Below are 57,671 nucleotides of genomic sequence, written 5' to 3' on the forward strand. Positions count from 1 at the left end.
GCGTCATCACCCGCACCGCCTACGGCTTCAAAGACCCCCACGCCCTCATCGCCCTGGCCATGCTCGCCCTCGGCGGATACCGCCCCGCCCTCCCCGGCCGCTAACCCACGGATCGGGACGGAGAGCCTCATTTAGGTGAGGCGCTCGATGAGGTGGGCGAGGGCCGCGCCGGCCTGCGGCTGCGCACGGCCGAGTTGCGGCGCGGGGGTGTGGTCGATCTCGTCCAGTACTCGTGCGAAGGTGCCCAGCTGTGCGCGTGCCAGCCGGGCGTCGAACCATCGTCGACCGCCGTCGTGCGCCTCGGCCACCAGGTACGACGGCCCGGACACCAGCGAGATGGTGGGCAACCCGGCCCGATACAACCCGGCGCCCTCGCCGAAGTACACACCGAACGCCGGACGCAATGTGACCGGTCGACGCGGGCGCTGCAGCCGGCAGGCAGCCTGGTAGATCCGCTCCATCTCCGGGTTTCCCGTGTACACCAGTTCGTGCGCGGGCAATCCGGTCGGTGCGTACTGGGTACGGCCGCGCCGATCCTCCCACTCCATGGCCCCCAGGTGTTCTACCGTGACGCCGGCCACCGCACGGTGATGCCGCGCCGCTCCGTCCCACAGATCATGGTGACTTTCCAGCCACGTGCTCGTCGCCTGGCCGTGGTGGTCGACGGCGAGGTCAGGCATGCGGAAATGCCCGGTGACGAAGGTGAAGACATGCCGGCGCCGCCACCGCGGGTTCCCGTTCCCGAGACCGTAGCGAGCAAGCGCCAGCAGGGCGAGGCCACCGTTCTCCTCGATGAGGTTCGGGCCGTCGGTGTGCGTGTTGACCACCACGGTCTCGTCGGTACGGCTGGGATCCGCGCCGGCCACTTCGGTCCAGATGGTGTGCGTGGCCGCATTGTCGGTGACCGCGGCCTCCAGGACGACGGTCGCGTCCTCGCCTCGTCGTGCGGCGTCGATCAGCACGTCGCCGCTGGGGCCGTCCACCCACAGCGCCGGGCAGCCCTGATAGGTCGTGGTGAACGGCAGCACCTGCCCGGCCGCGTTATCCGTGGAGACCGACCGCCATACGCAGACGACGGCGCGGACACCGGCCGCACGCGCGGCGGCGATGTCAGGTGGCCGGACGAACGAACCCAGCATCGGGTTGGTCAGCGTCAGCGGCAGCCGTCCCGATCGACGTCGCAGGAGGGCGGTCGGGACGGGAGGGTTCGGCACGTCGACGATGGCGATTCGGCCGGCAGCACCCGTGAAGGACCCCGGCGCTCTGCCGCAGTGTGCCAACGGCGCCGTGATCCCGTCCGCGGGTGTCTCCCCCGAGTACGGGAACGGCGATGTCACGTGCAGCCTACGGCGTTCTCCGGAGTCCAAGTGCAGCTCGGCGCGACGCGGTTCCCACCGGCGGAACCGCAGCTCGTCGCGATGAACCTTGAGCCCGGCAGCCTCCAGCCGCTCCGCGAGCATGTCCACATAGCGCTGGTGCGCGGCCGTCCCGGTCAGCCGCGAGCCCAGCCCGGCCAGTTCCTCGTTCCAGCGCGTGAATTCGCTCAGATCTGGCAATGTCGCCACGGTGGCACCACCTGTCACCCGTTTGACGATCCTGTCCCCCACCGCGCGTGCGGGAAACGTCCTGCACCGTAAGGCCCGCTACCTTGCACCCTGCACCCTGCACCCTGCACCCTGCAGGACACTATCGCGAGCGAGCCACATTCATGCTGTCTCAGCGAGCGCTCGCTGAGCCACATCCACAAGACGGTCCATGCTGCGTCGCACGCTTCGCAACCGATGATCCGGCAGCGGATCGCCCGAGTAGCGCACCTGATCCTTGATCGCCAGCACCTTGGACAGGTCCTTGGCAAGCTGTTGGCCGTCAGGCCGTACCTCTCCCAACAGTCTCGTAGCAGCCCGATGGTCCTCACCGGCGTGGTAACGGCCTAACCTCAGGCAACGATCGCGTCCGCGGCGGCGATGGCCGCTAGGACGGCATTGCCAGCGGCGGCGCTATGCGCAAACTGGCGATCTTCGGACGCGACCAGTTCGGCAAGCTGCCGGTACTCCCCCGCGACGGCCGCTCGCGCAACCGCCAAGGCACGATGACCAGGACGCTCCCGAGGGGTCACCGGACTCTCCGCAGCAGAGTGGGAAATGACGAGCCAACGAGTGTGATGGCGTCGCGGCGCCACTCCGCAATGAGGGAGTGTTCAGATGACACCATCTGGCCGAGTTCCGCTTCGCTGACTTGGAACCAGCTGGCCCAGTTGCCGGTCCACCTATAGATCATCTGTCCAGAGCGAGCCAGTTGATCATCCCATTCTTCCTGCTCACTCTCTGCTGCGAGTGGTTCGTGCACGACCAGGATGTCGATGTCGGAACTTGTGCTTCCGTCGCCCCGGGCAGCCGATCCATACAAAGAGGCATGGAGCGCAGGCGGATGCCAGCCTGCGAACTCCCCACGGAGCAGGTTCATCACCCTACTCCGCAGCGTTGCAAGAGCAACGGCATGATCCGTAGCCACATGGTCGCGGTTGAGCCGCACGAGGTGAACGCCCGGCTCCGCCTCGACGGTCACCATCCCGTGCTCAGATAGTTGGATAACGACCTGACGCGCACGTGTCTGGGAGATATCTGCCAAACGAGCAAGCTGGCGGACGCTGATCGGCCTATCGGAACCCGCCAGGCTCCTGAGGACCGCGGCAGTGCTGCGCGACATGACCGCAGTGCTGGGATCGCTCCAGTCCATGACTCGCCCCACGTCCACAAGGTGATCTAAAAAAATGAACTCAACCGATTCTGATATAAGTTCATCTGAACACATATTGAGTTCTCGAGCCTGGTGGCCGATGGGATCGGCTCCCTGCACGACACGATCGCTACGGGAGGGAGACGGAGACGTACTTCGTCTCGAGGAACTCCTCGATCCCCTCGAAGCCGCCCTCGCGACCGATGCCGCTGGCCTTCACGCCGCCGAACGGCGCGGCGACGTTGGACACCATGCCGGCGTTCAGCCCGACCATCCCGGTCTCCAGGCCCTCGCAAATCCGCAGCGCGCGCTGGAGATCCCGGGTGTATACGTAGCTGACCAGCCCGTACTCGGTGTTGTTCGCCTGGGTCAGCGCCTCGTCGTCGGTCTTGAAGGTCGTGATCGGGGCAACCGGCCCGAACACTTCCTCGGCGAGGATCCGCGCACCGGCCGGAACGTCGGTAACGACGGTCGGCTGGAAGAAATAGCCGACGTCGCCCACCCTGGAGCCGCCGGTCATCACCCGGCCGCCGCGCTCGACGGCGTCGCCCAGCAGCGTCTCCACGGTGTCCCGCTGCTTGGCATTGATCAGCGGACCGATGTCGACGCCCTCCTCGGTGCCGCGCCCGACCCGCAGCGAAGACAGCCGGTCAGCGAGTCGTGAAGCGAACTCGTCGGCGATCGACTCCTGTACGTGGAACCGATTCGCCGCCGTGCACGCCTCGCCGATGTTGCGTGTCTTGGCCACCACCGCCCCGTCAACCGCGGCGTCCAGGTCCGCGTCATCGAAGATGAGGAACGGCGCGTTACCGCCCAGCTCCATCGAGACCCGCAACACCTGCTGTGCCGACTGCTCGATCAGCATCCGGCCCACCTGCGTGGAGCCGGTGAACGAGAGCTTGCGCAGCCGGGGATCGCGGATGATCGGCTCGGAGACGGCGCCGGACGACGTCGTCGGGATGACGTTCAGCACGCCGTCGGGCAGCCCCGCCTCGGCCAGGATCGATGCCAGCGCCAGCATCGAGAGCGGCGTCTCCGCGGCCGGCTTCATCACCATCGTGCAGCCCGCGGCGACGGCCGGCCCGATCTTGCGCGTGCCCATGGCCATCGGGAAATTCCATGGGGTGATGAAGAACGACGGACCGACGGGCTGCTTCATGGTCAGCACCCGACTGCCGCCGGTGGGCGCGACCGAGTAGCGCCCGGCCACCCGGACAGCCTCCTCGGAGAACCAGCGGAAGAACTCCGCCGCGTAGGTGACCTCGGCGCGCGACTCCGCCAGGGATTTGCCCATCTCCAGCGTCATCAGCAGGGCGAGATCTTCGCTGCGCTCGGTGATCAGCTCGAACGCGGAACGCAAGATCTCCCCGCGGGTGCGCGGCGGCGTCTCCGCCCACGCCTGCTGGGCCGCGACCGCCGCGGTGAGTGCGGCGTCACCGTCCTCGGGCGTCGCATCCGCCACCGTCGTCAGAGCTTCACCCGTCGCCGGGTCCTCGACGTCGAACCTCGCACCCGACGACGCGTCCCGCCAACTTCCGCCGATGAACAGCCCTGTCGGAACGCTCCCCAAGACAGCTTGCTCTCGCTCGGACACCATCTCTATCCTTCCCGGCCGACACGTGCTCTCCCCTCACGCTACCCACGCCGGCGCCGACGGCGATCCCCCGAACGGGGAAACGTGATGCATAAGCCGGCCGTATCGGAGAACCGGTAGCACTATCGGTCTTCCGATACCCAAAGCTCCGGACTCACCTCGGCCCGTATCCAGTCGGTGACCGATGCGTGCGTGGGTGCCCACCCGAGTTCGGCGCGAGCACGACGAGCGCGGACTCGACTGTTGGACCCGAGCGCGTAAACGGCCACCTCATACCCCCACTCGGCAACAGCCTCCTCGACACTCCACGGCTGCGGCTCGCCCAGGCCCAGAGCGTCGGAGATCGCTTCGCACATCGTCCGGTACGACGCCTCGCCGTTCTCCACAAAGTAGAACGACCCGGCCGGGGCGTCGGCCAGAGCGCGGATGTACAGCTCGCACATGTCCTCAATGTGGACGTTCGACCAGACGTTGCGACCAGGGCCGACATGCCGGGTGACGCCACTGGCCCGAGCCTGCCGGATCAGCCGGGGCAGCTGCACGCTGTCGGGCTTGATGCCCTGTCCGGTTCCGTAGATCAGGCTGTTGCACAGCACGACGGAACGCACGTCTCGGTCGGCGCCGGCCAGTACGGCCCGATCGATGCCGACGCGGGCAGCTTTGTCGTCGGTCGGCTCCCATCCGCTGCCCGGCTCCACGGCGTCCTCGCTGTAGACCATGGGGCTGTACTCCCCGTTGGACGCATCGCCGACGATGCTCGAGCCGCTGGTATGAATCAGCGGCTTGCCGCTTCCGGCCAGCGCATCCACCAGCGCTTCCACCGCGCCGGCGTGATCGCTGTCAGCGGCGTTGATCACCGCGTCAGCACGACACGCCTCCCGCGCGAGCGTGTCGCCATCGTCCAGGTCGGCCAGCACCGGCTCGGCACCGAGGCCGGCGACGTCGTCTGCCTGGCTGTTGCCACGGTGCAGAGCGCGGACGCTGTGCCCGTCCGCTACCAACCGCCGGACCAGCGAGCCTCCGATGTATCCGGTGGCTCCAGTGAGAAAGATGTTCATGACACTCCCGAGTGTTGCAGTGTGACGTTACGAGGTGACGAGGCTGGATGGATCTTCGAAGAGGATGCTGCCTGCGGTCACGGCATCGGCGCCGTCGTGCACGATGGCCGACAATGCTCGCAGGATCCGCTCCGGTTCCGGGTGCTGATAGACGTTGCGGCCATACACAATCCCGGATGCTCCTTGCTTCATCAGCTCCGCGGTGCGCTCCAGCATCTCGGTGTCGCCGATGCGGCCGCCGCCCCGGACCAGAACCGGCGTGCCGCCGGCCACGTCGATCACCCGGTGGTATTGCTGCGGGTCGGTACACGGGTCCGCCTTGATGATGTCGGCACCGAGTTCCGCCGCCTGCCGCACGAGCGCAGTGATGCTCGCCAGGTCGCCGTCCACCTGGTATCCACCGGCCGCCTCGTTGGGCGCCATGACCAGCGGCTCTACCATCAGTGGCATGCCGATGCGTTCGCTTTCCCGGCGTAGCGCGGAGATGTTCGCCACGCATTGTTCGTGCAGCTCCGGCTCGTCCGGCAACAACAGGAGGTTCGCGACGACGCACACGGCGTCCTCCCGTACAGCGGTCTGCAGCGCGTGGTCCATGAGACGGGAGAAGGTGTGCCGGGGAACGGACGGTCCGTATACGTTGGACACATCGGTCCGCAAGGCGAGCGCAGGCGGACGTCCTCCGGGAACTCCGCGCAGCAACGGCGCCATCCCCGGCGTCAGTTGAATGGTGTCCGGGCCGGCGGCGACGACGGCACGGACCACCGATCTCATGTCCTCGATACCCGGTAGCAACGAGATCTCGTTGGTCATGCCGTGGTCGATGGCGACGTTGAGACATGTTCCGCTTCTGTGGAACATGCGCATCATCCGTGCTTGTACGCTCATCACACTCCCTATGCATCGGTTGACGACGTGGCAGGATCGCGGCGCCGACCCTGACCGTCGTGGTCTTCGGCCCAGTCGGCCATCGCCTCGAAGACGATCGCCGTCGACAGCGCGCCGGGGTCGACGAACCCGAGCGCACGCTCACCTAGCGTCCGGGCCTTGCCGAACCGGGCGACGTATCCCTTCGTGGCCTCCGCCCCGCTACGCGCGGCACTTGCGGCCGCCCTCAGCGCGCTCGCTAGGCCTACCTCACCGGAGTCGGCACTCTGCCGCAGTGACCGCACTGCCGGCTCCAGGGCGTCCACCAAAGTCTTGTCGCCGGTCTGCGCCCTGCCACGCCGGCACACCTCGGCCAGCGACCGCTCGAAATGCCTCGTCAGCTCGTCCAGAGACAACGTGTGCGATGACTCCGCTTCCACGTCGCCTCTGAACAGCACGCCGAACAGAACTCCGGAGGCGCCACCCATGGTGCTGATCAAGCAGTCACCGACGGAGCGGAACGGTACAAACGCGTCGTCGAAGCCGTCGCCCTCGAGACGTTCGGCGGCTGCAGTGAAGCCTCGCCGCATGCCCAGCCCGTGGTCGCCGTCTCCGATCGCCCGGTCCGCGGCACACAGCAGGTTCTGGCTGGCCACGATCCGCTCCGCCACGGCGAGGAGCATCCGGCGCACGTCCTCGACCGTCATCACCCTCATGCCCGGACCACCTCCGCCGGCGCCGCCTGGCCGCCGATGAAGAACGACGCCCGGGCCGGCATGTCGTAGTAGCGCTGCAACTGGGCGTCGAGGTGCAGCACGCTGATCGAGAAGCCATGCATCTCCTGGCTGGTGGCGTAGTTGCCCAGGTGAAAGTCGTGCACGTGGAGACCGCGCGCGTCGAGGTTGTGCCGGACACGACGAGCGATGATGTACAGCTCCGCCCGCGTCGTCGCGCCAAGCCCGTTGACCAGCACACACACGCGCTCACCGGCGTCCACCGGATGGTCGTCCACCAGGTAGGCCATCATCTGGTCCGCGGCCTCGTCAGCGGTCAGCATGGGCCCACGCCGTACTCCGGGCTCGCCGTGCATGCCGAGCCCGATTTCCATCTGCCCGTCCGGAAGTGTGAACGTCGGCTCGTGGCCACCCGGGATCGTCCCACCGGCGCTGGCCACGCCGATCGAGCGGGTGGCGGCATTCGCCCTGGCAGCAACGGCGTACACCGCCTCCAGATCGAGGCCGGCCTCCGCGGCGGAGCCGGCGATCCTGCTGGTGAAGAACCCTCCGGCTATCCCTCGCCGCTCGTCGGCGCGCTCCGCCGGAGCCGCCGCGAGGTCGTCGGTGATCCGTACGGTGCGCACCGGAATGCCGGCGGCTTGGAGTTCCTCCGCTGCCATGTCGAAGTTGAGGGCGTCTCCGGCGTAGTTGCCGTACACGAAGAGCACACCATGGCCGCGCTCGACCGCACGTGCGGTGGCCACTATGGCATTCGGTGGCGGAGCGGCGAAGACGTCACCCTGGCAAACGGCGTCCGCGAACCCGGTGCCGATGTACTCCAGCCACACGGGTTCGTGTCCGCTGCCGCCGCCGGACACCACCGCGACCTTGTCGCCGGGGACGCGCTTGGCCACCCCATACGTACCCGGAACAGCGACGAACTCCGCGCCGTGTACCGCCAGGAAACCTTCGACCGTCTCGGCGGCCACCCGATCGGCATCGTTGATGAACTTGGTCACGCTCGTCCTTCCGTCGTGCGATGCGGGACGTGTCCCGGCGGAGCGGTGATCAGTCGCGCACATCGAGGTACTCCCGGATCGGCTCCGGATCGGCGCGATCGAAACTCGGGCCGGGTGTGAGGTGGTAGTACTCGCCTGGGTCTTCGCCGTCGCGGATGGCTCTGGCTATCTCGATCGACTCCAACGCCCACGTCCGCGCGTCCTGGCCGGTCACCTGCTGAACGACGCCGTCCGGCTCGAGCAGCAGGTCAGCCACGGTGGGGTTGATGCCAATACCGAACACCACGGTCTTCCCGGCGTTGCCACGGGCACGGATGGCGTTGGCCGCGGCGATGACACCGTCCTCGTTCTCGGCGATGAACACGTCCAGGTCGGGGTTCGCGGCGAGGATCGACGTGGCAACCGGGGTGGCCTTGTCGACCACGAAGCCCTCCTGAGCGGCGACCACGTCGGCGTCCACCGCCGACAGCGCCTCGTCCAGACCTTCCCGCCGTTGCTGACAGACCTCGTAGGTCTCGCAGGTCAGGTAGGCGACCGTAGCGGAGCCGCCCAGGTTTTCCTCGATGTAGCGGGCTGCCGCCTCGCCCGTCGTGGTGCCGAGCTCCTTCTGGTCGTTCGTGACGAACGCCTCGGTCAGCTCCTGGTCGTCCGGCGCGTTGACACACGTGTTGTAGCAGATGACGGGGACGCCAGCGGTTTTCAGCCGGTTGAGCGCCGCGACTGACCCGGTCGGCGAGACGACACTGGCCATCACCAGGTCGACCTTCTTGGTAGCGAACGCCGACATGAAGCGGTCTTCCTTGGCGGCGTCGTTGCTGACGTCTTGGATGTCGAAGACCATGTTGTGCTTCGGCCCTTCCGCTTCGAGCGTCGCCGCGAACTCGGCAAGCGTCCCGGTCGGGAACAGTGTGGTCACACCGACGACCATCGGCTCAGTGTCTGACGTGCCCTCCTGGGCGCTCGCCGACGCGGAGTCGTCCGATGCGGAGCAGCCCGCGACGGCGAGCACGGCGAACATGACGGCGGATGTGGCGGCCGCACGGGGCCGCGTTCTGGTTCGGCGCATCGTTGTGCCTTTCTCTCGACTGAGGACAGCTCTTACCGGCCGGCGGCCAGCAGAGTGGGACGCGGTCTGCGGAAGACGCGGAACTTGGAGGAGGGCCGCGCCGCTCCGATCAGGACCGCGAGCAGGACCAGCACGCCGTTGGCGACGTACTGCGCATAGCTGTTGACGCCGAGGAGCACCATCCCGTTGTTCAGCGCCCCGATGAACAACACGCCGAGCAGCGTGCCGACCAGTGAGCCCCGGCCTCCGTACAGGTTCGCCCCGCCCACGATGACGGCGGTGATGACGGCGAACTCCACGCCGCCACCTATCGTGGGGTTGCCGGCGCCGAGCTGAGACGTCTGTAACAGCCCGGATAGCGCCGCCAGCACGCCGGTGGTGGCGAACAGGATGATCCGCACGCGTCGCACCGGAATCCCGGACAACCTGGCAGCCTCGGCGTTGCCACCGATCGCGTAGACGCTGCGACCGAACGCGGTGCGGTTGGCGACCACCCAGAACACCGCGAACAGCACGGCCATGATCAGGGCCGGAACCGGTATTCCGGCGACGTCACCGCTGCCTAGCCACGCGAAGCCGGGATCGCTGATCGGGATCGGTGTGGAGTCGGTCAGCAGCAGCGCCATCCCGCTCAGCGCGGAGAACAGCGCCAGAGTGACGATGAACGACGGTACGTTCAGGGCGGCGCGCACGAGTCCGGCACCCGCCCCGACCAACGCGCCGAGCAAGAGCACGCCGACCGCCGCCACCCATAGCGGCCACGCCAGGTTCACCGCCAGAACGCCGAATACCGCTGAGCTGAAGGCGATCGCCGATCCCACGCTGATGTCGATCTCCGCCGCAACGATCACGAGTGTCATGCCCAGGGCGATGATGCCGGTGTAGGAAGCCTGGCGGGCGATGTCCAGGAGGTTGCCGGTGGTCAGGAAGTTGGGTGCGGTCAGCGCGAGGACGACACAGGTGAGGATCAGCACGGCTCCGAGACCCACGTGTGCGGCGCCGGCCGCGGGACGGAGCCTGCTCAGCATGCCGCGTGCACCGGTCGCGCGCAGCGGGGCATGATCCAGGACGCGCTCTCGAACATTGGTCATGAGTTCGCTCCTCCCATGGCTAAGGCCATGACCTCGGATACGGACAGCTCGCTCATCGGGCGGTCCGCGGCGACCGTGCCGTTCCGTAGGATCAGGACCCGGTCACAGACCAAACCCAGCTCCTCGAACTCCGAGGACGCGACGATCACACTCGCGCCGGCGGCCGCGGTGTCCCTGATGAGCTGGTAGATCTGGTCTTTGGCCTCGACGTCTACGCCTCGGGTGGGCTCATCGAGCAGCAGGATCCGGGCGCGGGCGTTCAGACACTTGCCGAGGACCACCTTCTGCTGGTTGCCGCCGGACAGAATTCCCACCGCCGTGGACAACTCCGGTGTCTTGATCGCCAGACGGTCACGGGTCGCCTCCGCCACGGCACGCTCGCGTCGGCGGGAGAGCATCCCTGCACGACGCACCCTGTTCATGCACGCCAGCACGAGATTCGACGAGACGCTCATGCCGAGCGCAAGTCCCGCGTGCTTGCGTTCTTCCGGGGCGAACCCGATGCCTGCACGGATGGCGGCTCGCGGACTCCGTGGCGCATACGAACGCCCGTCGAGCTCCACCGTTCCGCGCTCGGGGCGGTCCAGCCCGTACAAGCACCGCAGCAGCTCAGTCCGACCGGCACCGAGCAGGCCGGCCAGGCCGAGCACCTCGCCGGCGCGCAGCTCGAACGAGATATCCTGCAGCCGCGTTCCGTGGGCGAGACCCCGGACGGACAAGACAACGGGGTCCCGCGCAGATGAGCTCTCCGGCCGGTGGTTGTGAATTGCCCCGCCCGTCATCTTGACGACGATGTCCTGCGTGCTGACGTGTTCGATGGGCTGCGAGTCGACGTGCTCACCATCGCGGAGGACGGTCACGGAGTCGGCGACCTTGTGGATCTCATCCATCCGGTGCGACACGTAGATGACCGCGACGCCGGAAGCGGCCAACCGGCGCACCAGCGCGAGCAGTAGCTCAACGTCGTCGGCCGGCAACGAACTTGTCGGCTCGTCGAGGATGAGCACGTCCGGGCGGTAGGAGAGAGCCCGTGCGACCTCGACCGTCTGTTGTGCGGCGATGCTCAGGTGTGCCACCGGCACGTGCGGATCGATCTCCAGCTCGAGTTCGTCCAGATATGCCCGCGCATAGGCGGCGACCCCCGCCGGGCTGATCAGGCCGGCCCGCCGGGGAGCATCTCTCCAGCGGCCCAGCATGATGTTCTCAGCCACCGTCAGACCTGGGACCAGGCTCAGCTCTTGATGCACGGTGGCGATGCCGTGGCGACGAGCGTCCGCGGGTGTGGCCATGCGCACCGCCTCGCCACCGACGAGCACCTGGCCCGAGTCCGGTTGTACTGAGCCGGACAGGATCTCGACGAGGGTGGACTTGCCCGCGCCGTTCTTGCCCATGAGCGCGCGAACCTCGCCATGCGCCAGCGACAACGACACCGCATGCAACGCACGCACGCCGGGGTAGGACTTGCTCAGCTGCCTGACTTCGATGGCCGGGGCGCCGCCGTTCATGGCGGCGAGACCCCGGCGCGGTGCAACGGTTCTGACTCCACGGTTCATCTCCGACACCATCGCGATCCAATCAGACGAAGGGTGTTCGATATTTCGTATTCCATGTCGAGATATCGACCAGACCCTAGAGTCGCCGTGGCGTGGTGTCAAGATGCCTGAAACGCGGTCGTCACGCACAAGCAACGGCTACGTCGGCCCAATCTGCCTGCAAGAGCGCAGATACTCAGGGCATTCACCATGCACGGGCGAGAGAGCCGATGCTCGGATACCTTGACGGCCGAGACCCTCCGATCTAGGCTCTGTTCACCTGATCGACTTACATGTCGATATATGGAACGTTATAGTTTCACCTACCACTCGAAGGAGACCCCCATGGTCACGACAACCCCGCAGATCGCCACCGAGGCCACACGCACCGGATCGGGACACGTTCCGCTCCCAGATACCGCCATGAGCAACGACGAGCTCCGGGAGTTCAACCAGAACCGAAAGATCCAACAGATCGCCGTAGTCACACGTGACCTGTATCGAACGATGAAGGCGTGGGTGGAGACGCTCGGGATCGGACCATGGATCGTGTTCACCTTCACCGAGGAGACGGTCAAGGGTTTCGAAGTGAACGAGGAGCCGGTGACCGAGCCGTTCGAGTTCGTGATCGGCATTGCGCACGTGGGCGAGATCGACTTCGAGATCATCCAGCCCGTGCACGGCAAGAACAGCTACGAACGATTCCTCCGCGAACGGGGCGAAGGCGTACACCACATCAAGGAGCAGATCCACCCGGACAACGTCGAGGAGATCCTGGACACGTACCGGAGCAAGGGCATCGGCGTGCTGCAACACGGCAACTTCGATATCGACTTCCACTACAACATGGACACCGAACAGTCGGTCCGGTTCATCCTCGAGCTCGGCAACTGCCCACGGCTCGACATCTCGAAGATCGAACACAGCATCTATCCGCCCGAATGAGCGCCGCGCACACCGCTGGATTGCGCGCAGAACAGATCCGGAGGAACACGATGTCCGCGTCCGCCAACAAGACGACAGTCCGCAGCTTCATCACGGCCATCAGCGACGGCGACATAGCGGCCGTCCGTGAATTGCTCACCGACGACGCAGTGTGGTGGCTGCCCGGCACGCTCCCGGTTTCTGGCCGATACGAGGGCCCCGAAGCCGTGGTCAACGACTTTCTCAGCCAGGGTTTGAACCTCTATCGACCCGGGTCTCTTACGTTCGAGATCACCAGCATGATCGAAGAGGCCGGCTCGGTGAGCGTCGAGTGGACCGCCCGCGGACTCAGCGCGGCCGGTCGTGAGTACCAGAACTACTACAACGTGAACTTCACCGTTCGTGGTGGTCGAATCAGCGAGATCCGGGAGTACACAGATACCTTGTATGTCAGTGACGTCCTGTACGCATGACCGTTCGGGCGTCGGCCGTTCGCGATAGGCTGTCCGCCCTTCGGCGAGGTCACCACCGCTGCCAATAGAATTTCGGCCAGGCACTCGACAATTCGAACGCAACGCGTGCTACGTCGCTCGTTCACACCACGGAAGGGTATAGGCAACGAACGTGTCCGAGTCCGACGAAGCTACCTCTGGCGGCGCGCCGCGAGGCTCGCGCGTGCCCGCGGTGACCCGCGCAGTCGAGGTGCTCGGGCACATCTCTCATCATGGCCCGCGATCCTTGGCCGAACTGGCCCGGCGGCTCGGTATCCCCAAGAGCAGTCTGTTGGGCATCTGTCAGACTCTGGTCGACGACGGCTTCCTGTCTTACACCACGGATGGCCGGTATCGATTGGGGCTCGGGCTTGCTGAACTCGCCGACGCGCAGCGATCCCAGCCCACCAGGCCGGCTCGGATCGGGCTGACCGTACAGAACCTCACCAACCCGTTCTTCACGGTCGAGGTAGACGCCATCACGGCCGCCGCAGCAGAGCTGGGCGCAGAGGTGATCCTGCGAGACGCCGGTCAGGATGTCGCCACCCAGTGCGAGCATCTGAGCGCGTTCGTGGCGACTCCCGTCGACGCGATCATCCTCGACGCCGTGCACTCCGCCGACGTGGCCGGCGCCATCACCAGTGCTCAGGACGCGGGAATACCCGTGGTGGCCGTGAACGTCGGCGCCGCCCGTGCCGATGCCACGATCACCACGGACAACGTTCAGGCCGGGCAGGTACTCGCTCGGTATGTCGGGAGGCTGCTCAACGGCACGGGAGCGGTGGCCATCGTCGATGGTCTACCGGTGACGGCCGTCCGCGACCGGGTCGTCGGCTTCATTTCGACGCTGCGCGAGTTCCCCGGAATCACCGTGGCGAGGCGGGTTGGTGGTGACCACTCGGTGGAAGGGGGCGAGCACGCCGCGAAAGAGATGCTTGACCACACTGTTCCTGATGCGATCTTCACCATCAACGACCCCACAGCGCTCGGCGTCCTCAACGAACTGCACGCGCGAAACCTCACTGTTCCGGTGGTCAGCGTCGACGGGGCGGCGGCCGCGGTGCAATCGATCATCCGTGGTGAGCCGCTCGTCGCCACGGCCGCGCAGGACCCCCGTGAGTTGGGCCGGCTCGCCGTCATCGCGGCCACCGACCTGCACGCTGGACGGCCGTTCCGGCCGCGGACCAGACTTCTGCCGACGAATCTGATCACTGCGGAGACCGTCCCGACCTATGAGCCTTGGGGATGACCATGCCTGCCAGTACCGGACGCTCACCCGCCGTGCGCCGTGCGACTCGAATCCTCACCGAACTCGCATCCCGCACCGACGCGTGCAGCGTCGCTGACCTGGCCCGGTTGACGGGTACACCGAAGAGCTCGGTCGCAGACATCTGCGGCGTCCTGATCGAGACGGGCATGGTCGGTCGTGAACTCGACGGCCGGCTCCGGCTGGGCGGTCGTATCGGTGATCTGGCCCGCGGGTTCGTCGGCGGGACCGACATCCTCGAGCGCTTCGAAGCGGAATGCGACAGGATACACGGCCTGGGCGACATGACCGTCGTGCTGGCGGTGCTCATCGACACCGACGTTGCCTATGTGGCGGTTCGCCGCAGCGGAGAACCGTTGCCGCTCACCTTGAAGCCGGGAATGCGACTTCCGGCCTGGTCCACCGGTACCGGATTGGCCCTGCTCAGCGACCTTCCCGACGACACAGTGCGAGACCTGCACCAGCACGGACCGCCGCTGTCGCCCAGCGAGCGATCCTTCGACATGGACGAGCTTCTCACTGCCCTGTCCGTCGCGCGAGATCGCGGATACGCGTCGAACGCGGACACCGGGGAGATGGCGTTGGCCGGCACGGCAGTGCTGGTCCACGGTTCGCAGGGCGCGATCGCAGCCGTCGGCTCGGTTTCGGCACTCGATCGCGGCCGAGACAGTGACCGGGATGCTGTGCTGGTCAAACAACTCGCACGGCGGCTCTCCGCCCTTGCCGGCATCAGGCGGCGCACACCAGGGACACTACCGTCCGGGGCCTGACTACAGTGAGGATGGAACGCTCGGTGGCGCGTACGCGTTCACCAGAGCGGCTCAGACCGTAGACCGTGATCTGCCTGCCACACCTCGCCAAAGGAGAAGCCAACGACCGATCCCACCACGCCACTGACCTTGACCGATAGCTCGATCACGATCGATGTGGTCGCCGCAGCGGTGCTCAGCTACCCGATGGCGCATAACCGGGTCCCGGTGATCAGCCGCATCGCCGTCGATGCGCCGGAGACCACCGCCCTCGCCGCGACGCTCTCCCTCGAGATCCGCGACGCGCACGGCACCCTCGGCAAGCCGCAAGAGCACCTGGTCGACCTGGACGGCGACGACACCCTCGTGTTGACCGACGTCGGTCTCGTCGCCGATCCCGCGGCGATGCTGCAGGTCGAAGAGAACCGGCCGGCGAGCATCCACGTCGCGCTGATCGACGACGGCCGCACCCTCGCCACCCATGAGACGCCCATCGAACTTCTCGCCGCTCAGCACTGGCAGGCCGCCCCGCCGCTGCTGGCGCTGGAGATGCTGGCCGCGTTCGTTATGCCGAACCACCCGTCCGTCACGCAGCTGATCTCCGAAGCGTCCGACATTCTCCACCGGAACACCGGCAGCCCTTCCATCCAGGGCTACCAGGCCGATTCCGAACGTGTGGACGCCATCGTCCAGGCCGTCTACGAGGCAATGCAGGCCCGGCAGATCCGCTACGCCGAGCCCCCGGCCAGCTGGTCGGCGACCGGACAGAAGATCCGCACGCCCGGCGACGTCCTGGACGGACGCGTCGGCACCTGCCTGGACACGGTCGTCGTCATGGCGGCCGCGCTGGAGCAGGCCGGGATCCGTCCGCTGCTGTGGGTGGTCGACGGGCACGCCTTCCTCGGGTACTGGCGCGACGAGATGGCCCTGGACGGCGCGGCGCAGACCGATGTCGCCGACGTCGCCAACCTCGTCGACCTCGGAGTGATCCGGCTGGTGGAGACGACGATGCTCACCGTCGGCGAGCAACCGACGCCGTTCGACCACACGCACCGCCCGCCGGCCGCCGCCTACCTCACGGGCGATCTGCACAGCGTCATCGGCGTCACCGACATCCGGCAGGCCCGACTCGCCGGAATTCTGCCGCTGCCGGCGCGCACCCGCGACGACGACGGCGCGGTCACGGTGGTCGAGTACCACCCGGCCGCGCACAGCGCCCTCGTCCAAGCCGCCGAACCCACCATGCTCACCGGCGACGACGCGCCCGCGGGGCCCACCGCGCCGCTGCGTGTTCAGGGGTGGAAGAACGCACTACTCGACCTGAGCTTGCGCAATCGCCTGATCCATTTCACCGAACGCTCCGGCATCGAGCTCACCGTGCCCGACGGATACCTCTCCAGCACCAGAGACCTGCTCCACGCCGGCAAGGCGATCCAGCTCTTGCCTAGCGATCAGTTCGACCAGATCCACCGGGAACGCGGCGTGGTATCCGGCGGCGGGCTCCCGCCCGAGCTGCTGGGCGATCTGCTCACCCGCAAGCGGTCGGTGTACACCGACGTCGGCGCGGACGGTTACGTCACTCGCATGCGCAACCTCGCGTACCGGGCGCGCACCATCGTCGAGGAGACCGGCGCGAACAACCTGTTCCTGGCGCTGGGATCACTGGTGTGGTCCCACGAGGGGCGCGATCTGCGCTCCCCGCTGGTGCTGCTGCCGGTGCGGTTGGTCGGCCGGTCGCGACGCACGGCGTACCGCATCGAGCTGGACGAAGCCGGTGGCAGCACACCGAATTACTGCCTGCTGGAGAAGCTGCGCCAGCTGCACGGCTTGGAGGTCCCGGCCCTGGCCGGCCCGGCACGCCTGCAGCCTGGCTCGGATCTGGGTAGGGTCTTCGACGAACTGCGCACCGCGCTGGCCGAGACACGGCTACCGTTCCGGGTCGAGCCGACGGCCCACCTGGCGATCCTGCAGTTCTCCAAGTTCCGGCTGTGGAAGGATCTGGACGAGCATTGGCACGAGCTGTGCCGCAATCCGCTCGTCGAGCATCTGGTGCACACCCCGAACGAGCCGTTCGCCGACCCGGTGGACGTGGACCTGACCGACGTCGACCTGGACGAGCTGGCCGCCCGCTGCCCCGTTCCGGCCGACGCCTCGCAGCTGGAGGCGGTCGCCGCGGCCGTGGCCGGGCGCACCTTCATCCTCGAGGGGCCACCGGGCACCGGCAAGTCACAGACCATCACCAACCTGCTCGCCCGCGCCGTCGCCCAGGGAAAGCGGGTGCTGTTCATGGCGGAGAAGCGGGCCGCACTCGACGTCGTGCGCGACCGGCTGGAGAAGGTCGGCATGGCGCCCCTCTCCCTCGACCTGCACGACAAGAACAGCACCCCGGGTACCGTGCGCGCACAGATCCGGCGTGCGCTGGACCACGCCGTCCAGGTCGACCGAGAGGGGTTGGAAGCTCGCGAGTCCGAACTCCGCTCCGCCCGCGGCCGACTTTCCCGATACGCCCAACAGCTGCACGAGGCGAATGGCGCCGGGCTCTCGCTGTACTCGGCACGGGCGCGACTGCTGGCGATCGGCGACGACGTCCCGACACTCGACGTCCCACCGGAGCTGCTCGGTGCGTCGTCGGCGGAGACGGTGGCGGAGCTGCGCACCCTCCTGGCCGACCTGCCCGACGTCGCCGATCCCGCTCGGCCGGGGCCGCAGCACCCTTGGGCCTTCATCGACACACCGGCCGCCGGCGACGATCACGTCGACCGCATCCGACAGGCTGTGCTCGAGTTCGACGACGCCCTCGATGACGTTCCGCGGACGGGTCCGCTCAGCGATGTGCTCGGGGCGGCGCGGTCAGTCGACGATCTCGTTGTTCTCGACGAACTCGGCTCCGACGACGACGCGCCGCTGACGGTGCTGGACCAGGTGGGGACGCCGTCCTGGGAGGCGGCCGTCGCGGAGGCCGGCCAGCGGCTTGCCTCCTTCGTCGCCACGGCACACCCCGGGATGGAGACCACCACTCCGGACGTGCTCGACCTTCCGCTCGCCGAGATCCAAGCGCGTGCTGAGGCGGCGGCGTCGGCGGGGCTCTTCAGCCGCCGCAAGCGGCTCGCCGCCGTCGGGAACGAGCTCATCCCGACGCTGCGAGCCGGCGCCGAGGTCAAACCGAAGAGCGTCCGGCAACTGACCCGCGACCTGGTCCAGCTGCGGCACGGGGTGGACGGCCTCGCCGCCCAGGTGCGCGCCGTCCCGGGGATGACCCTGCCGGCCTCGTGGAACCCGCTCACCGAGGCAGGCCGTGCGGCGGTCGACGCGCGGGTGCGCCGGCTGCGCTGGGCGGCCAGCCAGATCGCGCCTGCCGGCGCGCACCCCACGCACCCCGCGGCGGACGGAGAGACCGAGGAATTCAGCCACGCGCTGCGACGATTCCTGAGCGCGACTCCGCCCGCCGCGTCCGACCTGTCGGTCATCTCCCGCCTGCGCGCGGCGGCCGAGCGGCTGGCGCAGGCATGCGCCATCGACCGCGAACACCTGGAGCGATGGGCAGGTGCCGACGGGTTCGTGTCGCGCTGGCGGCAGACCCGCGACGGCCGCGGCGTGTCACCGTCGTCGGACATGCGAGAGCTGCGTCGATGGCTGGCGCTGCTGGACCACGTGGAGCCGTTGCGCACGGCGGGCCTGTCCGAGGCTCGGCGCGACCTGCTGACCGGCGCCGTCGACGTGGACGACGCCGCTCGTGCGCTGGAGCGCGGCATCGCCGAGGCGTCGGTGCACGAACGACGCGCCGCCACCGGCCTGGCGGATTTCGCGCCCCAGGTGCACGAGCGCAGCATCAGCAGGTTCACCACCGCATCCGCGGCCGTGCGGAACGAACTCAGCACCGCGATCCCGGCGCAGGTCATCGACGAGAGACCGTTCGATGTTGCCACCGGAGCGGAGCGGGTCGGCGCACTGCAGCGGGAGCTGGCCCGGCAACGCGGCGGGTTGCGGGTCCGCGAACTGATCGAGGAGTTCGGAGACCTGATCACCCAGGCCATGCCGTGCGTGCTGGTCAGCCCGGACTCGCTGGCGCGGTTCTTCCCGCCGGAGTCCGCCCTGTTCGATCTGGTGGTGTTCGACGAAGCGTCGCAGATCCGGGTGGCGGACGCCGTCGGCGCGATGGGCCGGGCCGGCTCCGTCGTCGTCGTGGGAGACAGCAAGCAGATGCCGCCGACGTCGTTCGGCGAGCCGGTCACGGCTGACGACTGGGCCGGCGCACCCAGCGCACCAAGCGCATACGACGGCGCCGACGACCTGGAGGCGGGCGTCGAAGACGAGGAGAGCATCCTCTCCGAGTGCGTCCAGGCACGCGTGCCACGGCAGTGGTTGTCCTGGCATTACCGCAGCCAGGACGAGTCCCTGATCGCGTTCAGCAACCGGCAGTACTACGAGGGCCGGCTCTCCACCTTCCCCGCCCCGACGGCTATGGGCGACGACGACCGGGGCGTCAGCCTGGTCCGGGTCGACGGGCATTTCCAGCGCTCGTCGCGACGCGGAGCCGGGAATGGCCCGCTGCGGACGAACCCCATCGAGGCCGAGGCTGTGGTCGCCGAGATCGCGCGCCGGTTCGGCGAGTCGCCGGACGCGGTGCCGTCGATCGGCGTCGTGACCTTCAACCACCAGCAGCGCGGCTACATCGAGTCGCTGCTCCGTGATCATGAGGACGAGCGGCTGGCGGACGCGCTGGACGGGGCCGACCACGAGGAAGGCCTATTCGTGAAGAACCTGGAGAACGTCCAGGGCGACGAGCGCGACGTGGTCCTGTTCTCGACCGCCTTCAGTCCGGACGCACGTGGCGTGTTGCCGCTGAACTTCGGACCACTCAACCGGGTCGGAGGTGAGCGCCGGCTGAACGTGGCGATCACCCGGGCCCGGCGGCGAGTGATCGTCTTCAGCTCGTTCGATCCGGCGCAGTTGCGGGCGGAGGAGACGTCGTCGGTGGGGATCAGACACCTGCGTTCGTATCTGGAGCTTGCGGCGCGCGGCACCGGGATGTTGCCGGCGGACGGACGGCGGGTGTCCGCCCGTGATCGGCACGCCGAAGAGATCGCCGCCCGGGTGCGCGAGCACGGCTTCACCGTCGCGACGGACGTCGGGTTGTCCGACTTCAAGGTCGACCTGACCATCTCTTCCGGCGACGACGGCTCCCACCGGTCGTTGCTCGCCGTACTGCTGGACGGCCCGGCGTGGGCGGCGCGGCGCACCGTCGGCGATCGGGATGGGCTTCCCACCGAGGTGCTCACGCGATTGCTGCGCTGGCCGGCCGTCGAACGGGTGTGGCTTCCGGAATGGCTTGACCGGCCCGACGACGTCGTCGATCGCCTCGTGCGAACTGCCACCGCCGCAGAGGCGAGCGAACACTACGCATAACCGGGTGATGTAGCCCGATCATGCGTAGTATCCACCGGGGAGGCAGCGAAGTGGGCCGCAACGACTGCCCGTCCAAAGGTTCGTTGTCAGCGGAAGAAGCTCACCGATGCAGGCCGCTGCCGTGTTCGGCGTGGCCCCGGCGAAGCGCGGCAACGCTGTCGACCTGTGCGGCTTCGCCGACGGCGTACCGCCCGATGGATGGTGCGGCTCCACGATGGATCCCGCACCATCCATCGGCACGTCGGATGCCCTACCCAACTGCCACGGGATGACGGTCACGAGTCCACCGTCGATGACGGGATCCTGTTCATTGATGAGGCGAGAACTCGTCGGAGGCCAAGGCGGCGTCGGCGACATTCTCGGCTGCAGAGGCGACCTGCCGTAGCCAGGCCGACAGATGCGGCTGGACAGAGCCTATTTGTGCGTAACATTTATGGTACGCTTCTTGGCCGAAGGGAGGGAGCACATGGCCGAGCACAGTGCCTTCTGGGACGATCTGGAACGCGATCTCGAAGACCCCGAGTTCCTTCGGGAGTACGTGACGAGTTCTGTACGCATCGCAACCATTGACACCATCGTCAACGCACTCGACGCCGCCCGGCACGACGCAGGTCTATCCAAGGCAGCACTCGCGCGTGCCGTCGGAATCGAGCCCGCCGCAGTCCGCCGCCTATTCTCCAGCAGCAGCCGCAATCCCACACTCGGCACCCTCGCAGAAGTCGCGGCGGCTCTGGGACTGCGCGTCACCCTGGAACCACTGTCCGATGGAGAGCGTGAAACGATCACCAAACCCTTGCGCACGGGCCACAAAGGGCAGCCGCGCCAGGTGGTGTCTGCCTCTCAATCTCGCCGACAGATTGCTGCAACCGCGTGAACCCGGCTCATGCCAGGGTACGAGGATTCCTCGCCAAGTATTCGGCTCCCCAATGCTCGGACCGAAGTGTAGCGTTCTGGTGAGATTTCGCTCCGGAATGGCTTGTCCTGCCCGGTCACGACAACGAGCAACGGCTTGTCCTTCCCGATGGCCTCATGGGTCGATCAGGCAGTACAGCCGATAGTGATGCCTACGTGGGCCATCGACGCGGATCTTATGCCAACCGGTCATGTCACCTTTCATCGCTTCCCCATAGCCGCCTCCGGCAAATTTGTGAGGCGGCGCTGCGGCGACGGCTACGAGAACGGTCCGGAACTTGGCGCGGATTGAGGTCGGACATGAGTTCACGAACTCTCGGCCCGGAATTGTCTCTCTTGAGTCGTCGTCGCGATGTCGCCTGAAGAATACGACCTCGTGCGCGTCTTCGCGGTTCGGCCGATGTCGCACCACCACAGGCGGACGCGTTCGACGTGAGCGCCCCGACGGCGCCGCTTGTCCGGACTCATGGCACGCTTTCACCTCCCGGTGACCGCAACATAGCCTTACCGGACTCCCTGTCCGGCCATGGGTAGCGCTCCAGTGCGCCCCGGAACGGCACAGGGGTTGCGGAGGCGAGCACCGAAGGACCCGTCGTTGGCGCCAGTTGGAGCCCAGGTGAGCACGTCTACCCCCGTCTGGCATGGTTAGGTGCATGGCTGAAGACACTCATAGGTCCGTGTCCATTGAACGCGTGGCCTCTAACCACTACATCGCGACCAACTCGCGTGGCGGCAAGCTCCTGCTCGGCGATGGGGACGACAGCGAGTTCACCCCCGTCGAGCTGCTGCTCACCGCCATGGCTGGATGTTCGGCGATCGACGTCGACATCCTGACCACCCGCCGCTCCGAGCCCGACTCGTTCGAGGTGGAGGCCAGCGGCGACAAGATCCGGGACGACGAGGCCGGCAACCGGATGGAGAACCTGGAACTCGTCTTCCGGGTGACCTTCCCTGAAGGCGAGGCCGGCGACGAGGCGCGCAAGATCCTGCCCGATGCCATCGCCAAGTCGCACAACCGCCTGTGCACCGTCACCCGTACCGTCGAGCTGAAGTCGTCGGTCAAGACCCGCACCGAGTGAACGCGGCATGCGGCCGGACCTGCGCCGCATGCGCGTCTCGCGCGACGCCTAAACTCGACGGGTGACCACACCAACGGCGACGCGGGCAGCACTCGCCACGGGTGCCGTCATCGCGGTCGGGGGTGCCGTGCTGGCGTATCTCACGTGGTGGTACGCGCTACGCACGCACCGTGGCCAGCTGATCGACATGATGGCGTACGAGGATCTGGCGACGATGCTGCGCGAGCCACGGTGGCCGGCCATCGAGTCGGTCGTCGACACTACGCGCATCCTGGCGTTGGCGGGGATGCTCATCGTGGTTGCGCTAGCACTCGCCCACCGTCGAGCGTGGCAGACGGTAGCCCAGCTCGTCGTCATCACGGTCGGAGCCATGAGCACAGCGTTCGTCATGAACGCGCTGGCACCCCCGATGTTCCAGGGTCACAGCGTCCCCGTGTACATGTTCTCCGAATCGGTCGACCTCACGACCGTGCTCTTCATCTGCGCGGGCGCAGCCGTGGTGTATGCGGTGCAGCCACCGGCCAGGCCGGTCGCCGCGTTGTTGATCGTGGTGCCGATCTCCATCCTCACGGCTGCCCAGCTGACCTCCTATGGCCAGGGCGTCTCCCCGCACGTCACCGCGTACCTGGTGGTCACCATGTGGATCGGTCTGGCAGCGGTGGCCACCGCACTCATGCGGCGGGCGGGCCACACCTTCCCGCCGATCTCACATCGCCCGGGGAGCCGCGCGGCCACCATGTCAGTGGCCGTCGCACTGGCGTTCATGACCGTCACCGCCGCGGTCGCCGCGGTCACGCTGATCGGACAGTGGCTGGACGGTGAGCTGCCGTCCCTCGGCTACCGCGGAGATCAGGCGTTCGCGCTCCTCGCCGGCGCTCTCGCGATCGGGGCCACGTCATGCGTCGCGAGCATTGCCGCACTCGTCAGCAGCAACGCGACGGAACGGCTCGCTGAACCCTCCGAGCCGGCCCTGGTGCCGCCCGCGGACCCCGCCGATGCAGGCCAGTCCGTCGGCCAGGCATGACGCCGCCTGCGCGCGTGTTCCTCAGCTGTCCCCGGCGGCCGCGAGTACCTCATCGATGACGACCATGTTCGCGATCGCGTCCTCCGGCGGCGTCGGAACGTCGGTGTCCTCGCGCACGGCAGCGGAGAACAGCTCACCCTGAATGCGGTACTGGTCCGCCGGCGGAAACTCGAGCACCTCCAATTCGGGCGCCACCGGCGGATTGCCGCCGGAGGCGACCACCACCCGGGTCGGAAGGTCCGGCGGGATGTTGAACGGGATCTCGACGAGCAGCCACCCCTCGGTGCCCACCAGATGGACGCGCTGATGATGTTCGAGCTGCGTGGAACAGGTCAGCTTCGCGTGCCGGCCGTCGAAGTCCAGCACCGCTGAGGTCAGGGTGTCCGTGCCGAACACCCGGTCACGGTGGACCGACGCCTGGACACTGGTCGGCTCGGACCCGAACATCATGCGTGCGACGTTGATCGGATAACAGCCGATGTCCATCAACCCGCCGCCGCCGAGCTCGGCGATGTTGCGGATGTTGGCGGGGTCGGTGTTGTTGTACGAGAAGAACCCGTCGACGACCTTCAGCTCACCGATCCGGCCCTCTGCCACCAGCTCACGCACGCGCACCCAGGATGGGTGCAGCCGATACATGAACGCCTCCATCAGCTTCACGCCGGCCTTCCGGCAGCCCGCGACCATCTCAGCCGCCTCCGCGGCGTCCATGGCCAGCGGCTTCTCGCACAACACATGCTTGCCGGCGTCCGCGGCCCGCAGCGTCCATTCCGCATGCAGGTTGTTCGGGAGCGGTATGTAAACGGCTTCGATCTCCGGGTCGTCGAGTAGCTCCTGGTAGGAGCCGTAGGAACGGCGCAGGCCGAGCTGAGCCGCGGCCGCGGCCGCTCGATCGGCATCGCGAGAGGCGATACCGACGATGTCGCAGTTGTCCGCCTGCAGCATCGCCGGTATCACCTTGTTGACGGCGATCGCCGCACAACCCAGCACACCCCAACGGACCGGATCAGTCATCCCGCCTCCAAGCTCATCGTCGCTACCTCAGCCGGATACCACCGTATCGGTGCGATTCGAGGCGGCCGACAGCACGACTCTCCGCGTCGCACATCCCCTCACGTACCACGGCGTATGAGGGCTGAGCCACACGGGATGGCGCGATAAGGCCTGTCTCCCATCGTTCAGGCGCCACCGATGGATTCCACGCACCAGCTGAGGAGAGCACGGACGGTCGGATCCTGTCAGAGGCAGCTGGCATGATCGAACGCATGATCTAACCGACGATGACTACCTGGGTGGGGCTGCGCGAACTGGACCTTCGCGCAGCCCCGAGATCCTACCTATGAGGAGGCAAGGACCTATGTCCGATAACTTACCCGACCACGCCTACACGTCGACCGCAGTACGCGAGGATCGATACTGGCTTGTCCGGTGTGACCAGACGCCGAGCATCCGCTCCAAGGTCAGGCTGCTGACTCAGGCCGCCGACCACCAGCGGCGCGCGCTCGCGGAGGCCATCGGTGTGCCTGCCGCCTGGGTTGCGGTAGACGTTCGCCCGGTGCTGCCGAAGCACATTCACGAGCGCATCGCCCGCGCGCACGAGCTTCGCGCAACGGCGACCTGGGCGAACAGCTCAGCCGCAGCAGAGGTGCGCGCAGCGGCACGCATCCTCGCCGATGCACAGTTCTCGCTCCGCGACATCGGCACCATCCTCGGCGTCTCCTACCAGCGAGCGCACCAACTCACCCGCCTGTGATGCGTCACCTCGCCGCGGGTAGCCGCACCTCCGACGCGGCCACCCGCGGTGGGCGCATCCATGTGTCAGCCTCTTCGCGGGAACACCTCAGCGACCATCGCGCACGACGTTCACGAGTCCTGCCAATCCGCGAAAATTGCGCAGCCGGGAAGCCGCTTCCGGCCACGAAATTCGTGGTGACTAAACGATTGACTGTATCGACGATAGGCCGATCAGACAAGGCCTCTGTCCGGCAAAGATTCGCGGTACGTTGAATTCAGTGTGTCCTCGGAGAGCTGCCTGATATTGCTGGAATTTCGTGCGCAAACAAGGCTGAACGAAGCCTCGGGCCAGTGCACAGACCTTGAATGAGCTGGCGGTATGTGCGTGCACATGCATGGATCCCGCACGCACGACCCGCCAGTTACCGACCAGTTACCACAGGCTTTGACCATTTGGTCACGTGCACATTTCTTCCGGTGTGTAGCTCACATTCGGTTGACGTTCACCCGACACGAGAACAGTTGCGGCCAACCACTCAAGGCCCGAGAACCGGGGAGTCACGGCCACAACAACCGGGATGGTGACCTACGTGAAGCTGGGTTCGCTCCAGGCCAACGCCACACACTCCGAAGCTGCTGCCGTAGCACCCGCCGAACGTCTCCCGGAGCAAGAGGCGGCTGCGCACGGCCACCCGAGCACCGGCCAACCCGCGGTCGAGATCGCCGGCGTGCGCAAGAGCTTCGGCGCGGTGCACGCACTGCGCGGCGTGGACCTGCGGGTCATGCCGGGCCACGTCTACGGTGTGCTCGGCCCGAATGGTGCCGGCAAGACCACCCTGCTGCGCATCGTGCTCGGTCTGGTCCGGCCCGACGGTGGCTCGGTCACCGTACTCGGCGGGCGGCCGGGCCATCCGGAGACGCTGAAGGGCATCGGCGCCCTGGTGGAGTCGCCCGCATTCGTTCCCTACCTGAGCGGACGCACGAACCTGAAGGTCCTGGCCCGCGCCCGCGGGCTACCCAACGACGAGGTCGCCAGAGTCCTGCAGGTCGTCGACCTCACGGACCGCGCAGACGAGCGGTTCGCCGGCTACTCGCTCGGTATGGGACAGCGCTTGGGCGTCGCCGCCGCACTGCTGGGCAGCCCTGGGTTGCTCATCCTCGATGAGCCGACGAACGGTCTCGATCCCGAGGGGGTCGCGTCGATGCGGACGTTCATCCGCCGGATCGGTGAGCAGGGTACAACGGTGCTGCTCTCGTCCCATCTACTCAGCGAAGTCCAGCAGATCTGCGATCGGGTCATCGTCATCAACAACGGCCGGGTCATCGCCGACGACACCGTCTCCGCCGTCCGCGCACGCACCGGGGCCACGGTGCTCAAGATCTGGGCCTCGCCGACCGACGAGGCCGGCCCGGTCCTCACCGAGATCCTCGACCGGAGCGCGCCCGTCGGCGACGACTCCGACGAGTCCATGTCTTCCGAGGACGCCGCAACGGGGAGCGTCCCGGAGGCGGGCGCCGGCGCCGACCCTACGACGCCCCGTGTCGGCGCCGGTTCAGCCTGCCCTGTGCGTGTGGAGGACCAGGACCAGCCGTATTGGCGGCTGGAGACGACGCCGGAGATCGTGCCGGAACTCGTCCGCGGCCTGGTACGGGCAGGCATCGCCGTGCACGAGATCCGCCGCGAACGACCCAGCCTGGAGGACGTCTTCTTCACCCTGACGCGGGACGACGCCGATCCGGCACCGGTCGCGAACGAAGGGGGACGTCGGTGATCAACGCATTCGCGTCCGAAACGCTGCTCCTGCGGCGACGCCCGATGCCGCTGGTGGTCGGCGGCGCCTGGACGATCATGGTGCTCGCGTTCGCGTTCGGCGTGCCGTACATCGTCTACTCGGTCCTCGACCCGGCCACCGAGCAGGCCGACCGCGCCGAGCTGCTGGACACGCTGATACCTGCGTCGGTGCCTGCCACCTCCGCGAGCAGTTACCCACTCTTCGGCGGTGCGCTGATGCTCATCCTCGGCGTGCTCATGACCGGACCGGAGTTCCGGTGGAACACCTGGACGGCCCGGTTCACCCAGGGCCCCAGCCGGACGGACGTGATCCTGGCGAAGATCGCCGTCGGTGCCGTGGCGACGTTCGTCATCGCGGTCATCGTCGCCGCGGCGTCGACCCTCGCGTCGTTCATCATCGCGCTCGTCGAAGGCGCTCCCACAGGGTTGCCCTCCGCAGCCGATCTCGTGGCGTCGGTCGGCGCCGCCACGCTGATCTCCACCGCCTGGATGAGCGTCGGAGCCGCCCTGGGCGTCGTCTTCCGCGGAACCACCGTGGCGCTCGCCGTCGGCCTGCTGTGGACGCTCGGTCTGGAGAACGCCATCTCGGGACTCGCCGGGATGCTCAGCGCCCTGGAGCCGGTCCGAGCCGTCATGCTCGGCACCGCCAGCGGCTCGCTCGTCTCCAGCCTGGGGGCTCCTACCCAGGGCGAGGGCGGAACGCCCGGTGTGGTGGATGACCTCAGCACGTCCGCCGCCTGCGTCGTACTCGTCGCCTACGCCGTCATCAGCACAGTCGTCGCCCTCGCCGTCAGCCGACGGCGCGACATCACCTGACCACCGCCACAGTGAGGGGACATCGTGACCACCCAGATCTCTGACGCCGGCACGCTCCGACCGCAGCGGCCGCGGATCCGGCAGGACGTCGCCTTCCTGGAGACCCTGGACGGGGTCTATGTCCGCAGCCTGGACGGCTCGTTCATGATCCGGGGAGCGGGAGCATACCGATACCTGTCGGCGCTGCTGCCGCATCTCGACGGGGCCACCCCGCTGGCCGATCTGGTAGCCGGGCTGCCGGAGGCACATCAGCGCACGGTCACGTCGCTGGTGAACACGTTGGCCTCGCGTGGCGTCGTCGCCGACGGGCCGGACCTCGTGCACAGGTACGACGACGAGACGCGGTCCCGGTTCGCCGGCCAGCTCGCACTGCTCGACCACCACGGCGACGACGGCGCCGGCTTCGGCCGTGCCTTGTCCGCGCAGGTGGGCATCGTCTGTGCCGAGCCGGGTCCGGCCGGCGCGCTCGCCGAGTCGCTGGCGGCGAACGGCGTGGGCGCAGGCGCCGGCGGCGGCGTTCGCACCGCTACCCCGGACGAGATCGCCGCCGGAGGTCACGGTCTCGAGCTGATCTGTCTTCTCGCACCGCAACGGCCGCATCCGGATCTCTTCGCGCTCGCCGACGCGGCGCATCGCGACGGTGCCACGTTCGTCTCCCTGTTGCGCGTCGGTGACCAGTTGGTTCTCGGCCCGCTGCACGGTGCCGGCGGCGCAGCCGATCTGCACTCCGCCATCCTGCGGATGAGCGACAACGGCATCGACGGCACCGACGCCGTATGGCAGGCGACGAGCATCCGCGCCGCTGCGCCCCGCCAGGGAGCTGTGCCGGAGGCGGCCGTGGCGATGGCCGTCAGTCTGCTCGGGTTCGAGGTGTTCAAGGCCACCACCGGCAGCATCACGAGCGACCTCTCGGATGCGGTCGTGGTGCTGGATCCACTCCGGCTCACCGTCCGTCAGGAGCCGGTGATTCCGCATCCCGCCTCTCCGCGTGCCGGCCGCGCGGTGAGCGGCGATGCGGTAGCCGCTGCGCCGGCTCCGGGCACAGCCGCGGCCGCGTCCGCACGCCAGAACGACGACATCACCGGCGAGTCCGCCACCGAGGAGGCCTACACGCGGTTCGAGCGCGCGGTAGCCGACACCGTCGGTGTGCTCCGTCGCTTCGACGACGACACGCTGCCGCAGATCCCGGTGAAGATCGCCCGTCTGGAGGCACCGGCGGTCGGCCGGCACCATCTGGTCAGCTACGGCTCGGACACGGTACTCGAAGCCCGCCTGGCCGCCTTGGAGGACGCCGCCGTCCAGTACGCGACGACGATCCAGCGCCGGTGCACCCTGCTGCCACCGGCCGCCCCGGGCGCCGGCCACATCGCCGACCACCAGCTGGAGGCATGGCTCGGCGTCCCACGAACCGACGCGTCAACGGTGGCGGCCACAGCCTGGGGGGACGACGGCAGGCAGCTGGCCGTGCCCCGCGCGGCGGTGCTCGCCGGACCGTGGGATCGGGATGCGGCGTGGTTCGAGCCGACGCTCGACGGCGTCCGCGCCGCGCCCACGGCGTCGGAGGCCGCCTCGCGCGCCCTCCTGGACGCCGCCGGAGCCGCCGCGATCCGAGCGATCGCCCGCGGGGAGGAGCAGCTCCATCCCGTCCGGGATCACCTGCTCGCCGAAGCACTGCCTGCTGAGCGGCACACGCTGTTGACCACGCTGGTCAACGAGCTAGCGGACGACGGCAGCCAGGTCGGGCTGTACCTGGGACGCGGCGTCGTGCCGGTCGCCGTGGTCCATCTCCGCGGTGGCACCGAGACGGTGACGGCCTGTGCCGGACGCAGCTGGGACGAGGCGGCCGAGCAGGCTCTGCTGAGGCTGGTCGGAGCCCGCCAGCTGGCGGCAGCCGGCGTCGATGCGCCGGCTGCCGAGGGCCCCGTTCCGGGCCTCAGCAGCGCGATCGTGGGGCAGCGTGCCACCGAGCTGCCTGCCGGGGTCGTGGACGAGGAGATCCTCGGCAGGCTGTCGGATCGAGGGCGACACGTCGCCGTCGTCGATCTGACCCCACCGGATCTGGACGGCATCACCCATGTCGCCCGTGCTCTGGTGTACCGCACCACCACCGACCGCCCCTGACGATCCGGAAAGGAGGCACCGTGACCGCCACCGAAACCAGTTTGACCAGCGAGCTTCTCACGCTGGAGAGCGTGACGTTCGAGGTCGAGGAGATCGCCGATCTCGGCCAGGACGGCGCAGGCTGGTGCAGCTCCAGCACGAGCACGTCGAGCTGCTCGTCCTGCAGCACGTCCAGTTGCTGCGGCTGTTCCAGCTGTAGCTGTAGCAGCACCAGTTGACCATGCACACCCCGTGGCCACCGCTCGCGCCGAACCATGAGCTCCGCCGCTCCCCCTGCGGCGGACGGAACTCATCCGGAAGGAGGTGAAAGCCATGGCACTGCACGAGGAGCTTCTCGACCTCGAAACCACGACGTTCGAGGTGGAGGAGATCACCGACCTCGGCCAGGACGCGGCCGGCTGGTGCAGCTCCAGCTGTTCCTGCTCCAGCTGCTCGTCCTGCAGTACATCCAGCTGCTGCTCGACCAGCACCAGCACCGGCTGTGGAGGCGGCTGATCCGCCCACCATCGGCCAGTGACATCACAACAGATCCACAAGGAGGTGAACCAGCATGTCGAACAAGGCTCTGAACCTGGAGCTCGTCGATCTCGAGGCCGTGACGTTCGAGGTCGAGGAGCTCGCTGACCCGTCCATGGACATGGCCGCGAGCAGTTCCTCGTGTAGCACGTCGAGCTGCTCGTCCTGCAGCACATCCAGCTGCTGCAGCTGCAGCACCAGCACGTCCAGCTGCGGCTGACCGAAGAGGGGTGCTGCGGGCCACCTCACCTGGCCCGCAGCACCCGCTCCCCTCCAGTTTCCCCGTCCAGCCGCACCTTTCGCCAGAGAGGCGTTGACTTTCGTGATTACTGTGGATGCGCACCGCACGGCGCCGGACGCGGCTCCGGCCGACCACCCCGCCCAGGAGGATCTCGACTTCGGCGAGACATCCCTGCTCACCGACGTGGGACGCCGGATCGCCGAGGCGCTGCCTGCGCACGTCGCCGCGGCGTGCCGCGCGCTCGATGTGGGCGTGCTCGGCCACCCCGGGCGTGACCATCGGGTGCGGATCGACACGGCGGACGCGAGTGTGGTCACGGAAGCGGCGACGGCCACGGCCGCCGACGGCTCCCGCGCCGACGATGCCGCCACCGACGCTGCCGGCGTCGCCGTCCGGCTGTACGCGGGTTCCTTGGTGATCGCGGCCACTCCCGGCGCCCCTGGGCCGTGCCCGACGTGTCTCGACCGTCGCTGGATCGTGTGCCGGCCGATCGAGGAGCGTCGCGTCCTCGATGAGCCGCACGGGATCCGCACGACCGCGACGTCGCCGCCCACCGCCCACGCCGTCACCATCGCCGCGCAGCTGGTCGGTGCGGCCGTGACCGGCGAGCCGGACGGGGCGAGCTATCCCGTCTGGGCGGTGGACACCCAGAACGCCGAGGTCAACCGGTTCGGGCTGCTCCGCGACTCGTCCTGCCCACATTGCGCCACGCCGACGCCGGATACGGCCGAGGACGCGGAGATCGTCTTGCGGCGCACGCCGGCGTCGGCCCCCGGCGCCACCCGCGCACGCAGGCCCGATGATCTGGCACTGCCGATGGACGCGCTGGCCAACCCCGTCTGCGGGATGCTGGGTGCGGCCGGCATGCGGGCCTACCACGCCACCGCCACCGCGCCGGTCAGCGGCCGCTTCCACGTCCGCAGCAAGTACGGACTGCACGAGATGTGGTGGAGCGGCCATGCGGAGAGTTACCACCTCAGCGACGTGCTCGGCGTGCTCGAAGGGCTGGAGCGCGACGCCGGTCAGCAACCCCGCCGGGTCCAGCTCGCACGGCGGGCGCGCGTCACCGACCTGGACGTGCCGTTCGTCGAGATGGAGACCTGCGGCCTCTACTCGGCGGACTTCTACCAGCGGCACCAGGAGAAGTACGTGCCGTGGACGGACAACCCCGAGGTGCCGTGGGTGTGGGGATGGTCGCTGCGGGACCGCCGTTCGCTGCTGGTGCCCGAACAGATCGTGTATTACCTCGATCACCGCACCGATCACCGGAACACCGTGCAGGAATGTTCCAACGGCTGCGCGTCCGGCAGCTCGGTGACCGAGGCCGTGCTGCACGGACTGCTGGAGCTGATCGAGCGGGACGCCTTCCTGATCTCCTGGTACAGCGGGCTGACGCCGCGGGAGATCGATCTGGACACCGTGAACCACCCGCTGGTACGGCAGATGCGCGCCCAGGTGGATCTGCTCGGTTTCGACCTGCGTTGCTTCGACGTCCGTGCCGACCTGCCGGTGCCGGCCGTCGGCGCCGTCGCCGTCCGTCGAGACGGGGGTCCGGGCACCCTGTGCTTCGCCGGAGGCGCGTCGCTCGATCCGGCTGACGCCGTGCGGGCCGCCGTCTGCGAAGTGGCCTCGTACGTTCCCGGCTTCGACGAGCGGGTGACCGACTCGCGCGAGCACCTGGAGCTGATGATCGACGACTACCGCCACGTCACCGAGCTGTCCCACCACGCCCTGCTGTTCGGCATGCCACAGATGCGTCCGCACGCGGAACACTGGCTGCGCCAGTCCGAGAAGTCCGGGATCGACGAGGTGTACGCCGACTGGACGCAGGGCCGCGCGCCGGTGACAGACCTGCGCGAACCGGTCGAGGAGATCGTCGGCCTGCTGGCCGATCGCGGCTACGACACGGTGGTGGTGGACCAGAGCACCCCCGAGCAGGAGGCGCTGGGACTGCACACGGTGGCGACCCTCGTGCCCGGCCTGATCCCGATCGACTTCGGCTGGGAACGCCAGCGGGTGCTGACCATGCCGCGGATGCGCTGGGCCCCGTACCGGGCCGGCCTGACCCCGCGTCCGCTCACCGCCGACCAGCTACACCGCGTCCCGCACCCGTTCCCATGATCATGAACATTAACCGTGCTATGCGGACGCTAAGTGTTCATGATCATCGAAGTAGCCGCCGCAGAGGAGTTGACCGCCGGTGAATACGATGCACCAGCTCCACGATCACGATCAGAATCGGGATCAGGATCATCATCACCACCATCACCACCACCACGACCTGGTGGACGTGCTCCCTGCGGCCGATCCCACGCCGCCCGCCGACGCACAGACCGCGCTCGACTACGCGCGGCGGATGTTCGAACGGCAGCGGGTGCCGTTGCCACCGTTCGGATTCACCGTCGACTGGGCCGACCAGCCGTCCAAACACAAGCTCTACCTGGACGCGCCCAGGTTGCCGCTACCGGCGCCCTTCGCGGATCTGCCGCCGACGGACATGAACAGCGCCGCGCGACGGGCCGCCGCACCACCCGGCGACACCATGCCCGATCTGGCGACGCTCGCTGCCGCCCTCGGCTGCTACAGCCTGACCGGGCGGCGCACCGAGCCGAACTGGAACGAGGACAGCAGCCGCAAGCTGGCCAGCCAGAGCGCCGTCTGGTCCCGCCCCACACCATCCGGCGGTGGGATGTATCCCGCGGAGAGTTACCTGGTGGTCGGCGACGACGGACCGCTGCCCGCCGGGCTGTACCACTACGCGACCGCCCAGCACAGCCTCGACCGGCTCGCGGTCGGTTCGCGCTGCGCCGAGCTGACCCGCGCCACCGGCGTGGCCGCCCAGCTCTACCTGGTCGGATCGCTCCGGTTCTGGAAGAACGCCTTCAAGTACAACTCGTTCAGCTACCACGTGGTGACCCAGGACATGGGCGCCCTGCTCGGCTCGTGGCGGCTCGTCCTGGCGGCGCACGGGCTGGCGGTGGAGCCCCTGCTCTGGTTCGACGAGGATCTGGTCAGCGGCGCGATCGAGGTGGACGGCCAGACCGAGGCGCCGTTCGTCGTCCTCCCGCTGGGAGCGCACCGGCCGGTGACGGACGACGAGACGGACGGCGAGACAGACCACAAGGCCGTTGACGAGACCGGCGACGAGCCGTCGACGCGTCTGCTGCCGCTCTCCCGGGGTGAACCGCACCGGGTGTGGGAGAGGTCCGCGCGCGTGCGGACGTTCCCGCTGGTCGAGGAGGTGCACGCGGCCGCGCTGGTCGGCGACGAGCCGCGGCCGGAGCCCGGCGTCGCCAGCGCCGGAGCCATCGCGCCCGCCGAAGGCGAGGAGATCTCGCTTCCGCCCGGGACGGACCCCGCCGATCTGGACCTCGCCGCGAGCCTGCAGCGACGGCATAGCAGTTTCGGGCTGCTCAGCGCGCAACCACCGCTGAGCGTCGCCGACCTGGGCTGGGTGCTGTCGGTGACCGCACGGATCGGCGCCGGCGGGACCGACGTGGCGCCGGCCGGCCCGCACGGACGCAGCCATCCGTGGACCAGGCTGTGGGTCCTGGCCAACCAGGTGGACGGCCTCGAACAACGCGGTTACGCCTACGACGCGGACAGCCACCGGCTCATCGCGGGCGCGCCCGTGGACTTCGCCGAACTGCAGCGCTACTACGCGCTCACCAACTACAGCGTCCGGGAGGCGGCCGCGCTGGTGGTGATCACCGGCCGGTTGCGGCCGTTGGTGCACGCCTACGGCGGCCGCGGCTACCGGATGCTCAGCATCGAGGTCGGCCAGAACGCGCAGGCGCTCTACCTGGCCGCCACCGCCCGCCGCCTGGGTGTCGGTGCGGTACTCGGCGTCGACAACCTGGCCGTGGACGAGATGCTCGGCATCGACGACACGGACGAGAACAGCATGCTCTTCGCGCTCATCGGCCACGAACGCGGCCCGCGGGCCGGCTACGACCACACCATCCGCCGCCCAGAAGGGAGCCGACAGAGATGACGGATCTACTCGACCGGCTGAGCACGGCCACCCACCACAGCTCGGGCGAATGGCGACTCGGCGAGGGTTACCTGCTGCGGGTCGCCGGCCGGCCTGCCGACGTCACCACCGCTCTGCGCACGGAGAACGCCCGGGAATGGGCCGAGCAGGTGTTCGCCCTGGAATCGACCCGCGATGAATCCGGCGAGGCACTGCGGTTGGCGCTCGAACAGGCCGTCGCCGCCGTCGCGGATGACCACCCGGACCGGATCGCCTTGATCAACCTGCGCCGTGACGTGTTCAACGCTCGCCGGCCGCGCAACAGCACCCTCAGCAAGGCCGACCCTCTGCTCACGCCGGACGCCCGGGCGCTGCTGGACGAGTGGATGGGCACCGTCGCGTCGCTCCGCGAGACGCTCGAGGCGGGGGCGGACGTCGTCGGCGCGGACATCACGGCCGCCCGCACCCGGGCGCGCGACGTACTCTCCGACGACGATCTGCGCAGCGCGGTCCTGCTCCAGTCCGAGGTGCTGGAGAAGAACATGGACCGCTACCTGAGCGGCAAGCGCAAGATGGACAAACAGAACCGCCAGGTGGAGCGGACGCTGCTGGAGCTGCTGTACCGGGCGGCGCTGAAAACCAGCCCGTTCAGCACGTTGACCTCGGTGGCGCTGGGGCGGTTCGCGGCCGACTCGGCACGGCCGCGACCGGAGCCGGTGTCGCTGCGGCAGCACTCCAGCGCCAGCCTGAACGTCGCGATCCTGGCCCGGCTCGCCGCGGTGATCCTGGCCGACCCGGAGTTGCGCTCATCGATCCGGGTGACGCTCGCCCCGGGCGCCAGCACCGAGGGCGACTCCATGCGATACGTGCGGCGCCGTACGTCGGCGGGGGCCGACCCGGACGCCGTCGTCGCTATCGACAGCGTCCATGAAGACCTGTTCTTCCTGCCGAGCGGACCGGCGCTGGACGACGTCGTCCGGCGCACCCGCGACGCCCGCCCCCGGTTGAGCGAGCTCGCCGCGGACGTGACGGCGGCGTCGGACTCCCGGACGCCGGAGGATGTCGAGAAGCTCCTCGGCCACCTGCTGCGGCTCGGGTTCCTGCTCGCCCCGGAGCTGCAGGTGGACCTGCGCGCGAGCGACCCCGCGTCGTCGTTCGTCACGGCGTTGCGCGCCCAGCCGAATGCGACGCTGCGCGACGTGGCGGACCGGCTCGGCCAGGCGCGCGAGCAGGTCCAGCGCTACCCGGCGACGCCCGCGCGGGAGCGCCGCGGCGTCCTCGGCGAGGTGCGCCGCCTGGTGACCGAATCGTTCGAGGCGGTGGGCGCGTCGTCGGCGCTGGTGCCGCGGACCGTCATCTATGAGGACACGGTGACCACCAGCGACGGACTCGAGGTGAGCCGTTCGCAGTGGGAGCAGACGATGCTGCCCGACCTCGCCGACCTGGCCCGCATCCTGCCGGCGTTCGACCTGAATCTGCCGCGGAGGCTGACCGCCACCGGCTTCTTCCGCGCCCGTTACGGCGCCGGTGGCAGCTGCGACGACGTGGTCCGGTTCTGCCACGAATTCCAGCGGGACTTCTTCTCCCCCTACACCCAGCGCTCGATGCGCCGCCGCCAGTTCGACGATGACAACGCGTTCGTCCCACAGGAGAACTGGTTCAAGCTGACCGACATCGCGGCCATCGACGACGCCCGCGAACAGGCCTCGCTGTTCCTCCGCGACCCGCAGGCCGTGCTCGGATCCGGCACCGACGAACGGCGCGACGATGACGGCGGCGATGCGGACGAGATCCAGCTCGGGCCCGAGTTCGTCGATGCCGTGCACCGGCGGTTGCCGCCCAGCGAACGGACGGCGCAGCCATGGTCGTTCTTCGTGCAACTGGCTGCGGACGGCACCGAAGATGCGCCAGGCCGGCTTGTGCTCAATCGGGCGTACGCCGGGCTGACGCTGATGTTCTCCCGGTTCGCGCACAGCCTCGACGACGCCGGGGCGAACGCCCGCGGCCTGATCCGCGATGTGCTGCACCGCTACACGCCCGACGGCGCGGTACTGGCGGAGCTGCGCGGCGGCTACGAGACCACCAACCTCAACGTGCACCCCGCGGTCACCGACTACGAGATCGTCTGCCCCGGCGACGCCAGCACGCGTCCGGCCGAGGAACAGATCCCGCTGGAAGACCTGCGGCTGGTGCACGACGCCGAGGCGGACCGGCTGGCGCTGGTCTCGCACCGGCTGGGCTGTGAGGTGGTCCCGATCTACCTCGGATTCCTGATGCCGATGGCGCTGCCCGAGGTGCAGCAGGTGTTGATGTGCCTGTCGCCCAGCGGCATGGCGCAGATCGACCTGTGGGCCGGAACCGGGCAGCCGGTGCCGGCCGACGGCATCACCATGTATCCGCGGCTCAGCCTCGGGAACCTGGTGCTGCAACGCAAGATGTGGAAGCTGAGCACCGACGTGTTCCCGTTCCGCGACCCGCAGCATTCCGACGCCGAGCATTTTCTGCGGCTACAGCGTTGGCGGCGCGAGCACGGGCTGCCCGGGCGGTTGTTCGCCCAGATCGACAACGCGGCCGCCGGGAGCACGGTGGACGGCGGCGACGACGGAGCCGACAACGACGAGGGCACCCGGACCGCCGATGCCGACGGCGCGGGCTCCGGCCGGGGCGAGCGGCGGAAGGCCGGCCGTAAGCCGCTGCCGGTGGACTTCGGCAGCTGGTTGTCGCTGCACCTGTTCGAGCAGATGGCGCTCGGTGCGACGTCGCGGATCGTGCTCACCGAGGCGTACCCGGACCAGGACGCGCTGTGGTTGCGCGACGAGAACGGGCGCCCGTACGTGAGCGAGCTGCTCGTGGAGCTATACGACACAACTCGGGATGCTCGCGAGCCGGAGGCCGACGAAAGGGGTTCTCATGGGTGACGACAGATGGGTCGCTCTGCATGTCTTCTACGCCAGCGACGCCAACCCGATCCTGGTGGAGGCGGTGCGGCCGCTCGTCGACGAGCTGCGTCGGGACCAGCTGATCGACGGCTGGTTCTTCATCAAGTACTGGATGGAGGGGCCGCACATCCGGGTGCGGTTCAAGCCGTCGTCACCGGAGCTGCGGGACGAGGTAACCCAGCGCGCCACCGCCGCGCTTGAGGAGTTTCTCAAGCGACGGCCCGCGCTCTACGACACGGACGTCGACGGTTTGGACGATCTGTACAAGCGGATGTACGTGGCCGAGTACGGCGAGGAGAGCTGGAACGAGAAGTACGGCGACGGCGGGATGCCGTACCGCCCGAACAACAGCGTCGCGCTGATGCCGTACGACCCGGAGTACGACCGGTACGGCGGCCCGGTCGGGATCGACATCGCCGAGTGGCACTTCGAGCACTCCAGCGACCTGGTGGCGTTGCTGCTGGCGACATCGAACGCACACGTGCGGCCGGTGCTGCTGGGGATGGCGACGCAGCTGTCGCTGATGACGGCGTACACGTTTCTGCACACCGACGAAGCGGTGCGCCGGTTCTTCCAGCGGTACCGGACCTTCTGGGAGACGTCGTACCAGGAGCCGTCGGACGACTACCACTCGTCGTTCGAGAAGAGCTTCGACCGCACCCGGGAGACGCTGCTGCCGCGGATCGAACGGATCCGGTCCGTCGCCGCGGCCATGAACGGAACCGCCGACGCCACGGGCGACGAGCCCAGCCTCTCCCAGATCGAGCGACGGTGGCTGGCGCACTGTGCCGAGCTGCGCGACCGCGTGCTCGACGCCGCGTCGCGCGGGGAGCTGCTCTTCCCGTCCCGGCAAGGTGAGGGCCGATCGACGATCGACGAGCCGGAGGCGCTGGCCACCGTGCTGCTGAGCTCGTACATCCACATGACGAACAACCGGTTGGGTGTCGCGATCCTGGACGAGATCTACCTGTCCTACCTGATCGAGCGGGCACTGACCCCGGCGGAAGAGCTGGTGGAGACGGCATGACCGCCGTCAACGGTACCGAGACGACGGACGCGGCCAACGCGGCCGGCGCGACCGAGACCACGGACACAGCGGGGGCCGACTGGCTGGACCATGCCCGGCCCAAGCTGCGGGACGCGGTGCATGTCGGGCCGGCCCTGCTCAAGGGTGACCAGGAGCTCTACGTCGTCGGTGACCGGGAGACGCACGCCTACCTGAAGGTGGGCGCGCGCGAGGCGTTCCTCATGGAGCACCTGGATGGGCGTCGGACCTTGTCCGACATCGGTGCCGTCTACGCGGAGCGGTTCGGCAAGCGGCTCGCCGCCCAGCACTGGCAGCAGTTGCTCGGGCTGCTCTCCGCCCGCGGCCTCATCGATCCGGCCGGTGAGGAACAGCTGGCCCGCATCCGGGAGCAGGCGGCCGAGTCACGTCGGCAGCGCGGACGCTCGCCGCTGCTGTTCCGGATGCCGATCCGCCGGGCGGTGGACCTGGTTCCTGCCGTGGCCCGCTGGACAGGGTGGCTGTTGCGTCCGGTGGTGGCCGCACCGCTCAGCGTCGTCGGCCTGGCACTGGTGGTCTACGTCGCGCTGAGTTGGACCGAGTTGTACGACGCGGTGCAGGCGTCGCCGTCGCGCTGGGCGGTGTCCGTGGTCGCCTTCGTCATCATCTGGTCAGTGCTCGCGTGTCACGAGTTCGGGCACGCCGTCGCGACGTACCGGTACGGCGGAAGACCGACGGAGATCGGTGTGATGTGGCGGTTCCCGCTGCTGGCCTTCTACTGCAAGACGGACGACGCGGTGACGTTCCGCCGGCCCGCGCACCGGGTGGTCACCTCGTTCGCCGGGATCTACGTCAACCTGATCGCGTTGCCGTTCTTCGCCGCGCTGTGGTGGTGGGGCCCGGAGTCGGGCTGGTGGCACGGGCTCGCGGGCGCACTGTTGCTGTTCGGCGCCGTCGCCGCCGTCGCGAACCTGATTCCGGTGCTGAAGCTGGACGGCTACCACATGCTGGAGCACGCCACGTCGACGATGAACCTGCAGACCGAGTCGTTCAAGTTCCTGGGCAGACTCATCAAGAACGGACGACGCGGTATCGCCGCCTATCCATCGCGGGGACGCTTCGTCTACACCGCCTACGCGGCGCTCGCCGTCGCGATCCTCGGCACGGCGCTCGTGCTGCTCGTCCGGATCTGGTACCAGACGCTGGCGGATCTGGTCGGCGGACCGGGCGCTGTGGCGATCTTGGCCGGTGAGGCCATTCTGGTCGCGCTGTTCGTCCGATGGGCCCTACGCTGGCAGCAACGCCGACAGCAAGCCTCTTCAGGCGGGTAAGGAGACATGATGGACGCCCTGGATCTGATCCTCGGTCTCCTCTTCATCGTCCTGCTGACGTCGGGCGGATGGATCGTGTGGGGTGTGGTGCAGAGCCGCCAGCGGGCGCATGAGCTGAAGGTGCTGCGCGAGCGCGAGGCGACCGAACGGGCCCGGCTACAGATCGAGGCGGACGAGCGCGCGCAGGAGCGCGCCGATCGCATCTACCTCGACGCGGTACACCGCCACACCGACCCCGAGCCGCGGGAACTCAAGCGGGCGGCGCCGGAGGACCGCGACGACGGATAGGACGCTCAGTCCTTGCCGCGGCTCTTAGCCGGCACGCTTTCGCGCGGCGGTGGCCAATCGACGAGCATGACCCTGTCTGGCCTCGTGAGGTGTTCTCGGATCTGACGGGCGTCCTTCTCCGACAGATTGACCAGCACGGCGGTCTGGGCCAAGTCAAGCATGGGGGCATCGGAGGCGCTGTCCCCATAGCAAGCGACGATCTCGCCGTCGACGCCGGATTCTACGAGCATGTCGACTTTCCTCGCACCGTGACAATGGCGGTCCGCGACCAAGCCTCCCGCGCGCCGCCTCAGCGTCGAACCGACGACGTGTATCCGGGGATCGATCGCGTGGCACAGTGGAACGGCGAGATGTTCCGCGCATGCGGTCACGACGGCGACGTGGTCGCCGGCAAGGAAGTGTTTCTCCAGCGCATCAGCTCCGCCCGGCCTGATCCGGCCGGCGATACCGAGGCCATCCAGGTAACGCTGCACGAACTCCGCCAGCGCGACGTCGCCTATTCCTACTGTGCCCAGCCACAACAGCAGCGAACCCGCGTGGATCCGCCACGTCCGGCGAACGAGCAGAACGCCGATCACCGGCAGGAGCACGACGGCACCAGCCATGCGGACGGGGTTGCGCCGTAGCAGGTGGATGGTGAAACGCTCGAACGAGTCGTGATCGAGGACCGTGTCGTCAAGATCGAACAACGCCCAGGTCATGCCTTCCTTCCCGGTCTCCTCAGAGAGCCACTGGCCGATCGGGTGTCCACGTTCCGATGACTGCTTCGGACGTCCCCACAGTGTCCGGCGCAAGCTTTCCGGGCCTGGCTCGATTTCTCAAGCCGGGCTGCGAACGGCGGCGGCGTGCGCGGTCGCGGAACCCCAGCCGCTGCGGTCGCGGAGCCCGACTCCCGCATGTGCGGAACTCATGGACCGCGATTGCGGAGAATGAGGGCATGCTCCATGTTCGGCTCATTGCTCCAGCTCGTCTCACGGACAGCGTCGTCGCGCTCGCCGACGGGTCCGCTGCGATCGTCAACGTTGTGACGCTCCGCGGCGCGGTGTCCTCACCCGCCGGCGATCTCATCGAGTTCGATCTGGTTCGCGAAGGAGCCGACGCCGTCCTCGCCGAGCTGCGGCGACTCGGGCTGGGCGAGGCCGGCACCATCGCAGTGAACGACATCGACCTGATGATCTCCGCCGACGCCGACGCGGCCGGCAGAGCAGTGCCGGGACGGTCGGAGGACGCCGTCGTCTGGGACGAACTTTCCGCGCGGACCGGCGCCGACGCGGAGCTGAGCTGGTCGTTCCTGGCGTTCCTCACGCTGGCGACCCTGCTGGCGGGTATCGGCGGCGTGCTGGATCAGCCGATCCTGATCGTCGGCGCGATGGTGCTGGGACCGGAGTTCGGAGCCATCGCCTCGGCGTGTTTCGGCGTCGTCCGCCGGGAGTGGGGCCGGATCGCATCGGCAGGGACGACACTTCTGGTCGGGTTCGTGTTCGCGATCGCCATCACGGCGGCGTGCGCCCTGGCGGGAAGGCTGCTGGGCTGGGTCGAGCCCGAGGTGCTCGGCCATCGCCCACTCACCGGCTTCTTCTTCCACGCCGATCGATGGTCGTTCGTCGTGGCCGTGCTCGCGGGGATCGCAGGCATTCTCGCCATCACCTCGGAGAAATCCACGTCGCTTGTCGGCGTCTTCATCTCGGTGGCGACCATCCCCGCCGCGGGTAACATCGCACTCGGCTTGGCCTTGTCACACTGGTCCGAGGCGGGGCGGTCCGCCATTCAACTCGGGGTGAACCTCGCCGGCCTCACGATCGCCGGCATCCTCACACTGCTTGTGCAGCGCGCATTATGGTCCCGGTTCGGCCTGCGCCTGCCATCGCTTGCCCAGCCGACACCCTCAGCGCCGTCATCATCGCCAACGGACTCAGCCGGTCGATGAACCGGTGCTCCGACGCAGGGCTCGGCGCTTGGCGTCGTCGTGTGCCCGATGCAGGAGACGGGTCGCCAACGCGTATGTCCTGACACCTAGGTTAGTGATCGCGACCCAGCCTTGTGCCCGATACAGCGGGTGCGGGAGCACGGTGTCGGTAGCCGTGTAGTCCCAGAGCTTCGCCGTGCTTCGGGGGCTTTCGCCCGTAAGCTCGACGAACGCACCGGCGCCGACGTGCATGTTCACGCGCCAGCGATCAGGATGGTCAAGGTCGCACAACGCATCGTCGGGATAATTCTTCGTGACGATGGTGGCGTAGGGCTGCTCACGCTCCGGAACGCGGCCATCCGGGGCGTAGTAGAAGAAGTGGTCGCCCCAGGCGATCTCGGGGAAAACGCTGCCTTCGGCGGGGGCGAGCTCGAGCACGCCGTCGAACGCCCTGACCGTCTCGAGAAGTTGTTCCATACTCATGGGTTCAAGCGTGAACTTGAAGTGCTTATGGAGGGTTCGCATGATCAGAGCGAGCGAAGCGGCCTCACCCATGACCACGGCTGCCGTCGCGGCGGCGACCGGCTACAGCGCACAGCAGGTCCGGGATCTGGAGGCGCTAGGCGTGGTCCCGGATGCAGCCAGGTCACATACCGGGTACCGGCAGTTCTCTGCGGCGCACGTCTGTGCCCTTCGCGCGTACCGCGACCTCGCGCATGCCGTGGGACCTGTCGACGCGCGAAAGGCGATGCAAGCGATTCGCACCCTGCCGCCCGAGCAAGGGGTTGCGTTGATATGCGGACTCCACGCTAAGCTCAACGACGAACGTTCGCAGGCACTCGCAGCGCGCTCTGCGCTGGAGTCCATCCGGGCCGAGGCGACGACCGACGCGGAGCCCGTCGACGGGGACGCCATGACCATCACGGAGTTGTCGCAGGCCCTCGGGGTCAAAGCGTCCACGCTCCGCTTCTGGGAGAAGGTCGGACTGGTAGCACCCGACCGGGTCACGACGCGAGCAGGGACGGCACGGCGCTACACCCTTTCCGCCATCCGGGAAGCGCGCATCACCGCGGCCCTCCGAGCAGGTGGCTACCGCATCCCGGACGTGCAGAAGGCGATCACAGCAGTCCGCGACCTCAACGATGTGAGCCACTCACTCGCCGCGCTCGACACGCGACTGGAGGCCATCGCCCAACGCGCACTCGCTCTTCTACGCGCAGGAGCCCTGTTGGCAGGGATGATCGAATCGGCCCGGGCAGCGTGAACCACAGAACGTCAGGCTGATCATCCAGCGTAGCGCTGTCCTGATGGAGAAATCTCTATACCCGACGTGCACCGGTATCTGTTCGACTGGACGACATGGCAACCAGATCCTCTAGCCCAGTCCTGGTCCCGGCGCGTGAAGGCAGAGCCTTCACCGTCAGCGCCGGTCAGCGCATCCGGATCAGCGACGTCCAGGGTGGCCAGGTCGGCGACGTGTTCGCGTTCGCGGCGGACAACCCGGCCGAGCACCATAGCGCCGCGCACACCCGGGCACACGTCGACCGGCTCTTTCCCGCACCTGGCGAGCAGTTCGTCACCACACGACGTCGGCCCATTCTGACCCTCATCGACGACACGTCGCCGGGCCACCACGACCTCCTCATCCCGGCATGCGATCCGGCGCGATACGCGGCGCTCGGAGCCGACCGTCACGCGTCCTGCGCGGAGAACCTCCACGCCGCGCTTGCTCCGCTCGGCATGCGCATCGACGTCGTGCCGCAACCGATCAACGTCTTCATGCACATCCGCGTCAACGCCGATCAGACGCTGAGCTGGCTACCCGCAGAGACACGGTCCGGCGACGCGGTCACGTTCGAGGCCGCGCTCGACTGCATCGTCGTCGTCTCGGCATGTCCGCAGGACCTGGTCGGGATCAACGGCGGCCGGCCGACGCCGCTCGCCGTCCACGTCTCCGATCCGGTCGCCTGAGACTGACCTGACCCCGCGCGACACTGCCCGACCGGTCCGCAACGCCACCCTGCACCCGTTTCTTCACCAGCGAGGTTCACCATGACATCCAACTCCACCGTGCCCATGCACCCGGCCCTCAAGCCTGCGCAGATCGGCCCGCTCGAACTGCTGAATCGCCTCGCCGTGGCTCCGATGACCAGAGTGTCCGCGACGCCGGACGGCGTGCCCACCCGGCAGATGGCCGAGTACTACGCCTCGTTCGCGCGAGGCGGGTTCGGCCTGATCATCACCGAGGGCACCTACACCGACCTTCGATACAGCCAGGGCTACCTGAACCAGCCCGGCGCGGTCACCGACGAGCACCTCGCCGGATGGCGCACGGTGACCGACGCCGTCCGCGCCGAGGGTGGCACGCTGATCGCGCAACTGATGCACGCGGGCGCGCTCTCCCAGGGCAATCGCTACACGGATGAGACCGCCGGCCCGTCCGCCGTCCGACCCCGCGGAGCCATGCTCTCCGAGTACGGCGGCGAAGGCCCGTGGCCGATGCCGAAGGAGATGAGCGCCGCTGACATCGACGAGGCCATCACCGGATTCGTCCACGCCGCCCGGCAGGCGCACGAGGCCGGATTCGCCGGCGTCGAGCTCCACGGCGCCAACGGCTACCTGCTGGATCAGTTCCTCACCACCTACACCAACCAGCGCACAGACTCCTACGGCGGCGACGTGAACAACCGGGTCCGGCTCATCTGCGAGGTCGCGTCCGCGGTCCGTACGGCCGTCCCGGCCGGATTCGTCGTCGGCGTCCGGCTCTCCCAGACCAAGGTGAACGACTTCGAGTACCGCTGGCCCGCCGGCACCCACGACGCCGAGATCATCTTCCGCTCCCTCGCCGCCACCGGAGTGGACTACCTGCACATCGCCAGCGAAGGACGGGACTGGATCGAGACAGCCCGTCTGGACACCGGCGACACGATCACCGCTCTCGCCCGACGACACACCGGGCTCCCCGTCGTCGCCAACGGCGGCATGCACCGCCCCGATCAGGCAGCTCGGGTGCTGGACGAAGGCCACGCCGACATGCTCTCGATCGCCCGCAGCGCCCTGAGCAACCCCGATCTGCCGCGCAAGCTCGAAACGGGCGAAGAGCCGGCCGACTTCGACCACGCGATGCTGCACCCGATGGCGACACTCGACAACGCCGCCCGCTGGGCCGCTAGACGTCTGGCCGGTCGGCGGCTGTGATCGTGCCGGCGGGCGCGCGGGTGAGCCCGCCGTCGTCGGACGAGTAGACCCACTCACAGCCCGCCGTCGTCGCCAGGAAGCGAACGTCGAAGCCGGACGTGACCTCCTGCTGCGGATAACGCGGCAGGATCCAGAGCTTCATCAGCACCAGGTAGAGGACGAAGCCGAGCGGCAGCCCGACGATGTAGGCGTAATCGAGCAGCACGACGGCGACACCGCCGGCCGCCGCCCAGGCGATGATCCCCGCCGGGTTAACCCCGCCGGCGAATCGGAACTGCCCGTCCGCCCGGTACAGGTCCGGCACGTTGAGCCGGCGACGCCGGACGACGTAGTAGTCGGCGAGCATGATCCCGCCGAGGGCGCTGAGCACCGCGCCGTAGTAGTTCAGGAACGTGAACAGGTTCTCCAGGATCAGCCACGGCATGGCCAAAGTCCCGACGACGCCGGCGAGAGCCACGGCGACCGGATACGACAGCCGCGGCGCGCCGGCGTTGACGAACGTCAGCGCCGCCGGGATGAGGTTCGCGGCGTTGTTCGTCGACCACTGCGCCAGGATCACCAGCGCGAGCAGCACGAAGAGCGTGAACCCGGTGCTGGTCTCCTGGATCACGCTGACCGGGTTCCAGTCGCCGGCGGCGATGAAGGAGACCGCTCCGATCAGGGCCACGAATGCCTGGGTGATCGGCAACGCCAGGAACTGCGCCGCGAAGACGTGCTTGTTCCGGCGGACGAAGCTACCCGCGCCGGCCTCGGTGCGCAGGAACCGGGTGAGGTTCGGGATGTCGACCGCCAGCGCCGACCAGAACGCCATGTTGCCGACGAACAACACCAGGATCGAGATCTGCTCACCGCCGGCGAACGTCCAGATGTTGTGCCCCTCGGCCGACGCGAGATCCTCCAGGGTGAAGTACATCCAGATCGACACGGCGATGATCGCCGGTGCCGCGATCGACGCCAGCCGCTCGACGGCTTTGATCCCCAGCGCCGTGTTGACCACCTGGACCACCGCGAACACGGCGTACCAGAGCGGCCACGACGAGAAGCCGGTGAAGTACTCGACGATCCCGTTGATGGCGAGTGCACCCAGGTAAGTCTGAATGCCGAACCAGATCGCCGCCACGATCCCCCGGGATATCGCCGGCAGGTGCGTGCCGACGGTGCCGAATGGGGCGCGCAGGTAGACGGCGAAGGACAGGCCGTGTTCGGTGCCGATGTCCGCCGTGAGCGTCATGACCACGGCAAGCACCAGGTTCGCGAGCAGGATGGTGGCGACCACGGTGCCCAGGGGCAGACCGGAGACGCCAGTGGCACCGAGCGAGAAGGTGGCGATGATCACCGCCATGCCCACCCAGATGTAGACGAAGCCGAGGGTGCCGAACTGCCGCCCGGCCAGCGTGACCGGCAGGATCGACTCCTCGAGCAGGTGGTTCGGCTCGCCACGGCCGGTATCGTGCGAGGTGGAACGTACAGGCGGAACTGCAGACATGGAACTCACCTCGTTCTGGGACGCGTTCTGGGATGGTCAGCTACGGGGACGCGGGTTACGGGCGAGAAAGTCGGCGGCGATCTCGTCGAACGTGGTCCAGCGGACGCCGTCGTGGCCGTTGATGTGCTCGATCAGCCGCTCCAGCATGAGCAGCACCTGCGGCCGCCCGGAGACGTCGGGGTGGATCGTGAACGTCACGACGCCGTAGTCCATCTCCCGGTAGACCCAGTCGAACTGGTCCCGCCACAACTGCTCCACATCGCGCGGGTTGACGAAACCGTGGCTGTTCGGGGCGGACTTGATGAACATCATCGGAGGCAGGTCGTCGAGATACCAGTTGGCCGGGATCTCGACCAGGCCGGTCTCCTCGCCCCTCACCAGCGGGCTCATCCACTCGTCGGCCGAACGCGTGTAGTCGATCTTCGACCAGCGGTCCCCGACGCGCACGTAGTACGGCGAGAAGTCGTTGTGCATCAGCGAGTGGTCATAGGTGATGCCGTGATCCAGGAGGAGTTGCGCGGTGGCCGGGGAGAACTCCCACCACGGCGCGACATAGCCGGTGGGGCGCTTGCCGGCTAGGCTCTCGACGAGCTCGATCGACCGTTCCAGCACGGCCGTCTCCTGCTCGACACTCATCGCGATCGGGTTCTCGTGCGAGTAGCCGTGCACGCCGATCTCGTGACCGGCTTCCGCGACCGCCTTCATCTGGTCCGGGAACGTCTCGATCGAGTGCCCCGGGATGAACCAGGTGGTGGTCAGGTCGTACCGGCGGAACAGCTTCAGCAGCCGGGGTGCACCTACTTCTCCGGCGAAAAGCCCGCGCGAGATGTCATCGGGTGAGTCCTCCCCGCCATACGAGCCGAGCCAGCCCGCCACGGCGTCGACATCCACGCCGAACGCACACAAGATCTCCTTGGCCATGCCTCTCTCCTCCTCGCTGTGTCCTGCCTGCTCCGGACTGACGTCCGGGCCTTATTCCTGTCCGCGTAGCCCCCCACGCGCCTTCTTCTTCAGCCGTGCCGGGCCACGAGGTCGGCGACGCCGGCCTGCGAGCCGGCCGTGGCGAGTGCGAGCGCCAGCACCAACCGGGCGTGCGCCGGCCGTAGCGTTCCGCCGAGAATCGCCCCGGATCTGACCAGGTCAGCGCCTCCACCGGCGCCGCCGTACCGGGGGACGACCGGCCCGGCGCCGGTCCGCGAGGTGACCACGGTCGCGATGCCGACCTCCACCGCCGCCCGGATCTCCTTCGCCATGGACGGCGGCACATTACCGGCGCCCAGGGCCGCCACGACGATGCCGCGCGCGCCGGCCTCGATGGCTGCGCGTACCAACGTCCCGTCGGCGCCGGCGTAGGCAGAGACGACGTCGACGCGCGGCAGCGGAGCGTCGAGCACGGACAACGCGAACCCGGCCGGGCGATCCGGGCGGGCGACCACGCGAACATCCCCGCCGTGGCAGATGGCGACCGGCCCGGACGATGGGGCAGCGAACGCGTCGGCGGCCAGCGTGTGCGCCTTGGTGGCGAACCGCGCCGGCCACGCATTGCCGGCCATGCAGATCGTCACGCCGGCGGTTCGCATACCCGGGTGTGCCGCGAGCCGCACCGCGTCGTTGAGGTTGCGCGGCCCATCCCGGTCGGCCTCACCGGCATGGCGCTGTGCGCCGGTGAACACGATGGGGGTCCCGCCGGCGTGCACGAGGTCGGTGAGGAACGCGGTCTCCTCCATCGTGTCCGTGCCGTGGGTGACCACGACCCCGTCGTTCGCGCCGGCCGCCACGACGGCGGATCGCGCGATGCGGCGGAGTTCCTCGTCGCCGATGCCGTAGCTGCCCACCCGCACGATCTCCTCCGCCTGCACGGCGACCCCGTCGACGTCGACGGCCGTGAGCAGCTCGTCCGGCCCGTCGCTGGCGACCACATCGGCGCCGCGTGGCCGGGAGGCGATGGTTCCTCCGGTGGTCAGGACCTTGACCCGGGGCATCCGTCCGGCGTCGCGCTCCGGTGGCTGTTTCGGTCCGCTCACACGACCAGCTCCTTGTTTCCGCCGTGTTGCAAGCGATGGCGCAATCGATTGTGCATCCGTTCGTGGAACAATAGGGTCAGCTCGCAAAGCCGTCAAGAGTCAGCGGAGGACCTTTCACAGGTGAGCAGGTCAGAGAGGGAGACGCCGGGCAGCCCAGAGAACGGCGCCGCCGGTACGGCAGCAGGACCTGTCGCCGGGTTCCGCACCGGAGGACCAGTCACGCTGCGGACCATCGCCGAGCGAGCAGGCGTCCATCCGTCCACCGTCTCGCGGGCGCTGAAGCGCTCCGCCGGCGGAGACGAGACCGCCCGGCGCATCCGGGAACTGGCGGCCGAGCTCGGATACCGCCCGGATGCGGCCGCCGCCAGCCTGCGCACCCGCCGGTCCGGCGCGGTCGGCGTGCTCGTGCATCGGCTCACCGACGTCGTTCAGGCGATCCTGTTCGAGGCGATCGAGCACACGGTGCTGGAGCTGGGCTACCAGGCCATCGTCGCCAACACCTACGACGATCCGGACCAGCAGCGCCGCCGTGTCGAGCTGATGCTCACCCGCCGGGTGGACGGACTCATCCTGGCCGATGCCCACCTCGACCGCAGCTACGTCGACTGGGTCGCGGAGCTCGACATCCCCTTCGTGCTGGTCAACAGGCACGCCGGGGACTATCCGTCCGTGACGCTCGATGACTACCTCGGCGGACGGCTGGCCGGCTCCCATCTGGCCGACCTGGGACACGCCCGCGTCGGCGTGCTGCGCGGGCTGCCCCACTCCAGCGCGTCGAGCGAGCGGATGGCCGGCTGCCTGGACGCGTTACGCGAGCGCGGCGTCGACGTTCCCGAGGACGCCGTCGAGGCGACCACCCTCGACGCGTCGACCGGCCGCGAGGGGATGCGGCGCCTGCTGGAGCGTCGGCCGGACACCACCGCCGTCTTCGCCGTCAACGACTTCGATGCGCTCGGTGCCGTGATCGCGCTGCGGGAGGCCGGACGCGAGCCCGGCGTCGACGTCGCCGTCGTCGGCTTCAACGACGTCCCGGTGGCCGAGGCCGCGCAGCTGACCACGGTCCGCAGCCCGCACGCCACCATGGGGGCGGCCGCGACGCGCATGCTGATGGACGTGATCGAGGGACGTCATGTGGAGAGCATGCGGCTGTCCCCGGAGCTGATCGTCCGTGCCACCAGCTGCCCACCGCCAACCCCCAGCCCCAACCCACCCCAGCCCTCAGCCCAGCCCCATGATCATCGAGGATCCGCGGTGCTATAACCCCCTGAATCCTCGATGATCACGAGCGTCGGCGGTCTCGATCGCGCGCAGGGCGAGGAACAGGTCCACCCGGTCCTCTGTACGCATCACGTCTCGGCCGCACAGCTCGGCGATCTTGGCGATCCGGTTGCGCAGCGTGTTGACGTGGACGTGCAGCGCCTCGGCGGTCTGCGCCCAGTGCCCGTCGTGATCGAGGAATGCGCGCACCGTGGCTTCCAGCTCGCTGCCGCGCTCGTCGTCATGCCGACGGATCGGGCCGACGACGTTCCACGCGAACCGGCGCAGCGTCGCCGGATCCTGCAGTCCGAGCAGCATGTGGTACGTCCCCAGCGAGTCGAAGCTGGCCACCCGCGCGCCGGGTGGGCGGCGCCGCAGCACACGGCAGGTCTCCCGAGCCTGGTGCAGCGCCGTCCGCACTGTCCCCACCCCCGTGCCCACGGAGCCGAGCCCGACGGCCACCCCGGTGCCGGAGCCGTCGCCGAGCGATGTCGCCAGTCGTTTCGCCATGGCGGTCACGTCGTCGTCGGGCCCGCGCGCCGGCAGGATGACCGCGACGTCCTGCGGACCACCGGCGACGACGGCCGGCGTCGCCTCGACGACGAAGAACTCCCGCACCGCCTCGACCAGATCCATCGGGGTCGTGTCCACCGAGCCCGGGTTCACCGAGCCTGGATCCACCGCGCCGGGGTACGACGGATTCGGGCTCGTTGACGCTGCGCTTACGGGATCGGCGACGGCGATCGCCCACGCGGTGAGCCAGCCCTCGGGGTCGATACCGAACCCTTCCAGCCGATCGGCGACCAACCGCTCATCGGTCGAGGTCGAGGAGACCATGTCGAGCAGTTCGCTGGAGAAGCGCATCTCGATCGCCTGGGCCAACTGCGTCCGCGCGAGCTCGAGGCTGACGAACTTGGCCGCCTGCTCCACGACGGCGCGCTGGCCGGCATCCAGCTGGTCCATCGCCGTCAGGCAGATCAGGGCAGCGTCCGCACCGCCCAGCGCTCCGCAGAGAAACACCGCGGCCGGTCCGCGCCGGTCAAAGCGGACGTCCAACGGTGGCGGATGCGCGGCGAGAGCCTCGGCGACCCGGCGACACTCGCGGTCGTCGAGCGCCGCACCGGCGAGATGTCGCCCCATCCGATCGACGACGGCGGTCTCCAACTCTGGATGGTCGCGGCCGAGCACCTCGAGAACTCCGGCGACGCCGCCGCCTCGCGACACCGAGTCGGCGAGGGCGTCGCTGCGCCGGACGGTCCGGGTCAGCTCCTGCTGGCGCTGCTCGGCATAGGCGTCGGCCGCCGCCCGGGATAGCTCGGTGAACGGCACCGACACGGCCAGCTCCAGGAGGGCAACGTCGGCCGCACGACAGGCGTCGACAAGCTCGGCTGGCGTCGCCGGGGTCTGGGTGCGCAACCCGAACACGATCCCCGCACCGCCCGCCCGCTGGACGTGACCGACGAACTCGGCAGCCGATTCCGCGCCCTGAAACCAGAGGCCGTTGGTCATGACGAGCTCGCGCTCGCGCAGATACGGAGATGGATCGAGCAACTCCGTGTTGTGCACCCAGCGAACCGGCTCGTCGACCGCGCCCGGCGCGCCGCTGACCAGGAGCCGCAGCCGCAACGACCGATCGGCGACGAGCGAAGCGATAGTGAACACGGCTGTCACTCTATCCATGGCATGTGTCGATCTACTGGATGTTCCTCTATTCGCGCCAGGCGTCGCTGCTGCTTCGCCCGCCATTCAACTCGGGGTGAACCTCGCCGGCCTCACAATCGCCGGGATCCTCACGCTGCTCGTGCAGCGCTCACTATGGTCCCGGATCGGCCTCAGGCTTCCGCCTGTCGCGCCGCCGACGCCGACCGCGACCGCAGCATCATCGACGCCAGCCGCCACCTCGGGCCACGCCACAGATTCCTAACCTGCCGACGCACGTCGGTCCACTGAGCTGCTCAATCCCACATGAGGCGAAGAGCAGATCCAGGGCGACGTCCGGACGGTCCCGATGCTCAAGCCGAACTGTGGCAAGGCGTCCAGTACGCCACCCCACTTCACCACCGGGTGACGAGCGGCGCGTCGGGTTCGCGCTGCCGCCAGGCTTCGGTGAGGCGGACGAGGCGGGCGGGCGCGGCGATGCCGAATACCATTGCGACCTTGCCGCCCGCGGTCTCGAACGTCACCGTGCCGACGACCTGGTCGTCGACCACGAACAGGATGGCGGGAGCGCCGTTGACGAGCGCGTAGTGGACGGTGGGCATATCGCCGGCAAATCGCCGTCGCACGGATGCAGGGTTGAAGCCTGCCAGTGCGACAGCGGCGATGTGCCGCGGAGTGCCGTACCGCAGTAGCTTCTGGGTCAGGCCGGCGCCGTCGGAAATCGCGATCGCGTCGTCGGTGAGCAGCGCAACCAGCCGTTCGGTGCGGCCCGAGGAGGCAGCGGCGAGGAACTCCTCGACTATCCTGCGGGCGGAGACCGGGTCGACTTCGCCGCCGCCGCGGCGCGCGGCGGTGATGCGGCGCCGGGCCCGGTGGAGGTGCTGCTGGCTCGCGGACTCGGTGATGCCGAGGATCTCGGCGATCTCGGTGTGCCTATAGGAGAACGCTTCACGCAGGACGTAGACGGCCCGCTCGAGGGGCGACAGGCGCTCCATGAGCGTGAGCACGGCCAGTGAGACCGATTCGCGCCGCTCGAATGAGTCGGCCGGGCCGAGCATCGGGTCGCCGTCGAGCAGCGGTTCGGGCAGCCAGGCGCCGACGGTGCGTTCGCGGCGGGCCGACGCCGAGCGGAGCCGGTCGAGGCACAGGTTTGTGACGATCTTGGTCAGCCATGCTTCCGGTACCTTGATCCGCTGCCGGTCGGCGGCCTGCCAGTGCAGGAACGCATCCTGCACGATGTCTTCGGCATCGGCGGCGGAGCTCAACATCCGGTACGCCAGCGAGGCCAGCCGGTTCCGGCTGGCCTCGAACAGGCTGGTGTCGAAGCCATCAGTGGCGGTGCTGTCCACGCGGATCACCCTATGGGCTGGGCTCCTCATCAACGATGATTGCCGTCATCCGGAGCCAGGAGCGAGAACGCCGCCCGCAGACTCGGAAACGACAACAGGCACCCAGGCGATCATCGGGCGGCGACGACCTCGGTGTCCTCTGCCTCGTTCGACGTGGCCGCGGGGACGCTGTTCTTCGGGCCGCGCAGGGCGATGTAGACGAACAGCACGGCCATAACGGCGACGCCTGCCCACATGGCCTGCTGCCAACCATCGATGTAGGACTGCCTTGCGGCGTCGACCAGGTCCTGCGCGCGTGAGCCCGCGCCGCCGGCGGCCTCGAGTGCGGTGGCGATGCCTTCCCGTGCGGGGCCCGCGGTCTCCTCGGGCATGCCGTCCAGCCGGTCGTCGATGGCGTTGCGGTAGCCGGCCGTCAGGATGGCGCCGAGCATGGCGATGCCGAGTGCGGTGCCGAATTCTCGGGTGACGTCGTTGAGGGCGGAGGCGACGCCTTGCTTCTCGCGCGGCAGGGAGAGGGTGATGGCCTCGGTGGAGGGCACCATGGCCAGGCCCATGCCGAAGCCCATGACGACTATGCCGGGCAGGATCGACAGGTAACCACCGTCGACGGAGACCAGCAGGGCCATCAGCGCCAGGCCGACGCCGGTCAGCACGATGCCTGCGGACATTGTCGAGCGGGGACCGGCCCGCACGGCCAGCCTGGGCGCAAGGCCGGAGGCCATCATCATCGCGACCGCCATGGGCATGAGCGCCGCCGCGGACAGCAGCGCCGACCAGTCGACCACGGCTTGAAGGAACGGGAAGAGGACCACGAAAATGCCCGACTGGACACCGAAGACCACGAGTAGCGTGATCGAGCCGCCGGCCAGGCCGCGGTCACGGAACAGGCGAACGTCCAGCAGCGAGGCGTCCCGGCGGCGCAGTTCCCAGGACACGAAACCGGCTGCGGCGAGGAGGCCGACGGCGAGACTGACCAGGGTCGCGGTAGCGCTCCAGCCGCGCTCCGGTCCCTCCTGCAGGCAGAAGATGAGGGCGGCGACGGCGACGATGGATATCAGTGCGCCGATGGTGTCGAAGGCGTGGCCGGAGCGCTCGCGGGAGTTGGGAACCGACGTCAGCGTCATGGCCATGGCTACGACGATCAGCGCGATGGGCAGGGCGAACAGCCAGCGCCAGTCGGCGACGTCGACGAGAAGGGCAGAGAGGAACATGCCCAGGATGCCGCCACCTCCGGCGACGCCGGTCCACACGCCGATCGCCTTTCCACGCTGCTCCTCGGGGAAGGTGGAGGTGATGACGGCCAGGGTGATGGGCATGATCGTTGCTGCGCCGATACCGCTGGCCACGCGCGCGCCGATCAGCACCTCGGCGGTCGGGGCCAGGGCCGCCACCACGTTCGACACGCCGAAGACGGCCAGCCCGGCGATCAGCATGGGCTTGCGGCCCAGTCGGTCACCGATCGCGCCGAGCGGCAGCAGCAGTGCGGCCAGGGCGAGGGTGTAGATGTTGATGATCCACAGGACTGTGTCGTGCGAGGTGTCGAAGTCGACGGCCATCTGCGTCTGGGCGACGTTCAGCCCGGACACCGACGCGATGACAGCCATCAGCGCCATCGAGACGGCGATCAGGATCACGCGCAATTGACGCGCAGCCGGCGCGCCCTCGCGGCTCCCGTCCGCGGGTGCCGCCTGTGCAGAGTTCGTACTCATGGATTCCTCTTAAGAAAGGGCATGCACAATCAGCCCGGAGCAGGACCGGTTGCCGTGTGCATGGGCGGTGAGATGGGGACCTGCGTCTGAATGGTGACCGCGAGGATGCGACGTGCCACGAACGTGCCGCCGGTGCTGAAGGCGTCGATGCGGTGCTTCATACGTTGCTCCTGTCGGTTCCTCGCTCTCGGTGAATTGAGCGGAACTGCGCCTCGATTGCTGACAGGAAGCGTGTGTGGCATGAGTCACAGAGCGACGGGAGCGCTGACCAACGATGCTCGCGACGCCGCGGCTAGGTGGGTGTAGGCCGAGCTGAGCGACGTGATCTGATGCCGATCACCGTCGGCATCGACCGTCATGCTCGCCATGCGGAAGATTCCCGTTGGCTAACTCGCCGAACTCGTCGCATCACATCCGCACAACTGGTCGTGCCGAACATTGGCCGTGTCGAGGCCGTCCGTGGCATGTCACAAATCACCGAGCCACTTCGTCTCACATGTCGCAGACACCACGGGAAGACCGAACGCGTCTCCAGGGAAGGTGCGAACTTGATGGACCCTGCTGAGCTCCTGCCGATCGTCGTTGCTGGTCGGCGCGCTGGCGCAATCCGGAGGACTTTCGTCCACCTCGCGCTGGGACGCGAGGGCTCCCGCTGCGCGGGCACGACGCTCACGCGTGTCGAGCGCTGCTCATCGCCACCGCGCTGATCGCCTTGTCCATCGGGCTCATCCGCGTCGCCTGACTCTGGCCCACGACGATCGACGGAGGAAATGAAGATGATCTTGGTGACCGGTGCAACCGGAAATGTGGGGTCGGAGCTGGTTCGTGCGCTGTCCGAGGCCGGCAAGCAGGTGCGCGCGCTTACGCACAGCCCGACGGATGCCTCCGTAGTGCCCCCCGGCGTCGAAGTCGTGACCGGTGATCTGAACCGGGCGCAGAGCCTGACCGCCGCTCTGACCGGGGTCGACCGGATCTTCCTGCTGCCCGGCTACCAGGACATGCCCGGCATGCTGACGCTGGCCCGGCGGACCGGAGTACGGCAGGTCGTGCTGCTTTCCGGAGGCTCCGCCGCACTCGCGGACCTCAACAATGCGGTGTCCCGCTACATGACCCTCGCCGAGCAAGCCGTGCGCGAGTCCGGGATGCCGTGGACCCTCCTCCGGCCGCGGGCCTTCATGTCCAACGCCCTGCGCTGGCGGCCGCAACTCGCGGCCGGCGACGCGATACGCGTGCCGTTCGCCGACGTCCCGGCCGCCGTCATCGACCCGTACGACATCGCGGCCGTTGCGGCCCAGGCACTGATCACCGACGACCACGAAGGCCGGATCCACGAACTGACCGGACCACAGCCCCTCCTGCCCGCCGACCAGGTCGCCGTGCTCGCCTACGTACTCGGACGCGACCTTCGCTGCCAGGGCCTGACAGACGCCCAGGCACGAGAGGAGATGAGCCGGACGATGCCCCCCGAGTACGTCGACGCGTTCATCGACTTCTACGCCGAAGGCACTCTCGACGAATCAACAGTGTTCCCCACCGTCCGGGAGGTCACCGGGCACGAGCCGCGCACCTTCGAGCAATGGGCCCGAATCCACGCCCGCGCATTCCATTGAGCGCTTCGACATCACAGACCCGATCGCAGAGTTCGCTGACAGGACTTCGGCGGGGTTGCGGACGGTGTCGAGTTCACGCTGGGCGGCGTCTTGGTGAAGGAGGTCGGCCGGGTTGTGGTCGGCCTCCTCGGCGGTATGGAGGGCTTACCGTCGTCGCCCTATGTGAGCAACGAGCCGGCAGTCGGGCTGCCCCCCGGTCCAGGGCGTCGCGGCGGCGATCCTCGCCGTACCGCTGGCCGAACGGATGTGTCGACGCCTGGGGATCCCGACGTCGCACGGGACGCCTACGACGACGAGTCGAGGTTGAGCGACACGCCGTCGCCGGTGACGGTGAGCTGCTGCGCGCGCAGGCCGAGCGGCAGACCGGAGAGATCGGAGATCCGGTACGTCCCGGCTTGGTCGATCTCCACGTCGAGACCGGGCAGTTGCTCGCCGACGTCCACCTCATCGATCTCAGCGATGACCGAGTCGCCGTCCAGCCCTGGGGTGACCACGAGCGTCGCCGCTCCCTCCGGCTGCGCACGCACCTCCAGCTGCTCGGTCTCAGGCAACGGAATGACCTCGACGTCGACGAGTTGGCCGGGGAGAGCGTCGACGATGGCCTGTTCGAGGCCCTCGGATGGGACGTCGACGTCCATGACGGCGCTGGCGGCCGAGATGTCGTTTCCGCCGAGCCAGCGGGCATCGGTCAGCTCCGCGTGCGCGCTGGCACCGGTCATCGATCTGTAGCTGAGCCCTTGCGCGTCGATCTCCACGGTGGCCAGCTCGCGGTTGATGAGGCGCGGAATGACCGGGCTGGTTCCGAGCGAGACCTCGGCCGTGCCGCCCCACTCGTCGGCCACGAACGCGGCGATACGGTCCTTCACGACGGCGCGGGCGAGCAGTTCTGCACCGACGGCGAGGGCCGCCAGGACAAGCAGGACAACCAACCACACCCATGCGCGCGAACGCCGCCGTCGAGACCGTGCCATGTGTGCACAATACGGGCGCCGCCATCGGCAGCACCGACCCAGCCCACACTCCCCACCCTTCTCCCCCACCCCCATGATCATGAACACTTGCCGTGCTATGTGAACGGATACTGTTCATGATCATGACCCAGGGTGCGCGTTGCGGCGTCCGGATACCACGCATAACCTGGTGTCGGCGGTGTTCCACGCCTCACCTCCTCTCTCCGGTGCTCACGCCACC

General features: G+C 68.3%; 49 protein-coding genes. 26 read left to right on the forward strand and 23 right to left on the reverse strand.

Features of this window, described 5'->3' with window-relative positions; all coding sequences use genetic code 11:
- Positions 1 to 131: 131 nt before the first annotated feature.
- The 11 genes from G1H10_RS26335 to G1H10_RS26385 all read right to left on the reverse strand — a co-directional run bounded on the left by G1H10_RS26335 (position 132) and on the right by G1H10_RS26385 (position 11,697).
- On the reverse strand, positions 132 to 1,565 hold the full coding sequence (locus G1H10_RS26335; RefSeq protein ID WP_163743587.1) for a M20 family metallo-hydrolase: 1,434 nt from the start codon (positions 1,563 to 1,565) through the stop codon (positions 132 to 134).
- 141 nt (positions 1,566 to 1,706) lie between these two features.
- Entirely contained in the window at positions 1,707 to 1,886 is a 180-nt protein-coding gene (locus G1H10_RS26340) for a hypothetical protein (RefSeq protein ID WP_163743589.1), read from the reverse strand.
- A 226-nt stretch (positions 1,887 to 2,112) separates the two neighbouring features.
- The gene (locus tag G1H10_RS26345) at positions 2,113 to 2,856 is read right to left on the reverse strand and encodes a helix-turn-helix domain-containing protein (protein WP_163743591.1); all 744 of its coding nucleotides are present in this window, start codon (positions 2,854 to 2,856) and stop codon (positions 2,113 to 2,115) included.
- Positions 2,857 to 2,866: 10 nt separating this feature from the next.
- Positions 2,867 to 4,333, reverse strand: coding sequence for an NAD-dependent succinate-semialdehyde dehydrogenase (locus tag G1H10_RS26350; protein ID WP_163743593.1), 1,467 nt, complete (start codon positions 4,331 to 4,333; stop codon positions 2,867 to 2,869).
- 119 nt (positions 4,334 to 4,452) lie between these two features.
- Positions 4,453 to 5,388, reverse strand: a complete 936-nt coding sequence (locus G1H10_RS26355) for an NAD-dependent epimerase/dehydratase family protein (RefSeq protein ID WP_163743594.1) — start codon at positions 5,386 to 5,388, stop codon at positions 4,453 to 4,455.
- A gap of 27 nt (positions 5,389 to 5,415) precedes the next feature.
- The gene (locus G1H10_RS26360; protein ID WP_163743596.1) at positions 5,416 to 6,273 is read right to left on the reverse strand and encodes a class I fructose-bisphosphate aldolase; all 858 of its coding nucleotides are present in this window, start codon (positions 6,271 to 6,273) and stop codon (positions 5,416 to 5,418) included.
- A gap of 8 nt (positions 6,274 to 6,281) precedes the next feature.
- On the reverse strand, positions 6,282 to 6,968 hold the full coding sequence (gene dhaL, locus G1H10_RS26365) for a dihydroxyacetone kinase subunit DhaL (protein ID WP_163743598.1): 687 nt from the start codon (positions 6,966 to 6,968) through the stop codon (positions 6,282 to 6,284).
- A complete protein-coding gene (locus G1H10_RS26370; protein ID WP_163743600.1) occupies positions 6,965 to 7,987 on the reverse strand; it encodes a dihydroxyacetone kinase subunit DhaK in 1,023 nt (340 codons plus the stop codon). Before G1H10_RS26370 ends, dhaL begins: the two co-directional genes overlap by 4 nt.
- Positions 7,988 to 8,036: 49 nt before the next feature.
- On the reverse strand, positions 8,037 to 9,053 hold the full coding sequence (locus G1H10_RS26375) for a substrate-binding domain-containing protein (RefSeq protein WP_163743601.1): 1,017 nt from the start codon (positions 9,051 to 9,053) through the stop codon (positions 8,037 to 8,039).
- Between the two features lie 32 nt (positions 9,054 to 9,085).
- Positions 9,086 to 10,144, reverse strand: a complete 1,059-nt coding sequence (locus tag G1H10_RS26380) for an ABC transporter permease (RefSeq protein WP_216853685.1) — start codon at positions 10,142 to 10,144, stop codon at positions 9,086 to 9,088.
- A complete protein-coding gene (locus tag G1H10_RS26385; RefSeq protein WP_163743603.1) occupies positions 10,141 to 11,697 on the reverse strand; it encodes a sugar ABC transporter ATP-binding protein in 1,557 nt (518 codons plus the stop codon). The genes G1H10_RS26380 and G1H10_RS26385 overlap by 4 nt, the downstream gene beginning before the upstream one ends.
- Before the next feature lie 324 nt (positions 11,698 to 12,021).
- Here G1H10_RS26385 and G1H10_RS26390 point away from each other — a divergent pair, with 324 nt between their 5' ends.
- The 8 genes from G1H10_RS26390 (at position 12,022) to G1H10_RS26425 (ending at position 23,528) form a co-directional block, all read left to right on the forward strand.
- Complete coding sequence (locus tag G1H10_RS26390) at positions 12,022 to 12,621, forward strand: VOC family protein (protein WP_216853686.1); 600 nt, start codon at positions 12,022 to 12,024, stop codon at positions 12,619 to 12,621.
- 50 nt (positions 12,622 to 12,671) lie between these two features.
- The gene (locus G1H10_RS26395) at positions 12,672 to 13,073 is read left to right on the forward strand and encodes a nuclear transport factor 2 family protein (protein ID WP_163743605.1); all 402 of its coding nucleotides are present in this window, start codon (positions 12,672 to 12,674) and stop codon (positions 13,071 to 13,073) included.
- A gap of 211 nt (positions 13,074 to 13,284) precedes the next feature.
- A complete protein-coding gene (locus G1H10_RS26400) occupies positions 13,285 to 14,340 on the forward strand; it encodes a substrate-binding domain-containing protein (RefSeq protein WP_163743607.1) in 1,056 nt (351 codons plus the stop codon).
- Positions 14,341 to 14,342: 2 nt separating this feature from the next.
- Entirely contained in the window at positions 14,343 to 15,128 is a 786-nt protein-coding gene (locus tag G1H10_RS26405) for an IclR family transcriptional regulator (RefSeq protein ID WP_163743609.1), read from the forward strand.
- 129 nt (positions 15,129 to 15,257) lie between these two features.
- Positions 15,258 to 20,513 (forward strand): anti-phage protein ProA, encoded by a 5,256-nt coding sequence (gene proA, locus G1H10_RS26410; protein ID WP_163743611.1) that lies wholly within the window; start codon positions 15,258 to 15,260, stop codon positions 20,511 to 20,513.
- Positions 20,514 to 20,979: 466 nt separating this feature from the next.
- Positions 20,980 to 21,387, forward strand: coding sequence for a helix-turn-helix domain-containing transcriptional regulator (locus G1H10_RS26415; protein WP_163743613.1), 408 nt, complete (start codon positions 20,980 to 20,982; stop codon positions 21,385 to 21,387).
- Positions 21,388 to 22,078: 691 nt separating this feature from the next.
- A complete protein-coding gene (locus G1H10_RS26420; protein WP_163743615.1) occupies positions 22,079 to 22,504 on the forward strand; it encodes an OsmC family protein in 426 nt (141 codons plus the stop codon).
- 61 nt (positions 22,505 to 22,565) lie between these two features.
- Positions 22,566 to 23,528 carry a hypothetical protein gene (locus G1H10_RS26425; RefSeq protein ID WP_163743616.1) on the forward strand — a complete coding sequence of 321 codons (963 nt, stop codon included), beginning with the start codon at positions 22,566 to 22,568 and terminating at the stop codon, positions 23,526 to 23,528.
- A gap of 21 nt (positions 23,529 to 23,549) precedes the next feature.
- Here G1H10_RS26425 and G1H10_RS26430 read toward each other — a convergent pair whose 3' ends face one another.
- Positions 23,550 to 24,542 carry a Gfo/Idh/MocA family protein gene (locus G1H10_RS26430; protein WP_163743618.1) on the reverse strand — a complete coding sequence of 331 codons (993 nt, stop codon included), beginning with the start codon at positions 24,540 to 24,542 and terminating at the stop codon, positions 23,550 to 23,552.
- A gap of 343 nt (positions 24,543 to 24,885) precedes the next feature.
- Here G1H10_RS26430 and G1H10_RS26435 point away from each other — a divergent pair, with 343 nt between their 5' ends.
- From G1H10_RS26435 to G1H10_RS26460, 6 genes are all read left to right on the forward strand, one after another.
- The gene (locus tag G1H10_RS26435) at positions 24,886 to 25,281 is read left to right on the forward strand and encodes a hypothetical protein (RefSeq protein ID WP_163743620.1); all 396 of its coding nucleotides are present in this window, start codon (positions 24,886 to 24,888) and stop codon (positions 25,279 to 25,281) included.
- A gap of 559 nt (positions 25,282 to 25,840) precedes the next feature.
- Positions 25,841 to 27,034: an ABC transporter ATP-binding protein gene (locus tag G1H10_RS26440; RefSeq protein WP_163743621.1), complete on the forward strand. Its 1,194-nt coding sequence runs from the start codon at positions 25,841 to 25,843 to the stop codon at positions 27,032 to 27,034.
- The gene (locus G1H10_RS26445) at positions 27,031 to 27,870 is read left to right on the forward strand and encodes an ABC-2 transporter permease (protein WP_163743623.1); all 840 of its coding nucleotides are present in this window, start codon (positions 27,031 to 27,033) and stop codon (positions 27,868 to 27,870) included. Before G1H10_RS26440 ends, G1H10_RS26445 begins: the two co-directional genes overlap by 4 nt.
- Before the next feature lie 24 nt (positions 27,871 to 27,894).
- On the forward strand, positions 27,895 to 29,991 hold the full coding sequence (locus G1H10_RS26450; RefSeq protein ID WP_163743625.1) for a hypothetical protein: 2,097 nt from the start codon (positions 27,895 to 27,897) through the stop codon (positions 29,989 to 29,991).
- A 20-nt stretch (positions 29,992 to 30,011) separates the two neighbouring features.
- A complete protein-coding gene (locus G1H10_RS26455; protein WP_163743627.1) occupies positions 30,012 to 30,209 on the forward strand; it encodes a hypothetical protein in 198 nt (65 codons plus the stop codon).
- Between the two features lie 94 nt (positions 30,210 to 30,303).
- Entirely contained in the window at positions 30,304 to 30,486 is a 183-nt protein-coding gene (locus G1H10_RS26460) for a hypothetical protein (RefSeq protein WP_163743629.1), read from the forward strand.
- A gap of 24 nt (positions 30,487 to 30,510) precedes the next feature.
- On the opposite strand, the gene G1H10_RS35260 is transcribed toward G1H10_RS26460, so the two are convergent.
- Positions 30,511 to 30,756 carry a hypothetical protein gene (locus G1H10_RS35260; protein WP_246219989.1) on the reverse strand — a complete coding sequence of 82 codons (246 nt, stop codon included), beginning with the start codon at positions 30,754 to 30,756 and terminating at the stop codon, positions 30,511 to 30,513.
- Positions 30,757 to 30,829: 73 nt separating this feature from the next.
- Here G1H10_RS35260 and G1H10_RS26470 point away from each other — a divergent pair, with 73 nt between their 5' ends.
- The 6 genes from G1H10_RS26470 to G1H10_RS26495 all read left to right on the forward strand — a co-directional run bounded on the left by G1H10_RS26470 (position 30,830) and on the right by G1H10_RS26495 (position 40,282).
- On the forward strand, positions 30,830 to 32,869 hold the full coding sequence (locus G1H10_RS26470) for a TOMM precursor leader peptide-binding protein (RefSeq protein ID WP_163743632.1): 2,040 nt from the start codon (positions 30,830 to 30,832) through the stop codon (positions 32,867 to 32,869).
- An 88-nt stretch (positions 32,870 to 32,957) separates the two neighbouring features.
- A complete protein-coding gene (locus G1H10_RS26475; protein ID WP_246219996.1) occupies positions 32,958 to 34,742 on the forward strand; it encodes a SagB family peptide dehydrogenase in 1,785 nt (594 codons plus the stop codon).
- Entirely contained in the window at positions 34,739 to 37,639 is a 2,901-nt protein-coding gene (locus tag G1H10_RS26480; RefSeq protein ID WP_163743636.1) for a lantibiotic dehydratase, read from the forward strand. The genes G1H10_RS26475 and G1H10_RS26480 overlap by 4 nt, the downstream gene beginning before the upstream one ends.
- Positions 37,632 to 38,687, forward strand: a complete 1,056-nt coding sequence (locus tag G1H10_RS26485) for a thiopeptide-type bacteriocin biosynthesis protein (protein ID WP_163743638.1) — start codon at positions 37,632 to 37,634, stop codon at positions 38,685 to 38,687. The genes G1H10_RS26480 and G1H10_RS26485 overlap by 8 nt, the downstream gene beginning before the upstream one ends.
- On the forward strand, positions 38,684 to 39,994 hold the full coding sequence (locus G1H10_RS26490; RefSeq protein WP_163743640.1) for a metalloprotease: 1,311 nt from the start codon (positions 38,684 to 38,686) through the stop codon (positions 39,992 to 39,994). The genes G1H10_RS26485 and G1H10_RS26490 overlap by 4 nt, the downstream gene beginning before the upstream one ends.
- Positions 39,995 to 40,003: 9 nt before the next feature.
- Positions 40,004 to 40,282 carry a hypothetical protein gene (locus G1H10_RS26495; RefSeq protein ID WP_163743643.1) on the forward strand — a complete coding sequence of 93 codons (279 nt, stop codon included), beginning with the start codon at positions 40,004 to 40,006 and terminating at the stop codon, positions 40,280 to 40,282.
- Between the two features lie 5 nt (positions 40,283 to 40,287).
- Here the strand turns inward: G1H10_RS26495 and G1H10_RS26500 are convergent, their stop codons facing one another.
- Positions 40,288 to 40,983 (reverse strand): haloacid dehalogenase-like hydrolase, encoded by a 696-nt coding sequence (locus tag G1H10_RS26500; RefSeq protein WP_163743644.1) that lies wholly within the window; start codon positions 40,981 to 40,983, stop codon positions 40,288 to 40,290.
- Positions 40,984 to 41,219: 236 nt separating this feature from the next.
- On the opposite strand from G1H10_RS26500, the gene G1H10_RS26505 reads away from it, so the two are divergent.
- The gene (locus G1H10_RS26505) at positions 41,220 to 42,209 is read left to right on the forward strand and encodes a DUF389 domain-containing protein (protein WP_163743646.1); all 990 of its coding nucleotides are present in this window, start codon (positions 41,220 to 41,222) and stop codon (positions 42,207 to 42,209) included.
- On the opposite strand, the gene G1H10_RS26510 is transcribed toward G1H10_RS26505, so the two are convergent.
- A complete protein-coding gene (locus G1H10_RS26510; protein WP_174264699.1) occupies positions 42,195 to 42,665 on the reverse strand; it encodes a DUF6194 family protein in 471 nt (156 codons plus the stop codon). The genes G1H10_RS26505 and G1H10_RS26510 overlap by 15 nt on opposite strands.
- 76 nt (positions 42,666 to 42,741) lie before the next feature.
- On the opposite strand from G1H10_RS26510, the gene G1H10_RS26515 reads away from it, so the two are divergent.
- The 3 genes from G1H10_RS26515 (at position 42,742) to G1H10_RS26525 (ending at position 45,386) form a co-directional block, all read left to right on the forward strand.
- Complete coding sequence (locus G1H10_RS26515; RefSeq protein ID WP_163743765.1) at positions 42,742 to 43,452, forward strand: MerR family transcriptional regulator; 711 nt, start codon at positions 42,742 to 42,744, stop codon at positions 43,450 to 43,452.
- A 95-nt stretch (positions 43,453 to 43,547) separates the two neighbouring features.
- A complete protein-coding gene (locus tag G1H10_RS26520) occupies positions 43,548 to 44,159 on the forward strand; it encodes a DUF1989 domain-containing protein (protein WP_163743650.1) in 612 nt (203 codons plus the stop codon).
- An 81-nt stretch (positions 44,160 to 44,240) separates the two neighbouring features.
- Positions 44,241 to 45,386: an oxidoreductase gene (locus tag G1H10_RS26525; protein ID WP_174264695.1), complete on the forward strand. Its 1,146-nt coding sequence runs from the start codon at positions 44,241 to 44,243 to the stop codon at positions 45,384 to 45,386.
- On the opposite strand, the gene G1H10_RS26530 is transcribed toward G1H10_RS26525, so the two are convergent.
- The 3 genes from G1H10_RS26530 to G1H10_RS26540 all read right to left on the reverse strand — a co-directional run bounded on the left by G1H10_RS26530 (position 45,358) and on the right by G1H10_RS26540 (position 48,896).
- Positions 45,358 to 46,872 (reverse strand): NCS1 family transporter, encoded by a 1,515-nt coding sequence (locus tag G1H10_RS26530; protein WP_163743652.1) that lies wholly within the window; start codon positions 46,870 to 46,872, stop codon positions 45,358 to 45,360. The two genes, G1H10_RS26525 and G1H10_RS26530, sit on opposite strands and share 29 nt — an antisense overlap.
- A 36-nt stretch (positions 46,873 to 46,908) precedes the next feature.
- Positions 46,909 to 47,793 carry a polysaccharide deacetylase family protein gene (locus G1H10_RS26535; RefSeq protein ID WP_163743654.1) on the reverse strand — a complete coding sequence of 295 codons (885 nt, stop codon included), beginning with the start codon at positions 47,791 to 47,793 and terminating at the stop codon, positions 46,909 to 46,911.
- 89 nt (positions 47,794 to 47,882) lie between these two features.
- Positions 47,883 to 48,896 carry an asparaginase gene (locus tag G1H10_RS26540; protein ID WP_163743657.1) on the reverse strand — a complete coding sequence of 338 codons (1,014 nt, stop codon included), beginning with the start codon at positions 48,894 to 48,896 and terminating at the stop codon, positions 47,883 to 47,885.
- Positions 48,897 to 49,016: 120 nt separating this feature from the next.
- On the opposite strand from G1H10_RS26540, the gene G1H10_RS26545 reads away from it, so the two are divergent.
- Complete coding sequence (locus G1H10_RS26545; protein WP_163743659.1) at positions 49,017 to 50,156, forward strand: LacI family DNA-binding transcriptional regulator; 1,140 nt, start codon at positions 49,017 to 49,019, stop codon at positions 50,154 to 50,156.
- Here G1H10_RS26545 and G1H10_RS26550 read toward each other — a convergent pair.
- From G1H10_RS26550 to G1H10_RS34195, 4 genes are all read right to left on the reverse strand, one after another.
- Complete coding sequence (locus G1H10_RS26550; RefSeq protein WP_163743661.1) at positions 50,151 to 51,815, reverse strand: PucR family transcriptional regulator; 1,665 nt, start codon at positions 51,813 to 51,815, stop codon at positions 50,151 to 50,153. The two genes, G1H10_RS26545 and G1H10_RS26550, sit on opposite strands and share 6 nt — an antisense overlap.
- Before the next feature lie 392 nt (positions 51,816 to 52,207).
- Complete coding sequence (locus G1H10_RS26555) at positions 52,208 to 53,161, reverse strand: sigma-70 family RNA polymerase sigma factor (protein WP_216853689.1); 954 nt, start codon at positions 53,159 to 53,161, stop codon at positions 52,208 to 52,210.
- A 110-nt stretch (positions 53,162 to 53,271) separates the two neighbouring features.
- On the reverse strand, positions 53,272 to 54,870 hold the full coding sequence (locus G1H10_RS26560) for an MFS transporter (protein ID WP_163743665.1): 1,599 nt from the start codon (positions 54,868 to 54,870) through the stop codon (positions 53,272 to 53,274).
- Positions 54,871 to 54,899: 29 nt separating this feature from the next.
- Positions 54,900 to 55,031, reverse strand: coding sequence for a hypothetical protein (locus G1H10_RS34195; protein WP_281354424.1), 132 nt, complete (start codon positions 55,029 to 55,031; stop codon positions 54,900 to 54,902).
- A 615-nt stretch (positions 55,032 to 55,646) separates the two neighbouring features.
- Between G1H10_RS34195 and G1H10_RS26565 the strand changes: the two genes are divergently transcribed.
- On the forward strand, positions 55,647 to 56,480 hold the full coding sequence (locus tag G1H10_RS26565) for an NAD(P)H-binding protein (RefSeq protein WP_163743667.1): 834 nt from the start codon (positions 55,647 to 55,649) through the stop codon (positions 56,478 to 56,480).
- A 284-nt stretch (positions 56,481 to 56,764) separates the two neighbouring features.
- Here G1H10_RS26565 and G1H10_RS26570 read toward each other — a convergent pair whose 3' ends face one another.
- Positions 56,765 to 57,451 (reverse strand): LmeA family phospholipid-binding protein, encoded by a 687-nt coding sequence (locus G1H10_RS26570; protein WP_163743669.1) that lies wholly within the window; start codon positions 57,449 to 57,451, stop codon positions 56,765 to 56,767.
- Positions 57,452 to 57,671: the final 220 nt, after the last annotated feature.

Origin of the sequence: Phytoactinopolyspora halotolerans, assembly GCF_010550675.1 — a bacterium.
Lineage (GTDB): Bacteria > Actinomycetota > Actinomycetes > Jiangellales > Jiangellaceae > Phytoactinopolyspora > Phytoactinopolyspora halotolerans.

Coding starts and splice junctions, on each gene's coding strand:
- G1H10_RS26390 (WP_216853686.1), top strand. CDS start 12,022: ATGGTCACGACAACCCCGCAGATCGCCACCGAGGCCACACGCACCGGA.
- G1H10_RS26350 (WP_163743593.1), bottom strand. CDS start 4,333: ATGGTGTCCGAGCGAGAGCAAGCTGTCTTGGGGAGCGTTCCGACAGGG.
- G1H10_RS26505 (WP_163743646.1), top strand. CDS start 41,220: ATGCTCCATGTTCGGCTCATTGCTCCAGCTCGTCTCACGGACAGCGTC.
- G1H10_RS26480 (WP_163743636.1), top strand. CDS start 34,739: ATGACGGATCTACTCGACCGGCTGAGCACGGCCACCCACCACAGCTCG.
- G1H10_RS26375 (WP_163743601.1), bottom strand. CDS start 9,053: ATGCGCCGAACCAGAACGCGGCCCCGTGCGGCCGCCACATCCGCCGTC.
- G1H10_RS26485 (WP_163743638.1), top strand. CDS start 37,632: ATGGGTGACGACAGATGGGTCGCTCTGCATGTCTTCTACGCCAGCGAC.
- G1H10_RS26510 (WP_174264699.1), bottom strand. CDS start 42,665: ATGGAACAACTTCTCGAGACGGTCAGGGCGTTCGACGGCGTGCTCGAG.
- G1H10_RS26520 (WP_163743650.1), top strand. CDS start 43,548: ATGGCAACCAGATCCTCTAGCCCAGTCCTGGTCCCGGCGCGTGAAGGC.
- G1H10_RS26395 (WP_163743605.1), top strand. CDS start 12,672: ATGTCCGCGTCCGCCAACAAGACGACAGTCCGCAGCTTCATCACGGCC.
- G1H10_RS26565 (WP_163743667.1), top strand. CDS start 55,647: ATGATCTTGGTGACCGGTGCAACCGGAAATGTGGGGTCGGAGCTGGTT.
- G1H10_RS26405 (WP_163743609.1), top strand. CDS start 14,343: ATGCCTGCCAGTACCGGACGCTCACCCGCCGTGCGCCGTGCGACTCGA.
- G1H10_RS26435 (WP_163743620.1), top strand. CDS start 24,886: ATGTCCGATAACTTACCCGACCACGCCTACACGTCGACCGCAGTACGC.
- G1H10_RS26500 (WP_163743644.1), bottom strand. CDS start 40,983: ATGACCTGGGCGTTGTTCGATCTTGACGACACGGTCCTCGATCACGAC.
- G1H10_RS26360 (WP_163743596.1), bottom strand. CDS start 6,273: ATGAGCGTACAAGCACGGATGATGCGCATGTTCCACAGAAGCGGAACA.
- G1H10_RS26460 (WP_163743629.1), top strand. CDS start 30,304: ATGGCACTGCACGAGGAGCTTCTCGACCTCGAAACCACGACGTTCGAG.
- G1H10_RS26475 (WP_246219996.1), top strand. CDS start 32,958: ATGCACCAGCTCCACGATCACGATCAGAATCGGGATCAGGATCATCAT.
- G1H10_RS34195 (WP_281354424.1), bottom strand. CDS start 55,031: ATGAAGCACCGCATCGACGCCTTCAGCACCGGCGGCACGTTCGTGGCA.
- G1H10_RS26490 (WP_163743640.1), top strand. CDS start 38,684: ATGACCGCCGTCAACGGTACCGAGACGACGGACGCGGCCAACGCGGCC.
- G1H10_RS26535 (WP_163743654.1), bottom strand. CDS start 47,793: ATGGCCAAGGAGATCTTGTGTGCGTTCGGCGTGGATGTCGACGCCGTG.
- G1H10_RS26430 (WP_163743618.1), bottom strand. CDS start 24,542: ATGACTGATCCGGTCCGTTGGGGTGTGCTGGGTTGTGCGGCGATCGCC.
- G1H10_RS26420 (WP_163743615.1), top strand. CDS start 22,079: ATGGCTGAAGACACTCATAGGTCCGTGTCCATTGAACGCGTGGCCTCT.
- G1H10_RS26495 (WP_163743643.1), top strand. CDS start 40,004: ATGGACGCCCTGGATCTGATCCTCGGTCTCCTCTTCATCGTCCTGCTG.
- G1H10_RS26440 (WP_163743621.1), top strand. CDS start 25,841: ATGGTGACCTACGTGAAGCTGGGTTCGCTCCAGGCCAACGCCACACAC.
- dhaL (WP_163743598.1), bottom strand. CDS start 6,968: ATGAGGGTGATGACGGTCGAGGACGTGCGCCGGATGCTCCTCGCCGTG.
- G1H10_RS26530 (WP_163743652.1), bottom strand. CDS start 46,872: ATGTCTGCAGTTCCGCCTGTACGTTCCACCTCGCACGATACCGGCCGT.
- G1H10_RS26525 (WP_174264695.1), top strand. CDS start 44,241: ATGACATCCAACTCCACCGTGCCCATGCACCCGGCCCTCAAGCCTGCG.
- G1H10_RS26380 (WP_216853685.1), bottom strand. CDS start 10,144: ATGACCAATGTTCGAGAGCGCGTCCTGGATCATGCCCCGCTGCGCGCG.
- G1H10_RS26385 (WP_163743603.1), bottom strand. CDS start 11,697: ATGAACCGTGGAGTCAGAACCGTTGCACCGCGCCGGGGTCTCGCCGCC.
- G1H10_RS26515 (WP_163743765.1), top strand. CDS start 42,742: ATGACCACGGCTGCCGTCGCGGCGGCGACCGGCTACAGCGCACAGCAG.
- G1H10_RS26415 (WP_163743613.1), top strand. CDS start 20,980: ATGGCCGAGCACAGTGCCTTCTGGGACGATCTGGAACGCGATCTCGAA.
- G1H10_RS26355 (WP_163743594.1), bottom strand. CDS start 5,388: ATGAACATCTTTCTCACTGGAGCCACCGGATACATCGGAGGCTCGCTG.
- G1H10_RS26570 (WP_163743669.1), bottom strand. CDS start 57,451: ATGGCACGGTCTCGACGGCGGCGTTCGCGCGCATGGGTGTGGTTGGTT.
- G1H10_RS26560 (WP_163743665.1), bottom strand. CDS start 54,870: ATGAGTACGAACTCTGCACAGGCGGCACCCGCGGACGGGAGCCGCGAG.